Annotated in this window: 44 protein-coding genes and 1 pseudogene (1 of these 45 running past the window's edge); 20 read left to right on the forward strand and 25 right to left on the reverse strand. The window is 53.5% G+C overall.

Features of this window, described 5'->3' with window-relative positions:
• From KGB03_RS13705 to KGB03_RS13725, 5 genes and pseudogenes are all read right to left on the reverse strand, one after another.
• Window positions 1-594: pseudogene (locus tag KGB03_RS13705) on the reverse strand (hypothetical protein); the annotation flags it as partial.
• Between the two features lie 103 nt (window positions 595-697).
• The gene (locus tag KGB03_RS13710) at window positions 698-907 is read right to left on the reverse strand and encodes a hypothetical protein (RefSeq protein WP_223527267.1); all 210 of its coding nucleotides are present in this window, start codon (window positions 905-907) and stop codon (window positions 698-700) included.
• A 78-nt stretch (window positions 908-985) separates the two neighbouring features.
• Window positions 986-1,852: a patatin-like phospholipase family protein gene (locus KGB03_RS13715; protein WP_223527268.1), complete on the reverse strand. Its 867-nt coding sequence runs from the start codon at window positions 1,850-1,852 to the stop codon at window positions 986-988.
• A 775-nt stretch (window positions 1,853-2,627) separates the two neighbouring features.
• On the reverse strand, window positions 2,628-3,422 hold the full coding sequence (locus KGB03_RS13720) for an NYN domain-containing protein (protein WP_218534825.1): 795 nt from the start codon (window positions 3,420-3,422) through the stop codon (window positions 2,628-2,630).
• A gap of 217 nt (window positions 3,423-3,639) precedes the next feature.
• Window positions 3,640-4,986 (reverse strand): hypothetical protein, encoded by a 1,347-nt coding sequence (locus tag KGB03_RS13725; protein WP_223527269.1) that lies wholly within the window; start codon window positions 4,984-4,986, stop codon window positions 3,640-3,642.
• A gap of 199 nt (window positions 4,987-5,185) precedes the next feature.
• On the opposite strand from KGB03_RS13725, the gene KGB03_RS13730 reads away from it, so the two are divergent.
• Window positions 5,186-5,401, forward strand: coding sequence for a hypothetical protein (locus KGB03_RS13730; protein ID WP_008001700.1), 216 nt, complete (start codon window positions 5,186-5,188; stop codon window positions 5,399-5,401).
• Window positions 5,402-5,585: 184 nt separating this feature from the next.
• Here KGB03_RS13730 and KGB03_RS13735 read toward each other — a convergent pair whose 3' ends face one another.
• Both KGB03_RS13735 and KGB03_RS13740 read right to left on the reverse strand, forming a co-directional pair.
• Complete coding sequence (locus KGB03_RS13735; protein ID WP_223527270.1) at window positions 5,586-5,795, reverse strand: hypothetical protein; 210 nt, start codon at window positions 5,793-5,795, stop codon at window positions 5,586-5,588.
• 84 nt (window positions 5,796-5,879) lie between these two features.
• On the reverse strand, window positions 5,880-6,209 hold the full coding sequence (locus KGB03_RS13740; protein ID WP_223527271.1) for a hypothetical protein: 330 nt from the start codon (window positions 6,207-6,209) through the stop codon (window positions 5,880-5,882).
• Between the two features lie 271 nt (window positions 6,210-6,480).
• Between KGB03_RS13740 and KGB03_RS13745 the strand changes: the two genes are divergently transcribed.
• Window positions 6,481-6,996, forward strand: a complete 516-nt coding sequence (locus KGB03_RS13745) for a DUF4823 domain-containing protein (RefSeq protein ID WP_223527272.1) — start codon at window positions 6,481-6,483, stop codon at window positions 6,994-6,996.
• A 117-nt stretch (window positions 6,997-7,113) separates the two neighbouring features.
• Here KGB03_RS13745 and KGB03_RS13750 read toward each other — a convergent pair whose 3' ends face one another.
• Window positions 7,114-7,425 carry a hypothetical protein gene (locus tag KGB03_RS13750; protein ID WP_223527273.1) on the reverse strand — a complete coding sequence of 104 codons (312 nt, stop codon included), beginning with the start codon at window positions 7,423-7,425 and terminating at the stop codon, window positions 7,114-7,116.
• A 455-nt stretch (window positions 7,426-7,880) separates the two neighbouring features.
• Between KGB03_RS13750 and KGB03_RS13755 the strand changes: the two genes are divergently transcribed.
• Window positions 7,881-8,918, forward strand: coding sequence for a GGDEF domain-containing protein (locus KGB03_RS13755; protein ID WP_223527274.1), 1,038 nt, complete (start codon window positions 7,881-7,883; stop codon window positions 8,916-8,918).
• 254 nt (window positions 8,919-9,172) lie between these two features.
• On the opposite strand, the gene KGB03_RS13760 is transcribed toward KGB03_RS13755, so the two are convergent.
• The 6 genes from KGB03_RS13760 to KGB03_RS13785 form a co-directional block, all read right to left on the reverse strand.
• A complete protein-coding gene (locus KGB03_RS13760) occupies window positions 9,173-9,415 on the reverse strand; it encodes an AbrB/MazE/SpoVT family DNA-binding domain-containing protein (protein WP_411740300.1) in 243 nt (80 codons plus the stop codon).
• Window positions 9,416-9,477: 62 nt separating this feature from the next.
• Window positions 9,478-9,759, reverse strand: a complete 282-nt coding sequence (locus tag KGB03_RS13765) for a hypothetical protein (protein ID WP_223527276.1) — start codon at window positions 9,757-9,759, stop codon at window positions 9,478-9,480.
• A 359-nt stretch (window positions 9,760-10,118) separates the two neighbouring features.
• Complete coding sequence (locus tag KGB03_RS13770) at window positions 10,119-10,670, reverse strand: restriction endonuclease (RefSeq protein ID WP_223527277.1); 552 nt, start codon at window positions 10,668-10,670, stop codon at window positions 10,119-10,121.
• Window positions 10,671-10,737: 67 nt separating this feature from the next.
• Window positions 10,738-10,956 carry a hypothetical protein gene (locus KGB03_RS13775; RefSeq protein WP_223527278.1) on the reverse strand — a complete coding sequence of 73 codons (219 nt, stop codon included), beginning with the start codon at window positions 10,954-10,956 and terminating at the stop codon, window positions 10,738-10,740.
• Window positions 10,957-11,235: 279 nt separating this feature from the next.
• Window positions 11,236-13,107, reverse strand: coding sequence for a UvrD-helicase domain-containing protein (locus KGB03_RS13780; RefSeq protein WP_223527279.1), 1,872 nt, complete (start codon window positions 13,105-13,107; stop codon window positions 11,236-11,238).
• Window positions 13,104-15,401 carry an AAA family ATPase gene (locus KGB03_RS13785; protein WP_223527280.1) on the reverse strand — a complete coding sequence of 766 codons (2,298 nt, stop codon included), beginning with the start codon at window positions 15,399-15,401 and terminating at the stop codon, window positions 13,104-13,106. The genes KGB03_RS13780 and KGB03_RS13785 overlap by 4 nt, the downstream gene beginning before the upstream one ends.
• Window positions 15,402-15,625: 224 nt before the next feature.
• On the opposite strand from KGB03_RS13785, the gene KGB03_RS13790 reads away from it, so the two are divergent.
• Together KGB03_RS13790 and KGB03_RS13795 are read left to right on the forward strand one after the other, a co-directional pair.
• Window positions 15,626-16,792 carry a restriction endonuclease gene (locus KGB03_RS13790; RefSeq protein WP_223527281.1) on the forward strand — a complete coding sequence of 389 codons (1,167 nt, stop codon included), beginning with the start codon at window positions 15,626-15,628 and terminating at the stop codon, window positions 16,790-16,792.
• A gap of 76 nt (window positions 16,793-16,868) precedes the next feature.
• Window positions 16,869-17,750, forward strand: a complete 882-nt coding sequence (locus tag KGB03_RS13795; RefSeq protein ID WP_223527282.1) for a restriction endonuclease — start codon at window positions 16,869-16,871, stop codon at window positions 17,748-17,750.
• A 15-nt stretch (window positions 17,751-17,765) separates the two neighbouring features.
• Here the strand turns inward: KGB03_RS13795 and KGB03_RS13800 are convergent, their stop codons facing one another.
• Window positions 17,766-18,395 carry a hypothetical protein gene (locus KGB03_RS13800; RefSeq protein WP_223527283.1) on the reverse strand — a complete coding sequence of 210 codons (630 nt, stop codon included), beginning with the start codon at window positions 18,393-18,395 and terminating at the stop codon, window positions 17,766-17,768.
• Window positions 18,396-18,647: 252 nt separating this feature from the next.
• Here KGB03_RS13800 and KGB03_RS13805 point away from each other — a divergent pair, with 252 nt between their 5' ends.
• From KGB03_RS13805 to KGB03_RS13815, 3 genes are all read left to right on the forward strand, one after another.
• Complete coding sequence (locus tag KGB03_RS13805) at window positions 18,648-19,697, forward strand: DUF4238 domain-containing protein (protein ID WP_223527284.1); 1,050 nt, start codon at window positions 18,648-18,650, stop codon at window positions 19,695-19,697.
• Window positions 19,698-20,114: 417 nt separating this feature from the next.
• Window positions 20,115-22,346, forward strand: a complete 2,232-nt coding sequence (locus tag KGB03_RS13810) for a tetratricopeptide repeat protein (protein ID WP_223527285.1) — start codon at window positions 20,115-20,117, stop codon at window positions 22,344-22,346.
• A 406-nt stretch (window positions 22,347-22,752) separates the two neighbouring features.
• Window positions 22,753-25,170, forward strand: coding sequence for a helicase-related protein (locus KGB03_RS13815; protein WP_223527311.1), 2,418 nt, complete (start codon window positions 22,753-22,755; stop codon window positions 25,168-25,170).
• A gap of 337 nt (window positions 25,171-25,507) precedes the next feature.
• On the opposite strand, the gene KGB03_RS13820 is transcribed toward KGB03_RS13815, so the two are convergent.
• Window positions 25,508-26,380, reverse strand: coding sequence for a transcriptional regulator (locus KGB03_RS13820; protein WP_223527286.1), 873 nt, complete (start codon window positions 26,378-26,380; stop codon window positions 25,508-25,510).
• 184 nt (window positions 26,381-26,564) lie between these two features.
• On the opposite strand from KGB03_RS13820, the gene KGB03_RS13825 reads away from it, so the two are divergent.
• Genes KGB03_RS13825 through KGB03_RS13840 form a run of 4 tightly spaced genes read left to right on the forward strand, consistent with a single transcriptional unit; the run spans window position 26,565 to window position 33,092 of the window.
• On the forward strand, window positions 26,565-30,290 hold the full coding sequence (locus tag KGB03_RS13825; RefSeq protein ID WP_223527287.1) for an ATP-binding protein: 3,726 nt from the start codon (window positions 26,565-26,567) through the stop codon (window positions 30,288-30,290).
• Entirely contained in the window at window positions 30,287-30,949 is a 663-nt protein-coding gene (locus tag KGB03_RS13830) for a hypothetical protein (protein WP_223527288.1), read from the forward strand. Before KGB03_RS13825 ends, KGB03_RS13830 begins: the two co-directional genes overlap by 4 nt.
• Entirely contained in the window at window positions 30,946-32,187 is a 1,242-nt protein-coding gene (locus KGB03_RS13835; protein ID WP_223527289.1) for a hypothetical protein, read from the forward strand. The genes KGB03_RS13830 and KGB03_RS13835 overlap by 4 nt, the downstream gene beginning before the upstream one ends.
• Window positions 32,184-33,092, forward strand: a complete 909-nt coding sequence (locus KGB03_RS13840; protein WP_223527290.1) for a hypothetical protein — start codon at window positions 32,184-32,186, stop codon at window positions 33,090-33,092. The genes KGB03_RS13835 and KGB03_RS13840 overlap by 4 nt, the downstream gene beginning before the upstream one ends.
• Window positions 33,093-33,126: 34 nt before the next feature.
• On the opposite strand, the gene KGB03_RS13845 is transcribed toward KGB03_RS13840, so the two are convergent.
• On the reverse strand, window positions 33,127-33,534 hold the full coding sequence (locus KGB03_RS13845; RefSeq protein WP_223527291.1) for a hypothetical protein: 408 nt from the start codon (window positions 33,532-33,534) through the stop codon (window positions 33,127-33,129).
• Window positions 33,535-34,420: 886 nt separating this feature from the next.
• The gene (locus tag KGB03_RS13850) at window positions 34,421-35,023 is read right to left on the reverse strand and encodes a DUF262 domain-containing protein (RefSeq protein WP_223527292.1); all 603 of its coding nucleotides are present in this window, start codon (window positions 35,021-35,023) and stop codon (window positions 34,421-34,423) included.
• Between the two features lie 923 nt (window positions 35,024-35,946).
• Between KGB03_RS13850 and KGB03_RS13855 the strand changes: the two genes are divergently transcribed.
• Window positions 35,947-36,516: a hypothetical protein gene (locus KGB03_RS13855; protein ID WP_223527293.1), complete on the forward strand. Its 570-nt coding sequence runs from the start codon at window positions 35,947-35,949 to the stop codon at window positions 36,514-36,516.
• Between the two features lie 100 nt (window positions 36,517-36,616).
• Here KGB03_RS13855 and KGB03_RS13860 read toward each other — a convergent pair whose 3' ends face one another.
• From KGB03_RS13860 to KGB03_RS13870, 3 genes are all read right to left on the reverse strand, one after another.
• Entirely contained in the window at window positions 36,617-36,913 is a 297-nt protein-coding gene (locus KGB03_RS13860) for a hypothetical protein (RefSeq protein WP_223527312.1), read from the reverse strand.
• Window positions 36,914-37,044: 131 nt separating this feature from the next.
• Complete coding sequence (locus KGB03_RS13865) at window positions 37,045-37,227, reverse strand: hypothetical protein (RefSeq protein WP_223527294.1); 183 nt, start codon at window positions 37,225-37,227, stop codon at window positions 37,045-37,047.
• 50 nt (window positions 37,228-37,277) lie between these two features.
• Window positions 37,278-37,676, reverse strand: coding sequence for a tyrosine-type recombinase/integrase (locus KGB03_RS13870; protein ID WP_223527295.1), 399 nt, complete (start codon window positions 37,674-37,676; stop codon window positions 37,278-37,280).
• Between the two features lie 33 nt (window positions 37,677-37,709).
• On the opposite strand from KGB03_RS13870, the gene KGB03_RS13875 reads away from it, so the two are divergent.
• Both KGB03_RS13875 and KGB03_RS13880 read left to right on the forward strand, forming a co-directional pair.
• On the forward strand, window positions 37,710-38,204 hold the full coding sequence (locus tag KGB03_RS13875) for a hypothetical protein (RefSeq protein WP_223527296.1): 495 nt from the start codon (window positions 37,710-37,712) through the stop codon (window positions 38,202-38,204).
• Complete coding sequence (locus KGB03_RS13880) at window positions 38,201-38,608, forward strand: hypothetical protein (protein ID WP_223527297.1); 408 nt, start codon at window positions 38,201-38,203, stop codon at window positions 38,606-38,608. The genes KGB03_RS13875 and KGB03_RS13880 overlap by 4 nt, the downstream gene beginning before the upstream one ends.
• 245 nt (window positions 38,609-38,853) lie before the next feature.
• On the opposite strand, the gene KGB03_RS13885 is transcribed toward KGB03_RS13880, so the two are convergent.
• Complete coding sequence (locus KGB03_RS13885; protein WP_223527298.1) at window positions 38,854-43,338, reverse strand: sacsin N-terminal ATP-binding-like domain-containing protein; 4,485 nt, start codon at window positions 43,336-43,338, stop codon at window positions 38,854-38,856.
• Window positions 43,339-43,988: 650 nt separating this feature from the next.
• Between KGB03_RS13885 and KGB03_RS13890 the strand changes: the two genes are divergently transcribed.
• Both KGB03_RS13890 and KGB03_RS13895 read left to right on the forward strand, forming a co-directional pair.
• Window positions 43,989-45,593, forward strand: coding sequence for an ATP-dependent nuclease (locus tag KGB03_RS13890; protein WP_008072238.1), 1,605 nt, complete (start codon window positions 43,989-43,991; stop codon window positions 45,591-45,593).
• The gene (locus KGB03_RS13895; RefSeq protein ID WP_223527299.1) at window positions 45,586-46,653 is read left to right on the forward strand and encodes a UvrD-helicase domain-containing protein; all 1,068 of its coding nucleotides are present in this window, start codon (window positions 45,586-45,588) and stop codon (window positions 46,651-46,653) included. Before KGB03_RS13890 ends, KGB03_RS13895 begins: the two co-directional genes overlap by 8 nt.
• Window positions 46,654-47,535: 882 nt before the next feature.
• Here KGB03_RS13895 and KGB03_RS13900 read toward each other — a convergent pair.
• From KGB03_RS13900 to wrbA, 3 genes are all read right to left on the reverse strand, one after another.
• Window positions 47,536-48,816 carry a tyrosine-type recombinase/integrase gene (locus tag KGB03_RS13900; RefSeq protein ID WP_223527300.1) on the reverse strand — a complete coding sequence of 427 codons (1,281 nt, stop codon included), beginning with the start codon at window positions 48,814-48,816 and terminating at the stop codon, window positions 47,536-47,538.
• A gap of 1,268 nt (window positions 48,817-50,084) precedes the next feature.
• Complete coding sequence (locus tag KGB03_RS13905) at window positions 50,085-50,693, reverse strand: dTMP kinase (protein WP_223527301.1); 609 nt, start codon at window positions 50,691-50,693, stop codon at window positions 50,085-50,087.
• Window positions 50,694-51,118: 425 nt separating this feature from the next.
• Window positions 51,119-51,721, reverse strand: a complete 603-nt coding sequence (gene wrbA / locus KGB03_RS13910) for an NAD(P)H:quinone oxidoreductase (protein ID WP_008155417.1) — start codon at window positions 51,719-51,721, stop codon at window positions 51,119-51,121.
• A 933-nt stretch (window positions 51,722-52,654) separates the two neighbouring features.
• On the opposite strand from wrbA, the gene wecB reads away from it, so the two are divergent.
• The 3 genes in view from wecB to KGB03_RS13925 are tightly spaced (at most 41 nt apart) and all read left to right on the forward strand, a layout consistent with a single transcriptional unit that may run on beyond the window.
• Window positions 52,655-53,893 carry a non-hydrolyzing UDP-N-acetylglucosamine 2-epimerase gene (wecB, locus tag KGB03_RS13915; RefSeq protein ID WP_218535353.1) on the forward strand — a complete coding sequence of 413 codons (1,239 nt, stop codon included), beginning with the start codon at window positions 52,655-52,657 and terminating at the stop codon, window positions 53,891-53,893.
• A 41-nt stretch (window positions 53,894-53,934) separates the two neighbouring features.
• Window positions 53,935-56,148 carry a hypothetical protein gene (locus KGB03_RS13920; RefSeq protein WP_223527302.1) on the forward strand — a complete coding sequence of 738 codons (2,214 nt, stop codon included), beginning with the start codon at window positions 53,935-53,937 and terminating at the stop codon, window positions 56,146-56,148.
• A gap of 12 nt (window positions 56,149-56,160) precedes the next feature.
• Window positions 56,161-57,671, forward strand: the 5' portion of a protein-coding gene (locus KGB03_RS13925; RefSeq protein WP_223527303.1) for a glycosyl transferase family protein. 604 nt of this gene lie beyond the right edge of the window; the window shows 1,511 of its 2,115 coding nt (coding positions 1-1,511); it begins with the start codon at window positions 56,161-56,163; the stop codon falls past the right edge of the window.

Raw genomic sequence — 57,671 nt, forward strand, 5'->3', positions numbered from 1 at the left:
GGGCGGGATAACGTGTTTTTTCAAGCGCTCCACAAATTTGATGCCTAGGTGCTCGCCGTTGACCGCTACCAACGTTTTGTCGTCCGAGATCTTCCACTGGAAGCCGAGCACTTCACTCTCTTTTATTAGGGTGTCGAAGATCAGTGCACAGCGCTCAATGAGTCCGATAGAGATTTTGGCATCAAGCACATTTTTGCCCGTGGTCTCGAGATGGCCTTCATGGGGCTTGGCTGTGTAAACGCATTTCAACCACTTGCTCACTAGGGAGTGAGGCGCAAGGAGGGTATGAGGTACTTCGATTGCTGAACGGACTGCTTTCGGCTGAACGGGATCTGCGCTGCGAACTGGAAGCGTAGTTCGATCCAATACCGTGAAGCTGATGGGGTGTTCATTGGTGGGAGGATTAGGCTTGCTAGGGCGTTTAAAAATTGGCTTTGCCCAATGTCCTCGAGGGGGCAGGGTCAGGCCAGCTTTACGACATGCTTTGGAAAGCGCGACGTCTGATATACCGATTTCTTGTGCCAGTTTCAGCACAGGTGTTTCCCACACTTGGTCGAACAGTTCCCTGGGAGTGAAGGTCACGATCTTGTACATAGACTCATCCGGAGTTTGGCATTCCGGTATCAGCGTAGATTCCCTCAAGCCAATCTCAAGTTGAAGCCTGCAGGTGCTCCTTTCGAAAATCTGAGGGGAGACGTCACTCGGGAGCCATCAGCACCGCCAGAGTCATACTGATGAACTCTTCGTTCTTGCTGATGGTGTCCAACGCATCTCGAACGTTGCCAGCGACGTCTGCGGAACCGCGTTGTTCCACCCAGAGTGTTAGCTCCATAATCGCGGCTTCGAGCGCCAACTGGTTTTGATTGATCTTGTATAGCAGGGAAGGGAGCAGGTCTGAATCTGGCATCACGATTCCTCCGTGGAAGAGGTCAGCGTAGCAGGAGGAAAAATGAGGGGGGAAGGGCTCTTAGGTAATTCACATCACTCAATGCTCATGGGCATGTGAATGGATGGTCAGGGCACCAGGTACATTGGTGCGTTCGAGCCCCCCACGTTCCAGCCACCGGAGGGTCTGCTCATAGGCGCGCTGCAGCAAAGACTCGGTCTGGTCAAAGTTGAACACTGAGACATCCACAGGGCACAAGGGCGGGACGATGTGCAGGCTGGTGAGAGTGCGGAAGTGTTCGATGTCGCTCACCAGTTGGCGCATGCTCATCAGATTGACGGTGTGCAGGGCTAAGGCGACCAAGCCTCGGGGCGGTTGTGTTAGGGCGCAACTCACGCCGGTGGGGATTACCACGACGTTGGTGGCTCCCAAGGCTACGGCAGTCGAGATAGGTGTATTGCTTGACACGCCGCCGTCAACCAGGAACTGATCGGCGATTTGTACGCAGGGGAACACCAGCGGGATAGCAGCGCTGGCCAGTAACGCCTGTTTGAGTTCGCCACTGGACAGAACAGTCTCGGCACCACTGAGCAGGTCGGTGGTGACGATGTAGAGGGGCAGCGTCGCCTCTTCAATGCGATGAATGGGCAGTGCCTGATCCAGCAATCGGTTCAAGGCCGCCGGCTGCAACAGAAAGCCACGTCGTTTGATCAGTCCCCTACAGGTATCGAGCCAGGAGAGGGGGAAGATGTCAGATTTACCTAGCCCGCGCCAGAAACCGGCGAGGGCCTCGACGCCATCGGAATCGGGCCTTGCGGCAAAGTAGGCACCATTGATAGCGCCTACCGAAGCGCCAACCACCATATCGCATCGAACATTGGCCTCAACCAGGGCCCGCAACATGCCCACCTGCACCGCACCCAAACTGCCGCCGCCAGCGAATACGATTGCGGTTTTGGTCGCCATGGTCGAAGTCTCTGTGCGGCAATGCGTCGAATCAGTGTAGCTGACGGGTCAGCATTCCTTTCGGGTGTTCGCTACATGATCGAGACGTCTCAAGCTTGGAGTTCCGGACGATGCTGAATTCCAATGGAAACGGGATCAATGCGTAACGGAATCCACTACTACTGCGAGACTGCGCTCTTAGGATTGAGGGTATATGACAGCGAAGAGAAACTACGTTTGAAGACTACATATGAGACCCGAGAAGGTGCCGAGGTTGAGTGTCGACGACTTAACCTGGAGCGCTTTCAAAACGTGCTTTCGGAACGGGAATCCACGACTGCGCTATAGGCATCAATCAGTCCAACAAAGCCATCGGCGGTTGGAGTTCAGAAACGAGTTGATCATAGGCTCAGGGACGTACGACCAACACCACTTTGACGCGGACGCTCGGCATTCTGCAGCGAACAAACAGCGTCTGCCTCCGCCCTGGCCTTGAACACACCATGCTTGCTAGCTGAATCTCCTTCGACTAGATCAACGACTCTGTATCGCTTACTGCCGTCTTCCTGGCCTGTGGTCTCGATGACCCTGCTTGGGTGCATGGTGCGTTCCCTGCTAAAGATTGTGTTCTAGGAGTACCGATATGACTCCATGAATTCAACAATTATGCGGGACTGAGCTGAGACAATTTATGACAGCGCAACGCGCTTCTCTTTTCCCCGACCGCTAACGTCTATCTAACAATACTTAAGTCGGCGCACGTCTATGCCATCCATGGCTTCACATGCCTAATCGGTCATTTGCTTGGTTGCTTGTGACGAGCGTACATCACTGCCGTGCCCCCTGAAGTGGCTCTGGCCTGCAACTCAAACGCCTGCGTGTAGCCTTTGATGAGGTCGCTCAGTTTTTTGTAGCCATGAGTGCGTGGGTCAAACTCTGGACGTAGTTTCGTAATGTTCGCGCCCAGCGCGCCTAAATGTGCCCAGCCATCCTCGTCAGCAATGTCGTCCATGATCTTGGCGATGAAGCCCACCGGTGCTTTAGGCTTTTTAGAAGGCTCAGCAACCGCTGGTTTGGCCACATCGGGGGCAGCAGCGAAAGCGGTACTAGACTCACCGTTGGTAGTCGCAACGACATCCTCACGGAGTAACTCGATGTAAATGAATTTGTCGCATGCTGCCACGAACGGCTTGGGTGTTTTCTCTTCGCCGAACCCGTAAACGGTCAACCCTTCTTCACGTAATCGAGAAGCCAATCGAGTGAAATCGCTGTCGCTCGATACTAGGCAAAATCCGTCGAAACGGCGGGTGTATAGCAAGTCCATGGCATCGATGATAAGCGAGCTGTCGGTGGCATTTTTGCCTTTGGTATAGGCAAATTGCTGGATGGGCTGAATCGAGTGATCGAGCAGGACTTTCTTCCAACCGCCGAGATGGGGGCCAGTCCAGTCGCCGTAGATGCGCTTGACGCTGGCGACGCCGTACTTAGCAATTTCTTCAAACAGGCCTTCGACGATTGCTGCTGGGGCATTGTCGGCGTCGATCAACACTGCGAGGCGTTTCTGAGCGTTATTGGAGGTATGCGTGGCCATGGTTCATCCTTGAGTGAAAGCGTAACCATACCTGTAAACGAGGGGCTAATCTTGGCTTCGATCGCTCGTATTCCCACCCACTAAGGGCCCGGATCAGCGGCGTTGTGCTGCCAGATTTAAAGTGTTCCAACTCGTCACTCGGGTGACCTGTAATTACTCGCAGTAATCCAAGCTGTCGCAAGTCATTGAAAAGCGTAAGCGCCTACAGCTCTTAAACTTACTTCCAGTCCAAGCCATCCACCGCAAACTCAATCGTCTGAGCGCCTTCCTGGTAGAACTGAGCCTCGATGTAGACCTTGTCGACCTTACGCAGCTCGCTGACAAAGCTGTTATAGCCCCTGATGAAGATGTAGGTGCTGTCGTTGTCGCTCGGCTCGCCCGCAGAAAACCGCTTAGGCTTTCCGTTCCCGAAACGCACCGACACATCGCAACCGTCGTATGAATTGCAGAGGAACTGGCCTTTTTGGATTTGCAGAATCACGTCCTGACCCCAACGCGGGTGCTTGCGCAGTTGGAGCATGGCCTGTTGCGCTCCGCGGTAAGGGAAGTCGAACGACAATCTGTTGGTCGACTTAATGAAGGCCGTCGTGACCGGCTTCTGGCTCATTGAATCCTGCATAGTCTCATACTCCCAAGCTTCTCCGGCTATCCTGCGCTGCTGAAACTCACTGGCCTTCTTGATCTCATGAGAAGCCGCCGCGAGTTTGTCCGTGTACTCCTTGTTGCCTGGGTAGAGCGCCAGTAGGGCCTTGTAGGTCGTCTCCTGGCCGGCGTAGTCGTCCTTGCCCAGTTGCGCGAGCTTGGCCTTTAGAGAGGCGGTCTGCTCGTCTCTGGCGATGTCCTTAGCCTTTGCATCGACTTTGGCGAACATGGCGTCTACGTCGGAATCACCCAGACCGTTGTACTTTTGCAACAGATTCTTGGCCTCAGAGATCTTCTTCGCATCCAGCAACTGCTGGAACTGGGCAATGATGGCTGGCTTGTTTGCAACTAAATAGTCCGTATTCGCCTTCTTCTGCTCGACCTTCTTTTGAGCCGCTGCCGACTCCGCCGCCGTATTTTGCACAGTGATTTCATCACTCATGTGATTGGAGAACAGGAGCATCCCTGCGACCCCGAGCACAACGGCACTGATCGCACGAACCGGGGGCTGGAGATCAAACTGAAATTTCGCCATGAGCATGTCGCATAACGGTGGTAGCAACAGAACAGTCGCGACCATGAGCGGTATCGCCGCCAGCGGCTCTTCGAAGATGACCCCCAGCGTCCAAAGAGCGAAAAGCAGACCGAAGATCCAGTAGAGAAACGTTCCAATGAACGACTTGGCCTTATCCGCCAATGGAACAGATTTAGGGCCAGCCGGTTGCATCGGAAGGTCGACCTTCGCCGGGTCTTCAGCCCAGGACGGCTTAACATCCGGGGCATCCGTCTCGTCGATATCGAAAACCATTGGGGCTGGCACGATCAACAACGACTGGCAATGTGGACATTTGCCTTGCTTGCCGGCCATCTCTATAGAGACCTGAATCGGCTTGCTGCACTCATCGCATTTGAAGTTGATCATGTTCATCCTTGAAAGGAACTAAACCCAGCATTTCAGACTAGATGATGGCTATATGCTGGTCAATTGCGCGGGGGGGCGCGCCCCTTCAGTTAGCGTCAAACCAGCTGGAGCGGTAATTCAAAACCAGTTCGTGCAGCTGAAATACTGACGAAACATTCTGGCCATATGATTCGCGTCACTGAAATCCAAGGAGTTGGAGATGAATCGACCATCAAGAAGCATGCGCAAACTGCTCGACGCCGTTGCCACCAACAATGAGGCAGCGGCGCTTGATGTGATGCGTGCTGCTGAGCAGCTCCAAGACGAGGTGTTGCGCCAACGATTGCTCAACCTCATTCATCGGCTCAACCAAGACGCCAATGACTTGCGAATGGCGCGGGACGATATCCAAGGCGGAGCCATCAAGCTTGCATGACCCGCGTCCACCACTTTCAAGCTCGTTCGTCTAATCCAGGCATTGGGTGGCGCGATGAGCGGCTTTATTTCAATCCAGACGATGCTTCATCTCGACTCTACTTGAAGCACTAAGACCTCAGTTGAGCCTCGACTGATTTATCTTCTGGAATGCCTTGCATCATCCACCGTGGTGGTCGAACAGATCACTCGGGTGCCATGAGCACCGCAAGCGTCATGTTGATGAACTCTTCATTTGTTCTGATCGTGTCTAGCGCACCGCGCACGTTGCCTCCAATCTCACCTGATCCACGCTGCTCGACCCAAAGTGTGAGCTCCATGATGGCAGCCTCAAGGGCTTGCTGGTTTTCGTTGATCTTATAAAGCAGGGAAGGGAGTAGGTCAGAGTTTGGCATCGCGATTCCTCCATGGAAAAAGGACAGCGTAGCAGTAAGAGAGTTTGGTGGGATCTTGTCGCTGATATTGATGGTCTCGCAGAGTCAGAGTGCGTTCAGCAGACGCTCAAGCTGTTCTCGTTCCCAGCCACTTAATAGTTCGACTGGATCTGTGCCATAGCGTTGCCAGTCTTCAATAGTCCTGACGCGACCATCAGGCGCTCTGCAATCCTCGCAGTAATCTAAGGTGCCGCCGTCATTGAAAAGCGTGAGCTGCCAGCCGTCGATCTCAACAGTCATGAGACCGTTGTAAACCTCATTCCAAGTTTGCAGAGAGGCCCGATGCATTATGCGTGTGCCCAGCGCGACGTCTTTCAGTACCTGGTAGACATCACGGGAGGTAAGAGGGGAGGTAAGAGGGGAGGTTGTGTTCAAAGTTTGCCGTCCTACGGATGTTCCTTTTTTTGGCCGCTTTTCCCGCTTGAGCGCAGGGCGGCTAAAACCCGCTGTACGACATCCAGCGAGTTTATCCATCCGCATGCTAGAGCATGGTGTACATCCTTGTCAGGGGGACGTACCAAGCTGTCCGGATCGGAGATTCCCAAGCATGTGCTGGCTGCGCGTAGGTTTCCTCACTGGGAACAGGGAGCTTTGCTATATTCCTTTGATCTCTAAATGCCATGCAGGCCTTTACAAGGATGTGTTGATGCGCGTGCTCCTGACTCTCGCCTTAATTACTGTGCTCTCTGGTTGCGCGGACTCACACCGCTGGTTACCACAACAAAATGGCTCAGCACGTATTACGGCAAACGAGCGGATCTTTGTCACGACGCCTGCTGACGGCGAATACGGTGATAACGTCTACAGCGGTTCTGGTCGTAACACTACCAAGATCATTTACAACGCCACGAGCGCCAAGTCCCGTCTGGTGCGCATTGGCGGTTTGGCTGAAAATTTTGAGGATGCCGTCGCCCAAGCTCGGCGCGCAGATCAAGACATCTTAATCTTCCCAACCATTCTGCACTGGGAGGATCGAGCCACAGAATGGTCGATGATTCCTGACAAAGTAGAAATTAAAGTCGAAGTCATACGGGTTCAAACTGGCGACGTCATTAGCTCTGGGATCATCAAGGGCAGCAGCGGACTGGCTACTTTCGGAGGGGATCACCCCCAAGACCTGTTACCGGAACCGGTTACTGAGTTTGTTTCGTCACTGTTTTGAACTGCTGGCAGATACCAGTAAGGCCGTGAGTGAGTTGTGTGGTGTTCAGGCGTTACTGCGACTGGTCGGGATGTCTCATCCTAGCTTATCGATCACCGCATGGCAGGCGTTGAGAAATCACCATTGATTTGATGCAGAGCCTGCTTCTCTTAAGCCTGGGTAATCATCGAGAGCAAGGCTGGGTTTGTCATCTTCAACAGGGTCGGATACCGGCTTATGAATCACTCCGGCTTCAGCATCCGCACGCATCTGCTCGAGCTCCTTGTGAAATGCCTTGTCCTGAACCGTTGGCTTGCTGATGTATGGCTTTCGATCTGGTTCAGGCTTGGCTGCATAAGTTGTTACCGCGTCTGGGTCGCGCTGTAGTTTTTCTTGAACTTGCGATTCCAGCATCGCACGTAGAACGTCTTTGTCGGGACGGGTAAGCAATGTGTTACTCCTCTTAGAAAATCAGGTACTCAGTTGTCAACCGGGCCTGTGGCATGGCTGGGGAACATCCAATCGATCGTGTCGAGAATTTGAGCTGAAGATACAGCCACAATTCAGGTCGAAGAGAAGCGGCGAATCATCAATTTCTTCCAACGCGGTGATCGTGTCAAATTGGGTACATGCCTGGGATGATTCCGTAATCGACAGAAACACAGGCAGTGAGAGAGTACAAAGCTATGATCCCTTTTCGATTTCCAGCACGTTGATCATTGGTGTTGGTCTCTACGTGGGTATCCATGTCTGGATCGGCTTGAACGCATAACGGCAATGTGATGTTCGGTCTATAGCGAATTCAACAGGGAGTAGGCATACATTATGTATGGCCTCTTGGTGTGCGTAAGGATATGCTGCCCCCGACTTCATATATGCCAATAAAAACCAACCACAGTGACGTTATGAGCCAATCAGAGACGCGTGCGACTGCCCTAACGCTGTATCCAGAGGACTCCCGCGAGGCGGCGGCTCTGCTGAAGCAAGCCGTCCCACTGATGGTGCGTCACAACATTCCACCAAATCCCGTGCACTATGCTCTCTGGTACACCTACAGCAAAGGTCAGGAGCCAGAGCTTAATCGCCATCTGGACAGGGTGGTCAAAGACTTCGACTGTTTCCCTCCCGAATCTGCTACGAAGCTTTTTCGCGACTACATCATTCGTGACGAATTGGAGGAGGCGCGCGCAGGGCAACAACAAGCGATCGATCTGGTTGACGACATGGAGCGTAATGTCTCGCGTAGTGTGAATGGCAGTTCCAACTTTCAAGCCAGTCTTGGCCATTGCATGGAAATGCTCGCGGAGCCGGTCGACCAGAGGTTGCCCGCCATTCTGAGCGAGCTGCAACAGAGCACCCAGGTCATGCAGGATCAGCAAGAGCTTTTCCTCTCCCAGCTGCACTCAGCGCAAAATGAAATCAAGAGTCTGAGAGACAAGCTCGAGCGAGCCCAACTGGCTGCATCTTTGGATGGGCTGACTAAGGTGTTGAACCGGGCCACCTTCACTCGCTTACTGGAGCATGCATTGATCAACACGCCTCATGGGGTGGCATTGATCATGCTGGATATCGATCATTTCAAGCAGTTCAATGACCGGTATGGCCATCCTTTGGGCGACCGCGTACTTGAGCATGTTGGTCAGGTGTTGCGGAACTCAATCCCGCCTCAGGCCCTGGCGGCACGCTATGGTGGTGAAGAGTTCTGTGTAGTCCTGCAAGAGTGTTTTGATCTCACCAGTGCTCATAGTTTTGCTGAGCAGATGCGCCTAAAAATTCAGGCGCTACGGATCAAGGTTCGTGGCACGGATGAGGTGCTAGATACTATAACTGCGTCCTTGGGTGTCGCCCTCGCCAAAGCGGGTGACGATGTGGAAAGCCTTCTGACTCGTGCCGATGATGCGCTCTATCTAGCCAAGCGCAGCGGGCGCAACCGAGTGAACTGAAGCCGGCGTTCGGACTCTAGCTGCAATCACATACCCCGACAGAACATGGTGATTCGATTCGTGTTCATTCCGCATGGCTGCCATAGCTAAGCTGTGGTGTGAAGTGACGTCAATGGAGAGGTCGCTCCTTCGGGCTTAAGTCCGGCTCGATCTCGCGCCTTCAGGTGATGTGTCCAAGTATGCGTTTACGGCCTGCCGAAGGACTCTGAAGTTCAGCCTGATGTACTGGTTCAGCGAAGCATCTAATGGCTTCCTCATTTGTCTTCGAGGCTGCCGCGCTGTTCGCTATTCCAGGCTTCAGTGAGCTCGTCTATCCGATCTGTGATTTGAGGCTTTTTTGATAGGACTAGGCAGCGCGTGCTGCCGACAAATTCTTCTATCAGGTACACAGCGTCGCCGACATCCAGTTCCAATTCCTGCAGCGCTTCGTCCGGAGTTCGAATCGCACCGTCACCATCCCATTCTTCGATGATGATTTTCATAGGTGGCTTCTTCACATTTGATCTCCATTGCTATGAGCCGGCAAGCCGTTCCCGCCTGTAGATTCTCAGCGGCACGTTTACAGATCCGGATAATCATCAAGCTTAAGACTAGGAGCGCCTCCGTCCTCCTGTTCGCGCTTAGGCGTATGTATCACTCCAGCTTCGGCGTCTGCACGCATCTGCTCGAGCTCTTTGTGAAACGCCTTGTCCTGAACCGTGGGTTTGCTGGTGTACGGTTTTCGGTCAGGTACAGGCTGGGCTGCATAAGTCGTTACGGCGTCTGGATCGTGCTGCAGCTTTTCTTGGACTTGCGATTCCAGCATTGCACGGAGCGCGTCTTTGTCGGGACGGTTCAGCAATTTGTTACTCCTATTAGGAAACCAGGCAACCAGTAAATCGACTGAGCCAATGGCCGATTGGGGAACATCCAATCGATCGTATCGAAAATTTTGGCTGCAGATACAGCCGAGGGTTCAGGTCGAAGAGAGGAGGTAGATCATCAATTTCTTCCAACACGGCGATCGTGCCAAATTGGGCACATGCCTGGGATGATTCCGTAATCGACAGGAACGCAGGCAGTGAGAGAGTAGAAAGCTACGATCCCTTTTCGATTTCCAGCGTGCTGATAATTGGTGTTGGCTTCTTCGTGGGTATCCATGGCTGGATCGGCTTGGCTGCATAGCCTCGCCCTAAAAGCCAAGGCTGCTCTGCCCATTTTCTAGCTGAACATCTCGTTGATTTCCGTATCAGCACGCCCCAGCGACTTCATCGAGATGCTTCCAGCGTCATTTTCGCCAACGTGCCACAGCGCAAATTTCGGAAGGTTTAGCCAGGCTGGTGGCTTCGCCTCAACGGGAAAAGCCGAGCGGGTATGGTAGGTTGATGCGCCGTCGATTATCGACACCAGCGCAATACCGTGCGCTGTCGCGTATTTTATTGCTCCGGATTGAAACCCTGTCGTGGTGAACAACATGCCTTTATGAGCGCCGAGAGATCTCACCTTGTCGTGCAGCACCTGAACCAGCTCCCGTTCGACTGCGTTACGGTATTTTTTGCACTCAATCAGCACGGTGAATTCGGCGCCTGCAAAAGCTTGGAACTTCGCCAGCACGTCGATCTGGTAGGTCGAGTCGTGGGCCTCGACCTTCACGTCGTGCGTCACCTCCAGCGATGTCAGTTCACCGCCCTGTTTGAGGATCCAGTCCCTGACCAACCGCTCAAATTCGGTGGCTGTGATTTCGAGATTGGGATTCGCCATTGGTGGGTACATTCTTTTCCTTATCTTGCAATCCGATTGGCAAGGTGCGACGGGGGCGCAGAGGGCGGTGCAGCAGTATCTACGACTGGCGTATCGTCATAATGGAATCTGTGATGGCTTGAGCATTTGTGTCCAGCGCCTCCATCGCCGACATTGCATGAGCGGCGACGTTTCCTACGCAACTTTCTGAAAGCCACTTGGTAATCTCTTCTATTGCTGCACCCAGTGCGTGCTGGTTGTGCAAGAGCAATGTCAGAGCGTCTGCCGTGGCGATCTTGTAGTTCGAGTTACCTGGCATGGCGGTCTTCCTTGAGAATGATGCAGAGAGCCTAGTTCATCTCGCCGCAGGCTGAAGCGGCGTGGGTAGTTGCGTAGATCTACCCAATTTTGGCAAAGGGCGACCTAAGGCTGACTGTGTCGGCAGGGGGATGGTGGCCAGAAGGCTGTACTCATCACCGTTTGTGCTTGGTATGTAGACCACAGATGTGATGGATACCTAGAGGCCGGCGCGAAGCGACCATTCCTCACAGGGGAGCTGTGATCTTTCCCCTGTATGGTGGAAAGGTGCGATAGCAGGTCAAAGAATCTCGATCTCTTCTGGCTTGAGCCATCCAGCGTCGATCACTCGCTGCTTAGCTATGTCAGGCTGCGCGCTGTAAACCACAATTGCGAGACCTTCTTCGGCCCGGCTACAAGTGACGTACAGCAGACGACGAGTGCGAGCCAAGGAGTCATCTTTGCCCTCACGCTGATTTTTTACGTCGCTATCAGAAGCTGGTTTGACCCCCAAGAGCTTGTCGTAACTGAAAAGGAAGCCACCTGCTTCTTCATCATTGAGGATGACCATGACTCTGGGGAACTCCAGGCCCTTTACACCTTGGTGCGTGTCGAAAGGGGAAAGCCCCTCGGTATAGCCAGCGAATGCAGCCATTTCCGAAAAAGGACGTCCCAGTAGAACCTGGTATGCATGTGTTTCTAATGCATCACGATCCGATGTATCGGGAGGGGCATCAGTGGTGGCGCCTGTTAACAGTGCAGCTACGAGGCGATCAGGGAGATCTAGTAGGCCTGTTTGGTGTAGGACATGAGCCACGTCACCTATCAGGGGATCGTTGTCATCGAACAGCTCGCACAGTGACCCAGTAGCGGCTCCTGCTTTTTCAAGCAAGGCTAACTGGTCAGGCGCCTCTTTCATGGATTTAGTATCGAGAAGCGGAGAATGAAGTCGGACAGCTTCTATGAGGCTGAAACTGTTCGTCTTAGCGGCTTGAAGAATCGGGGCTACCCGCTCGAAGAACAGTTTCAAGATTGGCAGTGTTCCGTCCAGTAGTCCCGTTCGCAGATGCTCTACCCCATATAATGGTGTGAACACACCCTCAAACCCCATTCGGCGTCCGGCCATTTTGTGTTCAAGTATTAGGGTCTTTCTTCCATCCTTGCCTGCTGCCCACTGAGCGTCGCCGGTGATGGCTGCCATACGCTGTGCGATATCTTCCTCCAACCCGAAACCTTGCCCCGGTGTCTGTTGGGTGCAAAACATTCGCACCGTGCCTTCTATAGCGTCCGGCTTTGGCTTCTGCTGATGACTGTCTGCGCCCGCACGGATTACGTTGATAAGATCAACAACCCTTGTTGGGCAGCGACGGTTCATACGTTTTTCGGGCACCGCCCAATCTGGAGGGATCGCTTCCTCCAAACGCACCTTCCCATCGTTGTAGATGCGTTGCATGGTATCGCCGAGAAGCCCGAGAGAGAAACGGTCGGGGATGAGTGATTGTGCTCGCAGAAAAGCGTCCATGAGCGGCCCATAGGTATCTTGGCTCTCATCGATCAAAAGTACCGGGTACTGATCCGCCATAACGTTCAGCAACGGAGGTTGCTGGATAAATACAGCGGCCATTTGAATGACTTCACTATGGTTTAGGGCCTGCCTACCGCGATTGTCGCCGGTAGGGCTGTAAATGAATGTCGATATCTGATCCAGGGAATCGAACCGACGAACTTTGCTATCCCTCGAAGCTTGATTTGCTAGAAATGTTTTGTTTTGCCCTCGAGCCTTTCCGAGCTTCTCATTAAGCTCGCCAATGTCTTGGGTGAGCTTGACCCGAAGCCACTCACGAATGTCATCATTGAAGCCCTGAATCATCCGCCAAGAGAAGGCGTGAATGGTTGACACAACCACCAGTGGGTCGTGTTCAAGACGGCGGGTAATTTCCTCGGACGCCGCTTTGGTATAGGTGATGATCGCGATTTGGCGTCCTTCAAAAGTCAGTCGTTGCCGTTCCCTATTCTTTAGAATTTTCACGGCTTCGACTAACGAATGGGTTTTTCCAGAGCCAGCGCCGGCGTATAGGAAAAAGCTCTTCGGATGGTCGAGATTCAGACAGTCCTGAATGATCTGATCGGCATCTGGAACATCATCCATAGCAGCTTCCGGCTGCCGGCTCATGGGGTCACCTCGACAATCGCTGAAGGGATGACCAGTAGCTCTTTGCTTTTTCTTTCGAGCTTGGACTGCAACCACGCCAAGCCTTCATGGATGTAAGTAGGCACCGTCAACTTGGCGAAATCAGAATCGCCGAGAACGTGTAGTGCGAACTCAGCCTTATCACCATCCTTGAGCTTGGTGAACAGCTCTGTGCCAAGCTCTAAGGATGTTTCTGCTTCACGTAACGCCTTGGCAAAGGATCGCATCAGCCCGCGTCCCGCTTTGTTAGCGAAATGCTCTGTATTGCTCAAGACAAGGCTGTCTTCAAAGGTATTTGGTAATGCTTCGACATCTAGCCCAGTTTTGGGTAAGCGGACAGTAATGGGCGTCTGATAAGCGATCCTGATCGAAAACAGCTCGTCAATTTGCTGAGCTTTACTGTCGAAGGGCAGATCCAGTAATGAGTCCACATCATGTCCAAGGCCTGCTGCTCGCATCCAATGGCGCACGGTTGGGTTGTTAGTGGTTTGGCCTTTCTTCCGCTCGACAGGTTTGCCGACCTGTAGGAGGCCCGCGTCCAAGTCAGTTATCACCAGAGTGACAATACCCAACGCATCGATCAGGGGCCGGAGCCGATGCGCGTGGCTTCCCCCAATATCCAAAATGGTTATGTAGCACTGGTCTAGGAAACGAAAGTGTTGCCTCAAAAAATGTGGAAGCATCATGCGCTCAGCGGCCCCCTCAACAAGGATCACCGCATCCGCAAAGAACAGGTCGGCATGTTGGGCCCGAAGGTAACGTGTAACGAATTCCTTCGTTTGATTGGACTCGCCGAACACTGTACTTAGGTTCGAGACGGTAGAGACTGGGATTGATATCCCGGCCATGCCGGACGGAAGTCTGCGGAAGTATCTCAGGTTTTCGTAGTCAATCTCATGAGCTACGTGGCTGGAATGGGAACTGACCATCAGCTGTGTCCTGAGGTTCTGATACTTCGCTAGCAATGGGTCGCTGCACAGCACATGGTAGGCGTGTTTTATGAATGCTTGCTGAACCTGGACGTGCAGGTGGGCTTCCGGTTCTTCGATTAGAACCAAGTGTATAGGCTCAACACCAGTAGCGCTTTGCTCTTCAGGACTTCTGTACTTCTTAAGCCATTCATCTCGAAATGCCATCAATCGGAATATCATTGAGATGAGGTTCTGGTAGCCGAGCCCGTTGGACGTCTCCGGAAGCCTAAGAGGCGGTGCTCCAGGGGCTCCTCCAACGGAATCCAATTCAAACAGCACAGCTGCTTCGTGGTTCATCCCGTCCGTAGGGGCGAGGCGGGTGGAAACTCGGATGGACGGGTCGGAGTTATTCGGATAGCCCAAACCGGCGACTTCCTTGAGCGCAGGCGCGAAGCTCGTGCTCAAGCGAGTGTCAAAGGCAGTTTGAGCTGCCTCAATTGCTCTGAGTGCCTCCAAATCTGAAATATCTGGGCTATCGCCTGGATCGAGATGCCTGCTGTAGTACGCTCGCAATTGTTCCGAGAGCTTCCTGCCCGATCCATGTCCTCCCTCTAGGACGCCTTCGTCAGCGCTGTCACCAAAGCCGCGTTGAGCATTGATCTCGTGGACTCGAATCAGGTCTGTTAGGGGATTGCGCTCGAGTGGCGTTGCTGTGGCCGCAAGCGGTTGCTGGTTAGCTTTACGAGTTGCAGGATCTGGAGCTCGTAGCTGGCTTGGATCAAGTCGGTACCATCGGATCTTGAAGGTTTTACCGATTCGACGATTCAGATAGTCATGCAAGCTCTGCGGCCAGAGCGGAAGCGATGGTGGCTGCGTACCTAGCGCTGCCTGTTTTTGAATTTCCTGCTGAAGCTCCCTCACTCGTGCTCGCTCTTTGCGGTAATCGACAAACAGCGCTGGCATATCATCTGGCTCCAGCCGGAACCGCATACCGACATGGCCGCCTTTCCAAGCGAAGTTCGGTATGAGATCTCGGATGTGATGAAGCTCGCCCTGAGCTGCTTCAAGCCAAATATCTAGCGTTGGCAACCAGTCAGCCCATTCATTTGCGACTGGGATGGGGAAGCTATCATCTGCAGCCTCCCAAGCTTCACCAATGGCATCGATTGTGGCGAGATGGCTCAGAGTAAGATCTTGCAATCTGAAAATCGACGCTTTCGAAAGTAGGAACTTGCGCAAGGCCAGCATCGCAGATGATTTGCCACTGTTGTTGGCTCCAACGAGTAGTGTGGTCTCGGCTGCGAGGTCGACTCGTACGGATAGGAGCTTGCGGAAGTTCGCGATTTCCAGATGCTGAATTTGCATAGTCGCTTCCCTGATGACTGCTCAGCAACGGAGCGTCCGGCTGATAGATGCTGGAACTCTAGCTTAGCCGGCCCGGCACTCCAACCGCCGTGATGGGGTTTCGCCATCATTGATGCGTCTGTGTGCAGTAGAAACAAGCTCGTGGACTGAGTGATGGCACTGAGCTATGGTCGCTAGCAGGATGTGCGTGAAGGCGCGCGATGACTTGGGAAGGAACGGAAACGATGATTTACCAATGCAACGGATGCAACAGGACTACCTTCGAGACAGCATGCCCGTGGTGCATGGGCTCCCAAGTTTCGCCGTCATCAGAGCTCTCGTTGCGGCACCTCACTCCACTGGATCCTTCGTTTTATCCCGACTTTCAATACAGATCCAAAGGCTTGATTCAAGACTTCTTCGGTAAGAAGAAGGAGCAAGCCCAACTGAACGATCTTCTGAACAACGTATTGAGAAAATACGCGGAGCTGAAGCAGCCATACTTTACGAACTTCATTCACACGACTCGCGAAAGCGCAGGTAGCAGCGATGACGCAGGCGTGCCCGGCCCACGTTTGGATGGTGTGTACAGCGAGAGAGAGCTGTTCAGGGAGGTCTTGATTCGCAAAGGCTTTGACGAGCTAGAAGGGCTTCCATCTCTTTTGGACAAGCTGCTGCAAACCACAGCATTCAACTCTGCCTACCTGGGCTTCTCGAGAGAGTTGACCCGCCACATCCGAGCTGATCTGGCCGACACCTTACGTTCCTGGATTGAAGAGGCCGGGACAACGTTCAGGTCTGACCTAGCCTTGTTCTTCTATTACCTTTGGGAAAATGACGTTCCATATCCCAATGTTCAATTCAATCCTCAAGCAGCCTCCACATCTGGTGTTCCACTCCTTCCGTTACAGGCTTTTCGAAATGGCTTGAGCCTTTGCGAGGAGATTTATTTCGACATTCTCGTCGAGCGATTGGGATCACAACTTGAGCATTTCAATCCGAACCAGTTCATCACCATGTACCTGGTGGATGCCATGGACGGATTCCAATTCGAAGCCTTCCTTGTTGAGATCTTCCAGACCATTGGCTATGACGTCAAAGAGACCAAGAAGACGGCTGATCAAGGCGCAGATCTTTTCGTTACCCGGTTCGGCAAAAACATGGTCATCCAGGCTAAGAACTACTCTGGCTCTGTAGGCAACGCGGCTGTGCAGCAAGCCATTTCGGCTAAAGCTTTTTACGGGTGCGACGAGGCCATGGTGGTTACCAATTCCTACTACACAAAATCAGCGAAAGAATTGGCCAGCACAGCGGGCGTCCGGCTGATCGACCGGGAAGGACTTCAAAGCTATTTGGACGACTACAATCAGAAGCTTATCGAGGTCTTTCAGGCTGAGGAAGAAAGTGCTTAGAAGTAAATGCCCTCCGTGGCAAAAGCTTTTGGCTCGCGACGTCGGCACGGTTTAGAGATGAGTAACGAGAAAGAGCATGGCCAACTTCAAATCGACTGAGATGAAACTCCTTGATTCGATCTTTGATATGGGAGGAGGGTACGTCCTCGATTTCTCAGACCGAACAATGGGCAATTTTTTCCTTGAAGAGCTGAACATTGATATTGACCATGCGATGTTCTCCAAGGATGGCACCTCAAAAGCCAAGCGCCTTCGGTGCCTACTGCAAAACGCAGATGTTCCGACTGTTTATCGTGTACTTGAGGCGCTCTGGAGATATCGGCAAGCGATGCGAGAGGTGGCTAGGACTGAGGAAACTATTGTAAATGCTGAGGGTAGATTTCTCTCCTTGCTCAATTCCATCCGATCCCCTGTGCAGCAGGCTGCAATTGTAGATAACCCTTTTGCCGCAGCCGCTGTCATCGACCTGGCTGCGGTCTACGAGGCACTTCGGAAAAAGCTTTTCGAAATACGTGAGCTTCCACCTCACCAGCGTGGCTATGAGTTCGAAATTTTTTTAAAAGATCTTTTCGACTCTTCAAGACTCCAAGCGCGTTCGCCCTTTCGCTTGGTGGGTGAGCAAATTGATGGCAGCTTTCAGCTTGGCCATGAAACCTACCTGGTTGAGGCCAAATGGGTACGGGATCCGATAGGGGTGGCTGAGCTCCATTCCTTCCATGGAAAGGTTGAACAAAAAGCCGCTTGGGCCCGGGGGCTTTTTATCAGCTACGGTGGTTTCACCGACGTTGGCTTACAAGCTTTTGGCAAAGGCCGAAAAGTAATTTGCATGTCCGGCGAAGACATCTACAAGGCCTTGGGGCGCGGCATTCCTATTGCTGATGTGATTGACCGAAAAGTACGTGCAGCAGCAGAAACGGGTGCTCCATTTGTCCAGGTGGACGAGCTATTCGCCAAGTAGACACACCTGGTCGGGTTATGAGAGAGGTTTAGCTTGCTTGAGTACCACTTTTTTCGTTTTTTGCCAGGAGAGCAGCAGGTCAGGAAACTCGTCTGTCACCCCCCACCTCTGGCCAAATGGCGGAAGCTTGTACTCCTTCCTGAGCTCATTCGCTAACAGATACACCTCGTACCCAAAGTATCCGACGATCTCTGCCTCATGGCCATAAACCTCTGTAGGGTCAAAGGAGGCATCATGAATCGCGTGAAGGTGCTGATTTGCCAATGCCTTCTCGGTTGCTATGGAAACTAAGGCGCTCGCATGCTTCGAATCCAGATACTTCAGTGCATCACGAGAAATATCGAGGTCAGGGTAGGCGCAACTCGGCCAATTTTGATAGTCAGTGTGTGGGTCTAAAGAGGCCGCGTACTCGTGGTAGTCCCGGACGTTTCGTCGTGACTGTAGTGCGTAAAGATCGAGCACTGCAATCAGCTCAACGGCTGCAAATCTCGCATCTAGTCTCCGATCACGAATTTTGAAAAGCCAATCCTTTAACCATCCGATCAGGGCCGCGACGACACCACTCGCCAAGACTATTTTGGCAATGTCTCCCCATCCGAGCCCTGTACTGGCGGCTGCTGCTGCCGATCCCTGTATTGCATCCACTTGGCACCTTCCAACGCACATTCGCAATCGAGGTTCATTTGAGCTTCGTTGTGAGATCTTTTGCAAGCGGAGCGCGCAGGCCATCAAGGCCGAAGGCGCGAGGCTGTATGCCCCAGGGCCCAAACATGGCACCCAGCCAAGGCTTGGTTCAGCGCGGCGCCATGTTACTACCAGCATTTTGGTGCCCCGGGGTGTCATGACACAGTGCTAAAGTCTCCGCACATTGCGTAGAGAGTAAAGGGAGGGCGCGATATGTCAGGGGTACGACAGCACTTCATTCCAAGGTTTTTGCAGAAAGGGTTCAGAATTCCAGGTAACGGAAAAATCGTCCGTTGCTGGGTGTACGAACAAAGCAAATCTCCCAGATCTGCAAATATCCAAGACGTAGGGCTCGAAAGGCATTTCTATGCCATCGATAATGAGCCTGATCTGGACGATAAAATTACTGACGAAGAGAGGGACGTCTATGCACCGTTGGTAGAGAACCTACGTGCCGGCAATCTTACTGAAGCGCTGGTCGAGAGGATTCCAGGGTTGTTAGCTCACCTAGAAATCAGAAGCCGGCACGTGCGCCAGAATATGCAGTCGATGGTCGATGAATGTGCCAGTGGCATTCTTGAGCATCTATCAGATCCCACGAACCTCAGTGCGTTGGCTAAAGATCATTTCAAACCAGGCTCCCTTATCTTTGACAAGGCCTTAGCCGACCAGGGCATCAGTCAGCAGCAGCTCCAAGCTTTGCTCGCTATGGACGAGTCAGTCCTCGACCAAATATTCAAGCCACTCGTAGACATATTTGCCGCCCAGATGCCTGCACAATTGGATCGTTTCAAGTCTTCAATACCGGGTCTGATCAGAAGCAGTCATGTCCGCATGCTCAACGAATCCGTGTCGCCAGCTGCCCGCACCCAGCGTTTCACCGCACTCCATTACTCAGTTCAAAAATTTGAGCCTGGCGACCTGCCGCTGGGGGATTCCGTTGTATTGTTCCATGTAGGAGGCGAGCGAACTTTCAAGCCATTTATGGATAAGGATGATGAGCTGCTTCACGTGATGCTGCCGCTGGCGTCAGACAAATACCTCCTTGGTGCGACAGATGTCTCTCAGACCTCGCCTCCCAAAAATTTGCCGCTTGAAATCGCCAGGTGCTCTATGAAGTATTTCATATGCGCGCACCAGAATGATCGTGCTGCCGATCTTCAGGCACAGATAGGAAGTAATGCCAGCTGGCTTTCGGCACGAGAAATGAACTCGATACTCAACGAAGTGCTTTCAGAGTTTATGAGCAAGAGGCTAGCTTGACCGAAGTTTGCAAAGCCCGTTCTGCGCGGGGGTGATGAAGCTAACAAGATTCGCTTCACCACCTTCCAAACACCGCGACTCAATCACTGGGGAGACCAGAAAGACCACGACGTCCTATGACACCGTGAACTGCGTTCAAAGGTAAGCAGAGCGCACAGACGAAAGGATGGAAGTGTCCTAAGGGTCAAGTCACGACAAAGACGAGGCTCGGTTCACGACAGCCGTCCCCGGTGGGGCACGCTCGAGACTGACCTTCGAACAAAAAAGCCGACGTACTGATGGCTGTTTGCCTTTACCCAGCGGCTCGATCTGGATACTGTGAATGCTATAAAGATGATATGAGCTATGAGGCAGTTCTCGCTTCTGTGCTTCAGATTTTACGAGGCTGAGCCAGTATCATCATGGAGTTCAATGAAAATGGATTGGGATCTGCTTCTAGACCACCTTTGGGCGTATGCCTCGCCCGATCCACATGTTCTGGGTACGGAGATCCGCTCCTGCCTTGAGGGCCACTCTTCGGAGGGGCTGCTCGAAGCGATCTCCCTATTGGTCACTCAAGGTCAGAATGAAGCGGCCAGGCGACTCCTCAGCGAATTTTTGCGAAACCATCAGGCTGCAGATGATATCCAGCGTAAGCTTGGGCAGATCCTGAGTCTCCGAACGCGTCAGACAACAGGCGGGCTGTCGACCAAGAGTAAGCAGGGTGGTAATGAGGCCTTGCTTAAAGACGTCAACAGCCTAGTTGCTTCTGGCCAGTTGGACGCGGCCGAGTCACTTCTTCAGGAGTCAATAGATAGGTTTGAGGAGCCTGAAGATCTAGTTCTACTCGGCCGCGTTTACAAGCTCCAAGGGCGCGCAACGGAAAGCGCCAAGGCCGAACAGCGTGGCCTGATGCTGAAGCGCCAAAAGCAGGCGTTCGTTGAAACAATCTCTGCGGAGTCGATATACGACGACCTGCCTACCCTGAGTGATTTGGCGTTTCTCGATGACTCCGCCAGTCTTCTGGCCGCATTGGACGGGTCTACAGCTTCTACCGGAAACACGTTGACGGGAACAGTCAAAAATTCGCTCAATTTCATTGAGCAGGCGTCCTCTCAGTATTTGCCATTGACAGACCACCCTTCATGGGAAAAGCCGCCTCAATCAGCATCATCCGAGCATGCTGGGTGCGTCGATAACAGTATTTCCGGTGATGGGCCGAACACCCCCTCAGATGCTGCCGAAGGGATGCCCGGAGATGTTGTGAAAAAGGACGAGGCAACTACTCCTGCCACGCCCAAAAACGTCCTCAAACTCGCCCGCCCCAGGAACACTGCGGAGCCGAGTAGCGGACTCACGACCGTCAAGATGGTTAACAGATCTGCGCGTTTAGTGCGCGTCAGCCAACCACTGGAATCGACATCCTCAGAACCAGTAGACGCTTCATCATTAGAATCAACTCATACGATAACGCCCAACGTTAGCCCTCCGAAATTTCAGATTCCAGACTACCTTGAGGATGACGAGGACGAAGACGATTGCCACGAATCGTCTGGTCTAGATCTGGCCACTTCGATCGCCCCGGTGAGCTTTGAGCTAGGAGAGTCGGAGGATGACTATGACATTGATCATGGCTTGCACGGCCTGTCGATCATCGAGCTTGAGACAGAGTACGAACCAGAAAGTCTGAGCGCCGTCGATGATTTCCGTGACGTTGACGATGACTATGCAGCTTATGCATTTGACCCGGATGTAGTTTTTGACGGCGAAGACGACGAAGCTTACGAAGAAAAGGACGGTTACCCTGACCGGCTCTCACGCGAAGACCGGGCGCTCCAAAAAGCTGCCGAGTTGATTGGGAACGCCAATTGGCCGCTAAGCACCCTTTCATTGGTTCAGCAGATATTTGTTATGAGTGGCTGGGGCGCAACTCGACTTGCGCTGGAGAGAGAGATCGACAAAGGGCTCGCTCCTCAGGAGTTGATCCTCGCATCACATATCAAGGTCATCTGGGCCGAGAACGATATTTACTGGATCGCATTTGATCAAACGGGCAGTAGCCGTCTGTCTCACCAAGTACTTTCCTGGCCTACGGCCTTGCTGATCGTACGCTCATTCGAATTGTTGCCACAGGTGGAAGAGCTTGAGGTTTTCTTGGAAGGTCTTTTCGCTGCCTGGTACGAGAACAACATCTTGCGCCGGGCATTTAGGGCCTTTGCACGATACCTGTGGTTCAGGTTCTCCAATTTGCACGGTTGTTTACCTGCCAACCAGCATTTTGACTTCTGCGACCCTCGAAGTCTGCCTGCTGAAGAGTACAGCGACTTGGGGCTGTGCGATGTACTCGAAATCGAGAAAACCGAAATTCTGCGCAGCTACGGTGTGTTCATAACCAAGCACCCGCAAGAGCCGAGTTGCTATTTCAGTGACAAGCCGCCCCCCGCGGTAGAGGCGCCACCGCTCAATGCTAAGAAGAGCAAAAAGAAGATTGAAAAAACTGAATGCCTTGAAGACGTTGAGTCTGAGGGTGAGACCTCTGACGACGATGACGATTGCACTGCAGCTAAATCCTTAAGCGCTTCATCAGCGCCTGTACACGCACTGACTATCGATCAACCCACGCTAAGAATTGAACTGTTAGGAAAAGGATCTGCGCATGAAGCCCCTTAGACTTACCCACGTTCCGGGCTGCTGGGTCAGCCAAACCTTACCCGATGGCAAGAGTGAACGCCGAGGCATAGTCAAAATGGCCATTAGTAAAGAGTCTGGTGACCAGCTTCAGGTTCACTGGTTTAGTCCCGAGAGGAAGCTGGGCTATTTAGATGCATCAACTGTGCGCTCGGGTTTTAGGAACGGAATGGACGTGGTCGATGACAACCCATCCAGCGGAGCTCGCTCACTGGGGCAGGGCGTCGTCATGCAACAGCGCATTCTCGCAGGCAGCGAGCAGGTATTGGTTGATTTCCCTGAGCGTGGTGAGCGCCACTGGCTGCCCTATCAATATTTGAGGCAAGTTAAGGGCGTTAAGCATCGCTTTTGTACCGCCCAGGAAGGCGAAGTACGCGATGCAGAACGCATGCGTCTGCGGATGTTGGCCTACGCCATCAAGGTATGGAATGAAAATACTGGAGCCCTTTCCCATCTAGGGATTGACCCTTTGCCACACCAGATTCATTTGGTGCATCGCATCCTTGCATCGGGCGACTTCAATTGGCTGATTGCGGATGACGTGGGATTAGGTAAAACGATTGAGACCGGTATGCTACTGCATGCCATGCGGCAGCGAGATTTGGTAAAGCGTATTCTCCTTATCACTCCTGCTGGGCTTACCAAGCAATGGAAGGAAGAGCTTTACGATAAATTTCAGCTCGATGAGTTCAGAATCTATGGAGAGGACTTTTTCATCGATGAGCCCCGCGAATGGAAAATGCATGACTACGTGATCGGGTCGATGGATCGTCTAAAGCAAGCTGATCACTTGGAAAGCTTGCTTCAGGCTGAGCGTTGGGATCTTGTGATTTTTGACGAAGCTCATCGACTTAGTCGCCGTCAGTATGGGCTGAAGCTAGACAGTTCTGAACGCTATGATCTGGCGAAGAACCTACGTGGACATACCGATAACATGCTTTTGCTGAGTGCCACACCGCACCAGGGTATGCAGGATAAATTTGTGGCGCTGCTAGAGCTCCTGCGTCCCGATCGTCGTACCGAGCTAATGGCGCTCAATCTGAAGCCTGAAATTCTGCACGATATGGTGTTCCGCAACCACAAAGCTGACGTGACCGATGCGGAAGGAAACTTCATTTTCCAAGGTAAGATTACTCGCGCGTTGCAGGTGCCAAGCAGCCGCGAATCTATAGACTTCGATAAAACACTTCAGGCTTATCTACGCAAAGGATATGACGCGGGCGAGTCGCTAGGCCGTACGGGCAACGCTATCGGTTTCGTAATGACGGTATATCGCAAACTGGCAGCCTCCAGCGCAGCCGCCATTCACCGGGCGCTATGTAATCGGCTTCAGCGTCTCCTCGACGATCAAGCAAAAAGTATCGCTGAAGATGAGCCAAGCGATGAGCGCTATTTCGGCGAGTGGGAGGAGCAATTCACCAGTGAAGCTCGCGAGTTCTTTGCGGGCGAGGTGCAACTGCTCAAAGCTCTTATTGCTGAGGCCGGAGCGCTAAAGGCCAACGACCTAAAGCTGAAGCTCTTCATCGAAGACATCATCCGTATAATTAACGCCGCCAACTCTGACGAGAAGGTTCTGATATTCACCGAATACCGCACGACCCAAGATTATTTGAGGAACGCCCTGGCTGACCATTATGGCAGCGACCGGGTCGATCTTATTAACGGCTCTATGCAGCATGCTGACCGGCGTGAAGCCATCAAGCGTTTTGAGGGGCAAGGACGTTTCCTGATTTCGACTGAGGCAGGTGGGGAGGGCATCAACCTTCAAAGCAAGTGCAACGTCATGGTCAACTATGACCTACCTTGGAACCCCATGCGTTTGGTTCAACGTATCGGTCGCTTGTACCGCTATGGGCAAAAAAAGAAGGTCGTTGTGTTCAACATTCAGCAAGCCGATAGCTTGGATCAGAGCATCGTCGACTTGATGTATGAGCGTATCGACAGTGTGGTGACCGATTTAGCCGGGGTTCAGAAGCATGAGTTCAATGACGGTCTAAAAGACGAGATTCTTGGTCAGCTCGCAGAGCTTATTGATGTTGAAAGCATCCTTCAAGAAGCCACAAAACTCGGCATCGACCGAACCCGAGAGCGTATCGACGAGGCCTTAAAGCAGGCACGTACCGCTGCCGCCAAACAGCGGGAGTTGTTCGTCCACGCAGCTACCAGCGCCCCGGGTGAGTTGGGTTACGAGCTAGAAATCACTACTGACCACCTCTATAGCTTTGTCTTAGGCATGTTCGATCAACTGGGCATCGAGATCGCAGAGCGGAGCCATAAAGAGCGGCTACTGCGTATACGCCTTTCTGACCAGGTTATGCGTGAAATGGGCCTTTCGCGAAAAGCCCCACAGCGCATGGACGTCACTTTAGATCGCATGCTGGCCGCAAACCGTCCTGACACCCATATGCTCGACCTCAACTCCAAGTTGATGCAGTACCTCCTGGGTAAAGCTTGCGAGTATGACTTCGGCGGTTTGGCTGCGAAGCTCAAAGCACCTGAGCTTGGCGAGGGGGCATTGATCGGCGCCATGTTGCGGTGGCAAGGCCCGCAGGGGAAGCGTATGCGTCAGGAGTTTGTAGCTATTCTGATCAACGATGGCAGAGCCATGATGAACCCTACAAAAGCCACTCAATGGCTGTTAACACCAGCTGAGCACGGTGTTCTGGCTACTGATGAAAATGCCTCAAAATTACTATTCAAGGCCGCCGAGGAAATGGCTAACCACCGACTTGCTGATGCCAGTAACCGATACCTAGTACCTGAGAATCTGGATTGGGCTGCGGCAGGCTGGACGCAGCCACACTGACTTCACACACTCTTGGCCTACAGGGCTAAACGGCTGCCTGTTGAGCAAGGCCGCTGTGACGGAGGCTGTACAGTTTGGACTACTGCGGGAGAGTTTAAAAATTTTGGTGGTGTCCAAAGCAAAAGCACGGTGTTCATGTATTGCGAATCGGCGGTTGAAGGTACCTTTCGCGACCTGCACAAGTTCGCTCAGCAGAACGTCGAAGCAAACGCAGCCTCCTAACTTGGAACGCTTCAAAAGCTTATGATCTCGCGCCAAACTGGTAGACCACTACGCCTTGATGTGAGTGATTTGTTTACATACCCAAACTGCGGCTAAACAGCTGATCGCCTTCGCTTTAGTAAAGCCAGGGGCCCAACTCATCCATATTCGCAACCACGATCTGCTGGGCCATCGGCTTCATGTGCATCTTAGTGGTATCGATCTGGTATCGATGCAAAACGTACTGAACCAGAGCGCCGCGGGTCTCGATTACGAGTTGCCCATCTTCCATGCCGTAGTCGGCTTCAATGATTGCACGCTGCCCAGCTTTCAGCCTTGGGTCTGCTTCCAGGATCACTGTTGCCGGCGTCGTCCAGCCGGGATCTAGCAAGCGAGTGTGCTCTGTGACGTCGTTCATTAGCTCCGGTGTGCCGCGGAACCGACTCAACACGAAATCACGATACTCACCGTTTTTTTCGCAATACGCCCGGACATGCCAACGCATACCAGTGTGAATGAGCGTATGAGGGGCTATGAGCCGCGTTTCGCCCTCTGGCGTCCGGAAAGACGCGTACTCGCATTCTAATCTTTGGCTCTCCCGGCAGGCCTTCAGTAGCGGCCGAAGCACCTCGGGGCGTATGGATCGGTCAGGCACATCCAAAACATCTATGTGCGCATACGCCAGCGTTAAACCTTCGATGTGCGGGGCTCGCTCGTGGTTCTGGTTTAAGAGATGGAGGTAGGCGCTGGCGCTATCTTTCATGAATAGCGGCTTGAAGTGTTTGCTAGGTACATAGCCCTTGAGATGCTTGTCGTAAATCAGATTTCTCGGTGCATGCTCATCAATGTAGGTATTGATGTCCTTCGAGGCTTGCTGGCGGCTGATACCGAAACTTTGCATCAGGTGGTTCGTAGTCAACCGGCCTTCCCACCATGCGACTGTCTCGATCAACCTGTACCTCAATGCCAGATCCCAGCGCACGGATTCGATGGCTTTACCCCGCTTCATGACGACCTCCATCTGCTTGAAAAGTTTACCTGTATACGTAAACACCATAGATGTGTCGTCTACATCTACATATCGTTATTGCCCAGAGCAAGCATCGATGGAATCGAATTGGTGCTTATTTTTGGCAACTGCCGAGCGAGAAATCGGCTGTACTGCCTTAGGGTTTAAGCCAAAGAGGCGTCCGATGTCACAATTAATCAAAATCGTCCTGATCGATTCGCTTTGTGCGGGAGCCAAAGCAGAGCTCGTTATGGAAGGAAACACCAGCGTCACCGGTGAAAATGGCATCGGGAAGTCATCGTTCATCAAATTGATCCCTGTGTTCTACGGCGCATCTCCTGGACGCTTGGTGAAAGCGAGCACCAACCGTGAGAGCTTTGCGAACTGGTATCTGCCACGGGCATCGAGCTTTATCGTTTTTGAGTATCTCAATTATGCCGGCGACGCGCGCTGCGCGATCATGCACCGTAGCGGGGAAGGTTACTCGTACCGTTTGGTTTCAAGCGCCTGGGGCCCTGAGCTCCTGTACCGTGATTACGAAGCAGGCCAGTTGGTGTTGCCAAGTGATCTACACGGTCGTCTTACACAGCTGGGTATCTCATGCTCCCCTGAGCTTCAGCCGTATCACTACCGGCAAATCATCCAATTTAACAGCGGCACAGCTCATCTCGAGAAAGTCACCGACGCCGGCAAGCGTAAGCTAATCGTGAGCCTCCGTTCGGGTTTCTCGCTGGCACCGAAGCGGAAGGATTTCAATGGAATCGATTTGGTAACGCTGGCGCTCATAGAGAGCGGTGGTACCTTCGATACCATGAAAGCGACCATGGCCGAAATTCTTCAACAAGACAACGCCGATCCAAGTCGCACTCTGTTGATGCTCAACGCACAAACCTTCAGGAGTGTTGTTGACAACCGTGCTGGCTATCTATTGATGGATTCGCTCAAGCCAGACATCTTTGAACTGAACCTCCAGTCCCATGAGTTTCGCGCCGTCGTACGGCAAATGGGGACACAAAAGCGCCGCGTTTTGATGCTGGATGAAAAGCTGAGAGAACGTCAGAACATCCGAGCCGCAGCCTTGGCTGAGCTACATAGCGAAGACGATCAGTTACAAAAGCTGAATAGAGAGCGAATGGGTGACCTGAATGGTCAAAAGGGTGTAGCGACTGCCAATGTGGCGGAGGAGGACACCTGGCTCCGGAAATTCGAACAAAAGCTTGTCGATTACCAGAACAATCGTACTCAGGAGCTTTCCGAGGAATTTGATCAGCTTCCCGAGATACGAGACCAGTTGCACGTTAAACAGGAGCATCAGATCAAGTTAAACCGCCAAGGGGCGGACATCCGCAATGTCTATCAGGAGCTCGAAGCTGCAGCGAAACAGGTCGCCGCAGACGGCAAAGGTGCTGCGTTCTCTAAGTACAAAGCGGCTTCACAAGTCATCCAGCAGCGACGGAACGAGCTAGCTGCTAACCAGCAAAAGCAGCTTGATGAAACACAAACTGCTCACGAAGGCGAGCTCACCGAATATTTGCAGGTACAGCTGCAAGCAACGGCCACGCACGCTCGCGAGGTTTCATACTCCGAGCAGCTTAGAACCCTTAGCGCACTTCCAGCAGCGCAGCGCCTGGTGGATGAGTCTCAAGGTCGCATCAATGAGCAGATACTCGTTGTTGCCGAACTCCAAAAACACCTGAATGCTATCTCCGCAGAGGTCGACGGTTTGTCGCAGGAACGGCAGGCACGAGGCGCGGAGTACAGCGGTTTACACTTGAGGAAGAACGCCCAAGTTGAGAGGCGGGATAGCCTCAAGCAACAGATTAATGCTGGCGCTGAAACACTGCTTGGTTTCCTACGACGCCATCACCCTACTTGGACAGAAAATATTGCTCGACTCATCCCAGTCGAGACGCTGATGCGTACGGACTTGAACCCTGCATTCCTAGAGGAGGTTCAGCAAAATCTCTATGGCGTTGAGATCAACCTTGAGGTGCTCCCTCAGGCAGCGGTTGCAAGTACTCACGCTCTTGAAACCGAGATTGCTTCATTGACTGCTCAGATCCAGGCGCTAAGCGCGGATATGGAGGTAATGGAGAAACAGCAGCGTGGAGTGGAAGATCGGCTACGACAAGCGGGCGCTCGGGCATCAGCAACTCAAAAAGACCTGAGCAATGCATGCCTGGATTTGGAAATACTGAAAAGCGATCACACAGGACTGATTGACCGTGCCCGCGAGGAGGTGGCTCAAGAAACTGAAACTCAAACAGCGCGCGTTTCGGAAGCCGCATCTCGGCTCGAAGAACTCACCATTCAGCAAGAAAACTTGAAGAAACGGCACAAGCGCGAGATCAGCGATATACAAGCCGCGGGCGAAAGTTCGCTCTCGCAGCTGGATCAGGAGCTGGCTCAAGTTGATCGAGACCAAGAAATCACTGAAAAACGCATCGATGCAACGCTAGCGTCATCACTTCACAACGCCAAAATAGATATGGAAGCTCAGCTTGTGTCCGCCGGAGTAGATGACACAGCGAGCAAACGGCTCAGCTTAGAAATTGCCGATTTGGAAAAGAGGGTGAAAAGCCTTCGGGATCAGGAGTCGCTGATCGATAGTTACCGGCTTTGGGTTAAAGAAACAGTACCTGCGGTACCTGATCGGAAAGCCGCTTTAGCTCGTGCCAATGCCGATCTTGATCGTATCAACCGTGCCGTCGATCAGTGGCAACTGGAGTTACAGGCTTCGCAAAGGGCGATCGTTGAGCGCAGAAAAGTATTGGTCACTCAGGGGCATGAAGATGACCTGGAACTCAACGCAGTGGCACGCGTCCTTCGGGAACTTAGTCAAATCGACGCAGCCGCGGAAGCTCACCTCGCCTCAACGTTGAAGGCATCAGACATCGAGGATGAGGTCGGCAAACTCCGTCGCCGTCGAACGGAATGTCACCGCAAGGGCACAGATCTATATCGTGAGATTCACAAGCGTTTCCAGAGGGATCGTTTGGTGCACACGCCACAGGGCGCAGCGATAGAACAAATCATGAATCATGCTGCGAATGCTACCTATGAGCTCGAACTCGCATGGTTGGAAGCCGCCCCAAATCTGCAGGAATACATTGAGATTTCTCATCCTGATCAAAAAACGAAGCTGATCATCCAAGCCAAAAACCTGTCAGACGAACTATGTGACAACCGCTCTAAGCTCCAGCAATTGCACCGAAGTATCCTGAAACTAGGCCGTGACGCGACGGTAAAAGCGAGCGAGGTTCTCAGCTCTTTTGCGCAGATTCGTCAATTCGAATTCAAGGTCTCATCACGAATCCATGAAATGTCGTTCTGGGATGACCTTACTAACTACGAACAGCAGTACAAGCGATGGAGCGGGATGGGGGGTGAGTACCTTCCAACTGATGGCTTCATGGAAGCACTCCGAACCATCGAACGCCAGATTGAAGATGGCGCCTTCACATCCAACCTGTCGGACTGTTTCGACGTGTCTGTCACGTGCAATGACCAGGGTAGGGTGAAGGTAGCGACAAACAACGCCGAGCTCATTCATCTGAGCAGTACCGGCCTGACAAAGATCATCGTCGCCATGATCTACGTCTCGCTATTCGAACTGCTACGGAATGAGGCAGATTTCCAGATGTCGATCCCGATCGACGAGGCCCTCGAGCTCTCACCTGAAAACTACGTTGCGCTGGTCAGCTACTTCAATGAACGTGGACTCTCCATGCTGGCCTGCTTCCCAGGAGGTGCACCTGAGCTTCTTCGGCAATTCAACAACCGTTACAGCCTGGAGCGCAGGGCAGACACCGATTCAATTGTGGTGAAGGAATACGGGATTGAAGAGATGGATGAGCTTGATGACCTGAATGATGCACTTGGAAATGATGGCGGGGAGGGTGCACTGTGAGCCCTTTGAGAGATGTCCTGAACAAGCTTCTTTCTGGCTGCTTCATCTGCCAGTACGCCTACCCCGAACTGCATCGGCAGTTGCGCAATGCAGAGTTTGCCGAAGGTGTCGAGAACGCGCTGGCGCCGTTAGGGCGGAAATTGGCGACACTCGGCGAACCCGAGGCCCCCGACACGTATTTCGCACGGTTCATTGACTTTTCTGAGCCGGTTGATCGTGATGCGGCCACCGCACAATTGGTCGAGCTGCGCGATCAGATACGTCCATGTCTCGATTTCATCCGTTTGATCAATCGTGCGGGGCGCAGTGAGACCTGTTTGGCCCCGGGAGACACTATCTCCTACGCCGACATGCTCGATTCAATCGAGAACCACCCGACCTACCGTACGCAGCTTTGGGACTTGAGCGGGTACGACTTTTTCAGCAAGTCCAAGAGCGGCAAGGACAACAATGATCGGCTGAAGTTGGTGCTACGTGCATTGGCTGACGCTGGCTATATAGTGAAGCGCAACAGCGAGTCTGCCAACTACGTAGCCACAGGCAAAATGGGCTACGTGCATACCATCCTGGCATGGATAGCTGAATACAATTCGCTCAGTCTGGACGTCAGTACGAGTGAACCGCATGACGGTGAGCACCAAGGAGGGCTCAACTTGTGAAGGAGGCAGACTGGATCGAGTTGGGAGATTCCCTCGCGCGAAATGCGACCTTTATCGAAGCATTGTCGATTGCAGACGAAGAAGGGATCGCACTGCCTGAGCGAAGGACAAAAGGCATTTCCTACCTGATGTCCAAAGGGTTAATCGAAGAAGATGATGAGCTCTATTATCTCAGTGGCCTGCTTTTAGATGTAGGTGCGCAGATTTCACTTCAGGGATTCGAGCGAGCGGCTCCTGACTTGCAGGAATCCCTCATTGCCATTGAGCAGCACTGTGAGGCATACCATGAAGCCAAGGCATCTGACTCTTCCAGTGAAGCTGAGCGGCACCTGAAGCGTTTGACGCACAGCTGCCGCCAAGTCACCAACCATCTCCGGAACGAGCAAGCCCAGACGCGCGCGTTCATTGAGGGCGGTTACGGCTTCTCACCCCGACTCAAAGACCGGTTACGGGACATCAACAATGCAATTGGCCGCCTCAAGCGCCTGCACGAGAAGCTCGGGTTGTTCACTCATGTTGGCTTATCCAGCTTGACCAATAGCGATCGAGCGCTGCGGCGCATACTTCTGGATAGCCTCCTCGGTGCCGTGTCACGGAATCGTTTAGCTCTAGATGAAATGATCGGGCGTCTTGACCGGCTAAGTCTGGCGGTGCGCAAGCGCAACCATATGCGCCAGGTTGCTCACGCTGTCGATGTGTTCCTCCAGGCAGGAAACCCTATCGACTTGGAGCCTCTTTTTGACAGGAAGGATGCCGCTTCCTGGGTTCCAGCAGCTAAGATCGACTTGGCTGGTAGCGTCTATTGTGATGTCGATGCAGGTGAGAGCTTGGAGGCGCTTGAGCTACTGATTGCATCGCTTCCACCACCGAAAGCCCGACGGGCGGAGGAGCCGCCGAAGCCACGTGAATCGAAGTCCGTAGTTCCCAAAGACGAGCCGCCCAAGGTACTGGAAAAACCATTTGCTCGTGATCACCTCATGCACATGCTCCAGAGCCTGAACGAAACCAAACAACCTCAATCGGCCGTGGCGTATTGGGGGGAGCATGGGGATCCCGAGGTTTCCATGAGCATATGGCTCTATGCTCTTGATGGCTACGTACGACTACAGTCCGCGGTTAGCAAGGTACGACACAAACCGCTTAACTATCGGATAGTTCCGGTTTACGCGCCCTACCTTCGCGTGTCCGCAAACCGACGAGTCCTTGATTTGACTCTTGAGAGAGCGGGGCGGCTATGAGTATCTTTGGCAACATGAGAGCGATCAAACCCGTAGTAATCGCGATCCGACAAGACGCCAGGAAAGTTCAGATCAACGCTACCTGGTCACGGCTCAATAACGATTACAAAATTGGCAAGAAGCTTGGTAACAACTATCTGTCGCTGACCGAGGCCGATCTCCAAACCGTCCGTATGATGCTGAAGAAAGAAGCAGGCATGGATGCGTTGAATGTCAGCCTCGAAGATCTAGAAGGCGATCGCCTGGCCGTCGCGAAAAAATCACGCAATGAGAAGCTAGCTCGCTTTAAGACCGGAGACCGAATAGTCATGGTTGCCTCGGTCTCTGGCCAACTGCAACTGGCTTCCGGAGTGTACAGCCACCCAGTTGGCGGAAGCCTCAGCGTTCCGGCAAAAGAGCTCCATGGTCTTGATACCGTGATCTTGGTGGAGAACCAGGCTGTCATGTACGCGGTTCACGAGTACCGTTGGCCAAACGAGGTGAAGCACCTGCCCATGCTTTTCCGCGGAAGCCCACAAATCACCCCGGCGGCTGTTACTAAGGCCTTGTCCGGGGTTAAGCAGGTCATATGCTTCCCCGATTACGACCCTCAAGGCTGGATGAATACCCTCACTGCTAGGGCCCACGGAATTGTGGTGCCGTCGATGAGCGCAATTGAAAGTATCGTTTTCGAGGAATGGGACAAGCCCCTGGACTACGCAAAGCAACACGTTGCCCGAGGATGGTTGGGGGGGGTGGATTTACCCCGTGTGCAAGATATGCTGAGGAGGGAGCTGGCTCTTTCGCAGGAGTCCATGGCGGGGATGGAGTTGGAGTTATTAGCGCTTGAGTCACCAGGAGGCTTGAGCAGCTCACTGCCACGGTTGACTTCCATGTCAGATTCAGTTGATTCATCCACCGAATAATTTAGGCATGGATTCCCTTAGAGGAGGACAGTGGTTACTGGCTGGTCGGAGTATTTGAGTGAATGTGGTGTCGGCGCCATTCATCCACGGTCGTAATAATGAGTAGGTCGCGCTCTGTGGATTTGGTGTCGATCTGTTCACCATCTACCAGTGCTTGAGCATACCCCTCCGCCCGGGCCGCAGCTTTGTCAAACTCAGCAAGGGAGGTGGATGATTCGATGTAATCGATCAGTCTCTCCCACGATCTCCGCTGGCGATTGCCTTGGGTCGTCTTGGAAAACGAAATAGCGCTCTGCAGGCACTGGATGAATTCAATCGTCGATAGGCTCAATGCTGGTTTCTCATTGTGTACATACAAATGAAAAACGGATGGTTTTGAAAAACCTTGAGCGCGATCAAAGAATTTTTTTGCAATCGCGGGATGTGACCGGGTATGCACCATTACGCTACGAGGATCGGAGTAGGCTCGCTCTGGCGTTCATTGAATTATCGACGTGATGACGTCGCGGATTTGGAGTTCATGACCGCATGAGCACTCTTAGTGCCCCCTAAAAGGGACATTAACCTCGCTTTTGCCACTTAATGACCCACTCTGGGGTCATTACCGATGCCGCTGTTTGCGTTCAATAGAGTGGCGGCTCAATCCCGAAAGTCTTCAGATGGTTAAGCAGGTCACTCCCGCGTTGTGAGTAACCTGCCGCATAGCTTCGTTCGGTTATTTCTTTCTAGGCTTTCCAGCGTCATCACGCTTATCGCGAACTTGGCCGTCTTGATTCCGCGAGCGAGGCTGGACACCACCGCCTGGCTTCGGGACAGTTACATTCGGATTCAAGGGTCGTCTGTCAGTCATGCTGTCGTCCTTGTATGAAACCTGAGCATTGTTGAGTTGGCTCAACCACGAACGCACATGCCCCTAGGCGATCTCAGCGTTGATGGCGCCGAAATCCAGCGTAGCAGAGAGTTTCCTTTGACGACGTCACCAAATCGCCATGTCCAGAGAACCTTCAGAGGGCGGGCTAAACATTGCGTGTAGTCTGTCCTCTTGGGTGGCAGCAGAATCTTTTCCAGAACGCCTCAAATGTCCTGCAATTTGCGAAGACGCCCCAAGTAGAGCCTTGATTGAGCAAGAGAGGTTGATAGGCGCGCTGCTCGCTTTTGCCCCCCCTGATTGGAAGTATCCCCGCTAATCGTGCAAGCAGAGCGCGCAGACCAGGAGGTCGAAGGGCATGAGGATGGAAGCCCGGAGGGCCAAGACCCGGCGATAGACGGGGCTTGGTTTACGACAGCCGTCCCGACAGGGCATCCCCCAACAATCGAACATCGGAAGCTTATCGAGCCGCGCGTTGATCGGGCACGCGAGTCATTACGCCCATGGTGCAAAGATCATACGTTTTACGTAATTCCACCTCGTCTCCAGAAGACACATGGGACTGGGTAAAGATCGTAGAGAGAAACCGCCGGCGCTCGACATTGCCAACTTCAGACCAAACCCTCGGAAGCCCTAGAGCATCGGGAACGGCTAGACGATCCAGAAAATATTCCTCAAGGCTATGCAGCCGTTGCTGACCATCGAGGAGGATCTCACTGTTCTCCACAAGAGCCATGCCCCCACCAGAAGAACCGCACCACTCGTTGATGAGATAGCTCCCTAAATCGGCCCCTGACCAGGCAGCAGTAATGAACCGAACCTTCTGGCCTACGTTCCACACCAGAGGCCGCTGCCAGGATGTAACAGGTATACCCATGACGAAGCGTGCAGCCCATGGATAACAATCTAGAGCACTAGATGGATCCGCTTGGTATTTCTCTAGTCGGCAAGCCAGCACATCAATCGGATACTGTTGAGTCGAAGTAGCTAGAACTCGCTGAGGCATTTGGATCGTAAGGTCTGAAATTTCGTCATCGACATAACGCAGAAACTGGTGGGACATGGATTTCCTTTAGGGGGAGCAGCAGTACAGGCTGGCCGGAATATTTGAGCAAATGTGGTATCGGCGCCATTCACCCACCACCGCAATAGGTCGAGTAGTGGATTTGATTTCGACCTTTTTACAGGTGCTTAAGCATACAGACCGCCCGAGCTAGGCCACAGACGAACCCGGAAATGAGGCGTATGGCCCTTGCTAAATGGTCAGTCATTTTTAGGCACACCGCTGGAGATTGCCTCAGATCGTCTCGAAAACGAAACGCCTTGGGCATTTCAGATGTCATGTTGTAGTCTGTATCAGACCCAGCGCTTAGCACACCCATGTGGGACATCAGCCATGATCACAACCTTCAGCTGTAGCCAAGCTCGCCGGCGATTCCGTCGCCTGTCTGCGCTGGTCGCGCAAGGCCATAGTTTCATAATCACTAAACATGGCCGAGAAATGTGCCGGCTAATGGCTGCAGAGGCGAAGGGGTAAGGGGAGTGCTTGTGTGAGACGCAAGTGGCGGTGCCTTGAGTAACTATGCGATTTGAATGGCTGGTAACGTGCTTTTTGCTCAGTAACGCTGCTTACGTTACAACGAGAAAGTTACGTTACAGTTCGCCTGAGCGAGTCCATGAAGCGAGCGGAGCGCGCAGGCCAACGGCCGGAGGCGTGAGGATGGAGGCGTGAGGATGGAAGCCCGCAGGGCCAAGACCGGCGTCTGCGCCAGGGCTTGGTTTACGACAGCCATCCCCCGACAGGGGCACGCGAAAAACCATCGTTGTTTTGTGTCATCTTTTAGGTGTTAGCCTGGATTTGGTAGCGTACAGAAGTTTGTGAATCCAAGATAAAAAAATTGTGCTACTCCGCTAAAGTTTTTAGTCAAAGCGTCCGTTGTTATTTAAAACAAATGATGACGGTGAAATCTTGTGGATAAATGTAGCATGCAGTCGGTAGCATATTTCGCGAAGCGCGAACTCACTTGCTGGCGAGATCGTGAGTATAACGACCAATATGATTGCCTGGTGTCTACTCAGGGCGATTACGGCGTCTCTATTAAATTAGACGTAGCCTCTATCAGGTTTTCTGACTATGTCGCACAAGAAATCGCACGTTGCATCTATGACGCCGTCTTGGTGACCGTTGGAAATAGGGCAAAATTTGTACCTACGCCTGCACCACGTGACTGTGTGCTGCAAAGAAAATACCGAAAGGGAATATCCGACTGGCATTACACTGCTGATGGAGAGTTCAGCTGTCGCGAGGCGGACGAAGAAACCCATTTCAGTGAACTGCAAGCTGATAGCGACACTACAGAAGGTAGCGTGGGCGTGCACACGATCGATGGTGGTGGAATAGAGTTGGTTTTCGACTTTATGAGCTATTCGTTCAGCATGCTTGACGCAGTCTGGCTTGTTAACACGCTCATGGAAGCGACGGGGGGTGAACCCCTCGATGTATTAGAAACAACATGCATGATTTGCAGGCCACAAGGAGTTCCAATCCAGCGATAGTCCAGGAGGGCGGGCTCGAATCGTCTTGGGTGTTCTCGAACCACCATTCATTTGGTTCGATCTGTCGGTTTCGCAACGCTCGAGAATGTCTAAAGGTGGTTCAAATAAGGCGAAGTAGTTCCTCGAGCTGCCGATGCTCTTGCGCAGATAAAAGCTCAATGGGATCTGGGGCATGTCGTGAACAGAACTCGTATTTTCGGCCATCCGGGCTATAGCAGCTATCGCAGTAGTCGAGCGCACCGCAATCATTGAAAAATGTGACCACCCAACCGTCCACTTCAACGGTCATAAGACCGCAGTAAATTTCGTTCCAACTAGACGTAGTGACTCGGCGCATTGTTCGCGAAGCCATGGAGGCATCGCGTAGCACTTGGTAAACCTCTCGAGCGGTGAGCATTTTTGCATCCGGCACGGCATTCTCTCTGTTTGGTGGAGCTGACACTATGTGACGAGTAGCAACCATGGGGTGTTGCTGATGCTGCTCAAACCTAGAATACCAAGCTTGGTAGCTCGGGGTGAGATAGCCACTTACTCGACAAAACGCTTTAGCTCAAGGCGCGCCTTGATGATCTTTTCTTGAATTTCCATAGGGTCAATGGACATGCCACCACCCGCAGTGACGGCGAGGGTCTTGAGGTTGTTGACCGCATTGATAAAGGCCTTATCTCTGTTTTTCTCCCGCTCCGAACGATCATCAGTAAACCATGGCATAGCGTTACTCCTTCCTGTCTATCCTGCCTTCATATTCGGTAGCTTAGGCGTCAATCAATGAGTGTTTGATCACCGGAAATCCTTTTACTCTCAATGGCGGGCGCTTGCTGGGCCGCGCGCAAAGCAATTCCGCCGAATGACACACTAGCATTCACATAGCGCAATGCGGACTTCATGTCCTTCCAGCCCACATAACCCATCAAGCCCTTGATGTCCCAACCGTTCGCAGAGGCCCAAGTCGCAAATCCTCGCCGCATCGAGTGGCTGCTATACAGCTCCGCTGACAATCCTGCCTCTTTGAAAATGCGGCGCAGCACGGGGATCAGGCTATGCGGCTGCATGGCTTTGCCTGACAGATTGCCCCAGCGATCAATCCGCTGGAACACAGGCCCTTTCGTGATCCCGGCAACTGTTATCCAGTTGATGTAGGCCTCCACTGGGCAGAGCATGGCGAGCGCCGGCGTCTGGAACGTAGTTCCTTCATGCTGGCAGCAGCACGTGTACGTATGGGCGACACACTCAACGGCATGGTGCAAACGCTGCTGGATCAGCTTATGGAGGAGGGCCAGGAAGTAATCTCCCAGGCGACCGCAGCTTTTGACCTGCAGCGGGCCGCGCTCGAAAACCAGATCATCGAGCTCAGATCGGAGTTGGCTTCCGCCCAACGTAATTCGGCCACCCAACAGGCCGCGATAGAGACGCAGAACACTGAACTTGCGACCACCCAGTCCTCACTCCAGACTGAGCTCACCCGTAACGCGGGCCTCAGTCAGCGCTGTACCGACCTTGAGTCTCTGGTTGCTGAAAAGGACAAGCACATCCAATCGCTGGAGGAAAAGCACGTCCAGGCGCTGGAGCGCTCGAGCACTATCGGGAGGCGGCGAAGGAACAGCGAGATCAGGATCAACGCAAGCACGAGTCTCAACTGCATGAGATGCAAGTTGAGCAGCGCAAGCTGCGGGAGACCATCGCCGTGAAACAGGACGATTTGACGCGACTGAATCGTGACAATGAACGCCTGCTCGGTGAGGTCAGGCAGCAAACTAAAGCTCTGCATACTCAGGAGTCCTTGGTTCAGTCTCTCAACACTCAAATTGAGACCCTACGCCAGGGTGAGGCCAAGTCCGTTGGGGTGGCTGAGCACCTCATGGAGCAGATTTCAGCTTTGCGCGAGGAGGTCAAGGCATTCCACAGGGCAACAGCTATAGCCGATCTGCGTGAGCAAGAGACCGTGGCGCTGGTAGCGTCGCTTCAGAAAGAGAATGAGCAATTGCGGCAGGCTGAGATTGATGAACCAGGCCTGGAGGAGGGTGGCTATGCCTCCTCAGATGTAGAGGATCAGCAATTTCCAGGGCGCACAAAGCCTTCGACCCACCCCTAGGAGATGAAGCATGGATCAGATCACCGGAATTCCACGTAGCAATGATGATGGCGCGTTAGCTTGGCGACTCGCACATGAGCGCCTATCCCAAATGCTCATGGAAAAGGTTGATTCCTTTTGCCATCTAGCTCCGATTTTGAAGCTGGATGGCGCCATCAGAATGTATCAACGACTGGACTGCCCGTCCCATCGGCATATCGACGAATCGGAAGAGGTTGAGGGAGTTATGATACCCCTCACCTCGATCAGTCCAGTGCTTCCTTCAGCACTAATGCAGCCCCTTTGGCCAATCCACCTATCGATACCTGACCTTTGGGCGTCCATGGAAGGGTTTTGGTGGGATTGATGTAGATGCGCAGCTCAGTCTCATATCCCTCTTCCAACCCCGAAATGATCACTAAATAGAATTTAGTTTTGCTCTCTTCTGCACGGCGGAACTCGGTCTCAGTGAGAGTTATTTCCGCCGGGGCACCGCGGGCGAATGACTTCATCTCAATGAACGTGGCCTTATCCAGAGCTCCGTCGGCGCCGATCCCTCGGTAGGCCTGCAGGTCGACCAGAACAACATCATCCCGCTGCAGCGAAGCTTCGAGGTAAGCCCAAGCCTTGCGCTGCAATTCTGCGGAAGAATATTGCTTGTATGCGCTTTCCGGCACAGAGTTCGAAGATGACCGCTTAGGCGTGAGCGGCTGGTTTATTAGCGGGCCAGTCTTGCGCGGCTGCGGCCCCTTAAAAGTCAGATCGCTTCCGTCGACTACCTCAACAGTAAACTGGAACTCAGGAGGCAGCTCTTTCAGCTTGCGTGTCTGGACGGTACGTTCAGGATTGTCTGCGCTGACCGTCGCCCCAGCATCTCGCTTGATTACTCGTTTGCGATTACTTCCACCCAATCGTTCCTGTTCGGCGATCAACGCATCAAGACTGGTTTCCACCGTTTCAGTAGCGAGACTGATGTCTGGGATGTACTCGCAGTCTTCGCTGGTAGCCCAGGCGGACACCCATGCGAGTGCGATTTCTCGAGTACACGTGCCATCGCCCAGACCTGCAATGGCGATGCCGCCATACTCGCTCCTACCGATAAATTTCTCGTCATCGAAATGCACAGAAAGAGCAGGTAGATCGGAGTAGGCGTGAAGCTGCATTGGGATTTGCCGCAAACCTCTGGGTGCTGCATTGACGATCAGCTGTCCCGGCAGATGCAGATTTATGCTGGCGTTGTCGAGCCGAGTCCATGGCTCCATTGCCTTGTACGAGCGTTCATCATTTCTCGCAAGGTCAGCCTTGAGCATGCGAAGTGCGGTGTGAAAACAAAAGTGCAGCTCGTCGGTAGTCGCGTTCGTTCTCACAGGAGCGGCTGCAGCGAATGGAAGCCTCTCCAGACCTGCGGCGTTAACGAATCGGGGAATGGTGTCAGCCGCGCAGGGTGGCACCCACAAGGCGATCTTGTCGGACTTGAGACTTGAGTAGTGCGAATAATACAGTGGGCGCTTCGTCGTCCAGGTACCGCCTGAGCGCAAAGGCAGGAGGCTCAGGCTTCGTCGATCCGCGGCAGTCGCCTTGTCCAGATGCCTATCCATGTGCCTATAGATGTCGAGCAACAATGCATCGTGCTCAGGCTCATACGCTGTTTTAGCTAGGCACTCCAGCTCTCTTATACAGCTTTTCAAGTCAGGCTGACTGATGCCCAGCGCGTTCCACAAAGGGGTGAGGCTGCGGTCATACAGAACGAAAGGTTGCCTGCCATGAAAGATGTCTTTGCCGGCAAAGACAGCTCGCATACTGAACCATTCCTTGCTGCCTTTGGAAGTGGTAACGCACGGGGCAATGAGCCCTTTGTACGATCGCGCAATGCCGAATTTTCCACGCAAACTCAAGGCTTGCATGTCGCCGATCATCGTTTCAGGAGCAACGGCAGAGGTGCTTTGGGGGCAATGGCCAGCCAGAGCCTTGTATAACCTCATTAGACTGAGGTCGTCAGATGACGACGTTTGCCGAGCACGCTCAAGGGCCGCCACTAGCTGTGAAACGGGCGGATTAACACGCATCCCCAGCGCGCGAGCAAATTCGCTGTTGGCGTCTGCTTCTGTCAAGCCGCTGGCGAAATCCGTGTGATGGTCGTACATCGCGAGCGTGACCTTCGTCTCGACAATGAGGCTGGTAGGTTTACAAGGTGTACCTACATAGTTCGGATACCACGCATTGTCAATTAACCTCGCGAGCCACGTGGTAGGTACCGGTGAGCTATCGCTTCTGCCACTTTCTCGGTAGGCAAAGGTTCTGCTGTAGGGTTCGAAGGAGGCCCAGTCGCTATCTATACATCGGAACACCGCTATCGCTCTCTCAACCGCTGAGGGGGCGGAAGCTCCCAAGGTCGTACGAGATTTTCGACCCTTGCGCGATACCGGCAGGGGCGGGCTCTGTCGAATGTTACGGATGACGGCATCAAGATCGGGCGAGACGAAATCTCGTCGTAACCCTCCGCGTGCTCGGCCCAGGTAGCGGCGAGCTGCAAACTGAGAGGGAAGCACAATGTGCGCGGAGTCGGTGTTGGCCTCGACAAGGCGAGGTGAAATCTCAGCGCCGAGCAATGAGAGAAAACGCTTCACGCCTCGCTTCCGACTTGTGGTAACAACCTCACTTTGAGTGGTTCGTTGGTCTGCTCTGCTGATTTTAAAAATCTCGGCATAGTTCGCCGATGCCCAAAGCAGCTCCGGCGTATTGCCTGCTGCTTTCGACCAGGCGTCTTGCGAGTCGGCGATGGATGCCGGAAGGTACAAGCTGGTGGGCGAGGCAAGCACCTTCGTTGTCGTTATTCGACCATCCTCGAGCGCGACATAGTTAAACGCGTCAATTAGCAGGGCCGCTCCAACCTCACGGCCCAAGTCGGTGTTCTTTGTGTCGACGTGCTCAAACAGATCACGCAGATCCAGAAGATCTTGTTTGTCTACTGCGATAGGGTCTTCCGCGAAGCGTCTGGCGAATGCCTCAAGGACATCCTGCGCGGCTACCTCTGTCTTGAAGTTGGCGCTCTCTGATAACCATTCAACAAGTGGTACATAAGGCGTAGAGAGCAGAAGAGGGTGGACAACATGCGTCAGCTGATGGCGAGCGGCGAGGTCAATCGAGGGAGGCTGGCCTGTTAGCCAGGAATCGGCTTCGTCGTCGCATCTAGCCTCGGTTCGCTGGCCGCTTGCAAGCGGCACCCATTTGGTGTCGAGCAGCGGATAGTCATCATCCAGATCGAGACACCTCATGGCCATGTCCAAGAACCATGCTGGAGGCTTTCCCTCGAATCCATCGTGGTCACAGTGTTCGAATACATCCCCGAGCTCTAACGCATGTGAGACAGATAGGGCTTCCAAAACCACCCGCCAACGCCCGCTATCATCTCGCATCCACTCGGGCAGCATTGGCCTCCCGCTCACCGCGAGGTGGTCGGCTTCCGTAAGCATCCCGTCGATCGACACGTCGCAGTACGAAATCTGGCTCAAAGCGTAGCGACCATCGATCAGGGTCGAGCAAGCTTTGAAGGCATCTATCGCTTTGGCCCATTGTTCACTGAACAATTTGTTGAGCCATTCGGAACTGCTGTCTGTCTTGGCCCCAACTGGGACTGCTAACCAAGCCAGCGTATTGCGTTGCTGCGCCAAGTGGATGGCCAGCTCACCGAGAAACTGCCCCGACGCTTCCGTCAGCCACTGATTCCAACCGCCATGGATCATGTCCTCTCGGGAAGTAGACGGGTCGAACTGAGCGTCCAGGGAGAATGCAGCATTGGTGTGAATCTTGGTGGGCAGCGCTACATGGAGCCGTCCTCGAGCATTACCCTCTACCGGCATCGCAATACCTATTGGGGTGTAATCGCCTGTCGCTTTTGCAGCGCGTGCTTTCCCGGCTGGAACCTTTACTTCACAAACGAAGCGCTCCCAAAGAGCGTTGTCCACCAAGAAGGTCGAGTGGGTGACACGGCTCTGGTGCTTGGCTAACGTCAGGTTAAAGTGGCAACTGGGTTGAGTCTGCTGGATCGCCAAATGCTTTAGTGAAACGCGCTTGTCCAAGTCGAGTAAGGTAATGGCGCGTACGTTGTCCAGGAAGATCAGGTCGCTGGGGGCCCATTCATCAAACCAAGCCTCCAGGGAATCAAGGTCATAGTCCGGATAGAGATCGACGCTGACCATTGTCTGGTTGGCGTGGGGGTCGTAAAAATCGTCAATAGGAACGGCTTCTTCCACCATTGCCACATGGTCATCGCGTGAGCCGAAATGGAAGGGCGCGCTGTGGACTGTAAGATTTTCGCCCAGTTGGGTGAGGGTCTTTAGGCCGATGCCAAACCGTCCCTTCAACTCCGCCGATTTCTGCTTGGTGGAATAGAATGGGTAGATCATCGGCAGCACGTGGGGCAACTCAACAGGCAATCCGTTGTGAACGATGACCAACTGTTTGTTGCCCTGGACGGTCTGCACAGCAAACTGCACGGAGGTGGCATTCAGATCATCAGCGTTCTGGATAACCTCACGAAGCCCTTGGTAAGGGTCGGTGTTCAACCGTTTGGCGCCCTGATTTCCCCCTTTGAGGAGCGTGCTCAGAATCTCGGGCTGCTCACGCTGAAGTTTGACAAACTCGGTGAGCGCCGCGTTTGCATACTCTTTGCTACGCAGCGTTGGCTCGTTAAACGTGGAGGCTGAGTTAAAGCAGGCTGTAGCGTGTAAGCGTCCGAGTTGCTCGTCCATGATGAACCACCCCATGCAGGCATTTTGAGATCAGCCGATCATAGACGGGCTATGGGTCGAGTGATATGCCTGCTACAGGAAATAGAGCTTCCGAGAGGTAAAAGGCCTGTCCAGTCGTACCGATAAAATCTTATTGGACGCGCGCACAGGGGGCCAGTACTACAGAAAACGGATCTTCCAAGGATCGGGATATCGGTGTCGCGGATGAGCCAACAGCCTATCTGGTGAGACTCTTGCGGTAGTTCAGCAAGCTGCTGCAAGTCGATATGGCATTCACTCAAAGGGGCTCCATTATCGAGTCGCTCAAGACATCCAGGCGTCGCAACATCTCCGAGGCGGTTGATCGCTCAGCATTAGCTTGAATTTGAAGCTGTGACAGAAGTGAAGCCACAGACTGCGACTCCCAGGCGGAACAAGTAGTTACCACTTTCCGGGAGAGAGATCCTGGTCAACCTTCTGATGTCTGCCAAATCCTTCTCGATACTGGTCATTCGCCTTTTCCTTGATGGGCTGCCATGTCTGGCGGAGCAGCGAAAGAAGGGGTGTACAGCAGAAAATGACGGAGTCGACAACGTACCGCTTCGCTTATAGCATCAGGCAACCCGCCCATCAAAGCGCCATATAGTACCAACTCGCCAAGGAAGTCGAACGTGATCACCAAAATCCGCATCCGTGGGTACCGCATCTACAAAGATTTCCTGCTGAAGCCCAACCCGGGTATGAACATCCTGGTCGGAGACAACGACGCCGGGAAGTCCACCTTAATGGAGGCCATCTCATTGGCGCTCAACGGGCGGATCGGTGGCAAGGGGATCCTGGAGGAGCTGAACCCTCACTGGTTTAACACCGAGGTGGTCACCGAGTTTCTGACCCTAAGAAGAACTGGAATGAAGCCGGCGCTCCCGCAGATTCTCATCGAGCTCTATTTGCAAGACACGGATGAACTACAGGGGCTGCTGGGCGCAGTGAATGCCGACGTTCCAACGAACGCTTGTCCTGGTGTCTTTCTCTCCATTTTCCCCAACGAGGAGTACAAGGACGAGCTGGATGAATGGCTCAAAAATCCTTCACCGCTACTCCCAGTTGAGTACTACACCTACGAATGGCGATCGTTCGCTGATAGCGAACTCACACGTCGGCCGCGGGCGCTCTCCGTGGCCACCATCGATTCTCGCACGGTCAAATCCGCCGCTGGCGTTGATTACCATCTCCGCCAGATCCTTAGCGACCACTTGGAGTCATCCGAGAAAGCAGAGATTTCGCTGGACTACCGCAATATCAAAGCGTCCATGACAGATGGCGCCTTAGCGCCTGTGAACAAGCGACTTTCGGGTCTAAGCGCAGCGCTCCAGGAAGAGCCCATGGCGTTGGCGATGGATCAGACATCCCGCACATCTTGGGAAAGCGTGGTCACTCCACATGTCGACGGCCTGCCATTTGCGATGGCTGGCCAGGGCCAACAGGCTGCAATCAAGATCTCACTCGCGATGAAGCGCCATTCCTCGAAGGCGAACATCGTGATGATTGAGGAGCCCGAAAATCATCTATCTCACACGAGTCTTACCACTCTACTCAATCGCATCGAAAATCTGGCGACGGAAGAGCAGCAGCTCTTCATTTCGACTCACAGCACATACGTGTTGAACCGGCTCGGCCTCGACGCATTGCTACTTCTTCACCGCAACAGCGCGTCCAAAATCACAGAACTTCATCCAGAGACAGTGAGCTATTTCCAAAGACTGCCTGGCTACGACACCCTCCGCCTAGTGCTGGCGAAAAAGGTTGTCTTGGTCGAAGGGCCGTCCGACGAAATCATCTTCGAACGCGTCTATAAGGATTGTTTCGGCGTACGCCCGATGGCCCACGGGATAGATGTCATCAGTATGCGTGGGCTGGCCCTAGCGCGATGCCTTGAGCTTTGCGCCGCGATCAACAAGCCTGTAGCTGTGATGCGCGACAACGATGGCGTTGACCCAATCGACCTACGTACTCCGGTTCTAAAGTGGCTGGACGTGAGGCGCAGAGAGCTGTTCATCGGCACCGTCGCTGACGGCACCACGCTCGAACCCCAGCTTATTACAGCGAACGGCGAGCCTCAGTTGCGCAAGATGCTTGGCATCACTGCGGCAGCAACCCTATTGACCTGGATGGCGCGCGAGAAAACAGAAGGGGCAATTCGACTGGCTGAGTCGGATGAGGTGCTCAGCCCACCTGCCTACATGAAGGCTGCGGCGGAGTTCATCCACAATGCCTAATCTACTGACCTTGGCTGTCGCTGGTGGTAGGAAAACTCAAGGACTGGTCGATCACTGCAAAGCGCTACCTACCGAACGGCGTGTGCTCGTTGTCACGTTCACTCAGACCAATCAGCAGGAACTGATCCATCGCCTCGGCTCCCAAGCCGGCGATCGCCACAACATCGAAGTTCTGGGCTGGTACACATTCTTGCTTCGCCACTTTGCAAAACCGTTCCTGCCATTCAAATTCCCAGGGGAGAGGGTAGGGGGCTTCAACTTCGACGGCCGTCCCAGCATGTTCGCGAAGGACAGGCAAAGGTTTATGGACGGTAGTAACCAGATCTACGCATGCGAACTCGGCCGTCTCGCTCGGGAGCTGATGGCGGCCACCCCCGCGTTGATACGCAGACTGGAATGTCTTTACGACGAGATCATGATCGACGAGGTGCAAGATCTCAGTAGCTATGACTGGGAAATCGTCCATGAGTTGCTTGAGTCTAGGATCGACATCCGCATGGTTGGTGACGTTCGCCAAGCGGTACTCTCGACTAACCCCAGAGGACAGAAAAACAAACAGTATGGGTATGCAGGTGCACTGGAGTGGTTTCTTGTTCGCGAAAAAGGAGGTCTGCTGAGCATTGACTACGCGACCAAGACTTACCGCTGCCGAACTGAGATTGCGACTTTCTCTGACACCATATTTGATGCGTCATGGGGCTTCCCAGAAACCACATCTGAGAACCACGTGGTGTCTGAACATGATGGCGTGTACTTGGTGCACTCAAAACATGTCGACCAATACGTCGAGCGGTACCGTCCTCAGTGCCTGCGCGGCACCATAGCTTCTGGCAAGGAATTCGCGTTGGACTTCATGAATTTCAAGGTATCGAAAGGCGCCACATTCGAGCGCGTGCTGATAGTACCAACCGCGCCGATCAAGGCATTCATTCAGAAGCAAACTTACCTGGAGTCAACGCCGGCGGCCGCCTTTTATGTTGCAGCTACGCGGGCAAAGCAAAGCCTAGCGATCATCATCGACAAACCTGGTAACTCCAAACTGCCGGTGTGGGTGCCGTAATTGAAAGGAGCAGGGCGCTCATGAGGGAAATGATCTCATGGCAGAGCGAAAGGTCATTTTCCAGTGGCCCGTTGGGTATCGATGAATACGCGGAGGCTGCTGCGAAGCGGATTCAACGCTGTGCGTAGCGTTAATTTCGCAAGAGATTTCAGAGCCTGAAGCCTCGAGCAGGGGGCTCGTATCGAGCGCCGACTTCGTTGAGAGCTCCAAGCTATGACCACCACGCAGGAACAGGCAAGCGGAGCGCGCAGGCGTGAGGATGGAAAACCGCAGTGTCAAGACGGACGCCTTGCGGGCGGCTTGATTCACGACAGCCGAGCTCGGAGAGCCACGCCCACAGGATGAGCTTTCAGGATTTTGGTATGAGGGGGCCAGGAGCTTCTGGGAGCTAGCAATATTGCACAACAAGTCATCTAACGATTTGCTGCACGTAAGCCTAATAAGAGGAGTGTTGCCTAAACCACGTATCCCAGCAGTCGCTGAGGAGGAGCAATGCCAAGGCAAGATAGCGTTCCAAATGAAGTCGTGTGGCTGATGCAGAGATTCAGCCCACGGGCAAAATAGTATAGCTAGCTCAACTAAATGACTATTTAGTTGAGCTAAAAAGGCTTACTAGAAATAACCCCGTAAAGAGTAGGGCAGGCTTGCTAGATCCTAACCACGCCACGCATCAGCTTCTGAATACAGAAAAAACTTCTGAGAGGTAGCTAACGGAAAAGTCATTCAAAAGCAGCAGACAATAAGATATACATAGTGGCTCAGTAAGTGAAAAAGTCGTATGTGGTATGATAATTAATGCCTCGTCTGTATCGTATAAGTCTAAAGTTCTCAGAGCAGGTAATCAGCGTTTTTTTTCAAAGAGAGAATCACTTTCTGACTCGGTCATCCTCTCTCTTTCATCCCCAAACGCTTAATAGAGTGCATTCGCTCTTGGTCGTGAGAGTGGTAATAAGTGTCTTGCGTAGTACTAAGGTTACTGTGGCGAAGATCCAGTTGCAGATCCTTGGCTTTGCGAAAGGGCGCATCGAAGGTCGCAGAGGTGTGTCTAAGCCAATGGGCTGACGCCGATCGCAAGCTGTTCATCTCGTACGCCTCACGATCTTCTGATTTCATTTTGGCCAGCGCATTGTCGAAGACAGATTGGACGAGGGTACGCACTTGCCGTCCAGAAAGACCCGACCTGCCATTCAGTGTCGTCAGCAGAGGAGTTCGTTCGTTTTCTGCAGGCAACTCGGGCAATCCCAAGAATACACGGTAGCGTTTCAGATGCTGATCGATGTACTCGTCCCGAACCGCAATTTTCCCAACCTTGTTTCCTTTGCCGATGACGTGATACCACCAGTTTCCCTCCGGATCCTGGCGAAAGTCTCCCATGCAGGGTTCCCAGTTGGCACGGCCAACAAGATCAGAGATGCGGAGATACATCGCGAAAAGTGTGGCCAATATGAAGAGGGTGCGTTCATGTCGCGATGGCTCAGCTTTTGCCATAGCCTCTGCTGTTTCAATGACATAGTCCCACTGCAGAGGAGTCAGTGCCCGGTTTAAGCCATCTCCTGCGAGGTTGCCCGTGTAATCCTGCCTGTTTTTAACCAATCTAAATGGGTTGAGGCTAACCAGGCCATCCTCCGCTAGAGACTCGTAGAAGGAACTGCAAACGGAAAAGATCTGGCTCATGGTTCCTTTCGATGCCGCGTAGGCTGGGATAGTGTCGGCCTGCCGGTTATCTTTCGGCTGCTTTTGGCTAAAAGGTTTCCAGTTAGGATTTGGTACTTCCGGAAACTCAACAGCGGTCTCAGCATCCTTGTTGGTGATGAAGCGACCACGTGTCACATAGCCAATCCACTCTGAAGGTGGATTTCGGCAAAATTTCAAATAGGCTTCGGCGTCTTGCCTCTTAAGCTGGAAGATTGATTTTTTTCTTACAATCAAAGCCCACAGAAGCAATCGTTCAACGTGAGTCCTATACGAGTTGAATGTTTGCTCGCTACTTTCATAGACTCGTAAAAAAGAGCGTACAGTTTGATAGCCAACAACTGCGTCTAGATCGCAATCGAAACTGCTTACAAAGTTTTTTACAAAGTTGATAGATGAACCTTCGTTTGAAAAGTCCTGATCCAAGAAGGATTCAAAAGTTTCAAATAACGGTTTTGGTTCAAGAGTCATTTTGTATCACCAATGTGAGCGAATGTAAGGACTTCCAGTTCTGACAGTTACTGGAAGTTTGCGACTCCCCCGGCGGAGCGGACAAGAGGATGCAAGGAAGAAATAATCCTAGCGCCTGAATTTTTGTCCTGCAACAGCACCTCAAGAAAAAAATATCTTCGACGAGGTTGACAGTTTTTAAACTTGCCTTAACAGAGATTAGAGAAATTAATTAATCATATATTGCCAATTTGTTTTTTAGGGGAGGCATATTTTTTATGTATTGACGCCCCAATCACTTGCGCACATTTAATTCAAAATTGACGTGGCTTGAGTCGGATACTTATTAAATATCTACTGCACACAATTGATGCTGATTTCCTTATAGTCCTCGTTCGCTGCGAAAGTGTCCGCTTTATTTTCACTTCTCGCTTTTCGTTTTTTGTCCAGATTTTTGCAAATTAGCTGGAGCCTAGAGAAACGGGCTTGAATTTGCGTGTGAGGAAGCCAGGGTTTCTGATTTTGTCTTGAATTTTACCGATTTAAAGGAAAAGGCATCCTTAGGCCCTTTCCTAGGTCGGGCGTGCCTGAGTACTCGGAAATAGCTCTCGAAGGGCAACCATTTACCCACAGCCCTTGGCATTCTTGGGCTGCAGCATGTCAGTGCAACCGCTGTATGGGATCTGTCGTACGCGTTCCCGGTACAGCCTCAGGCTGCGATTTCGAGGTTTGTGTCCCGAATAGGCCCCGCGACGCACTCGCTGGATATTGTCCAGAAATGCGCAAATCTTAATGTAGACCGCGGATTCCCTAGATTCCCGGCGTGAGGCGGCTAATTCTGAAAATCCAGAAGTGTCCAGAATGCCGAAGAATTGGTTAAAAATATTCAAACAGTCATTCGAAAATGAAATCATTGAAACTCAATGAGTTACATAAAATGTAGAGTAGCTAAAGTGTCCGTAATTCGTCGGATTACAGCCATCCATTCCTCTTGCCTCAGCGCTGCAAGCTAAGGGGTTCAAGGGCTGTAGGGATGTAGGGTTCGGTAGTGTCCGGAAATCCCGACGGTGACAGGGCAAATGAGGCTGAGGTGAATTGATTGCTTCAAAATCTGTGCGTAACCGGGCTAATCTTGAAATATCTTGTTACGTGTAATGTATATTATGTTAAATCATGTATTGCTCTATAGCTGCGCATAGGTCCTGTCCGCTTTCCTCTAGGCATTACATCTCCAGCAATCGATGACAGGCACCCAGATCAAAGCGTCAGCCCGCTACCGCTGTGGCGCATCAAAGGACTCTATAGATCTCAGAAACCACCTGCATCGTTGCGTCTTCGATCGTTCCTTCATTTCGGCATAAAACCCAGTCGTGATCTGCAATCGCTTGCTCGAACGCTTGGGTACATGCGACATGTTCTTCCAGCTTATGGATCACCGTACTGCTCAACCCACGCCGTCGTGCTGCTGCCCTTGCCCATGAAATTTCAGGATTAGTGACAACCCCGACATGCAGGTCTGGCACTCGCACGTTCCGATCAATGTTCAACTGTAGAATCTCAGCAAACGGGACTATCCGGCGAAACGCGGCATCAGACGGGTACCAGCGATCGATCAAGATGATGCTGCCTGGTGGCTGTTTAGCCAGCACGTGCTGGGAAATCCAGGTACGGCTATCAGCAAAACGCTCACAAACCTCCAACTCCAAATCCCGGGTGGGATTTCTGACGAGTTTGTTAACGAGGGTCATTGTTTCACCCCTGTAGGGATCGCTTTTTTTCTCGCAAAGTCGGATCACCTTTTTGTTGTCTGCCCTCAGTGCTTTCGTAACGGCCTCCAACAGTGTGGTTTTGCCGGCTCCCTTGGGCCCATCTAGAGAAATAAACAGCGGAGGATTCATTCTTCACATAACGATTGATATACGGTTTTTTTTGCCCGGTTCGTTCGCTGAAACCGCTTGGCGCGACTATGCGAATCGAGTGGAGGGCCCTTATGAACAGACATTGATGAACACTCTAACCTGATTTGCAGCTATTGCTGACATCACCCAGGTCATTCCAATATGGCGGAGTGCCAATGGCGATTGCTCCACCGAACCTTCCCCCCATCAGGCAAAAGCCGAATAAGTCAGTTTGACTGACGGGATTAGGAGCGACCTCGTTAGAGCGTCGCTCCGCTGAATCCAGAAACGCTTACGTCTTCTTCAATGAAATCGCCAGGCCAACCGCGAGCATCGGCAGCGCGGTGGTGAACTCCGCCCCGGCATTACGCAGGCCAGCGAAGCTGGACCCCTGTCCTGCAGCATGTGCCCATTGACGTGCTGCGTTAACCCGCGATCTTTTTTGCAAGCTCAGCGACGTGTTTGCCTTGGAAACGCGCAATATCCAGTTCGTTTTGTGACGGTTGCCGTTTACCGTCGGCGCCTGCCAGGGTGGTCGCGCCATAGGGCGTACCGCCGGTGATCTCGCTCATGTTGGTCAGCCCTGCGCAGGTGTAAGGCACACCCACGATGACCATCCCCTGATGCAGGAGTGTGCTGTGGAACGACGTAATAGTGGTTTCCTGACCACCGTGCTGGGTGCCGGTCGACGCAAAGACACTGCCGATTTTCCCGACCAGCGCGCCGCTCATCCACAGTCCGCCGGTCTGGTCGAGAAACGTGCGCATCTGTCCCGCCATATTGCCAAAGCGCGTCGGTGTACCAAAGATGATGGCATCGTAATTGCCCAGCTCGTCAGGTGTCGCCACCGGAGCCTTCTGGTCAAGTTTGACGCCGATGGCTGCTGCCTGTTCAGCCGGGATGGTTTCGGCGACACGCTTGAGCGTCACGTCGGTGCCGGGGACGGATCGTGCGCCTTCGGCCACTGCGCCAGCCATCGTTTCGAGGTGACCGTACATTGAGTAATAGAGAACCAGTACCTTCGCCATGATTTTTTCCTCGATTAGTGCCATTCGATGGATCAGGGAGATCTTGGATTACACCGCTGCCAACGACCAACAGCGGCAGGTGCAGGGCTTGGTCACGAACAAAACTGCGGCTCACACCTACCCGACTGCAGAGACTTTGACGGAATGCGGACTTAACACTAGCAGCTCCATATGCTGCCTGCCGGCAGGCTGAAATGCTTTTATTGCCCTCCCCCCCCCAGAGCAGGACCAGACTTGCTTGCGCATCCTCCGGTGGTTGGGAATACCCAATCTACTCTTGCGCCGAGGTAACCGGCATCCTCGCCCCGGCGCCACATGCGCAATCCCGGTACAAGATGCCTGTCTCAAAGACCCCCTTCTTCGAGTTATCTGCCTGACCAATATAGGCGCAGGGCTTATCAATAATTGAAGGCAGAGGGAAAGTTCATTTATTAGTCCGAAATAACACTTATTGCATCATGACAATATACAGGCGTCAGTTCAGTGACTATCATAACCCTCACGCTAGAAAGCCAGACCGCAAGCGCATTGATCGCGACCGTTATAATGAATGAATAATTCATTAAAGTTGACGAGCGGGGATAAAATAAATAATAGTCATAAAAAACAATGAGTTAAATTAATAGTGATAATCAGAAAAACCTTCTTGAAATCATGGAAAAACTAAACAAGACCGATCACAAACATAAAAGTTTCAACCGTTAATCATTAAAACGAATTACACATATAACGCTTTGAAAGATTCGCTATCAATGCTAATAATCCGGCCGGTTCCGGGTTCTTGGGCAGCGCACCACCTCACATGAAGTGAACATCTGATCTCACGCTGATTATCCCGGTCTTTACTCAATTCAAATAACGATGGCGCGCTAAAGTTCAATAAAACTTGGGCCGTTGTTGTGCTGCGCACTAAAACTGCGCAAGGAAGACATCATCGCTCGCCATCATTCAAGGATTAAAATCCTTTCGATCTTTGGTACCCGTCCAGAAGCCATCAAGATGGCGCCTTTAGTCAAAGCCCTCGCTGCGGAACCAGGCATTCATTCGCAGATATGCATCACCGGCCAACATCAAAGCATGCTTAAGCAGGTGCTGGATCTGTTCGACCTCAAGGCCGATTACACCCTCGATGTGATGACGCCGCACCAATCGCTCAACTCGTTGACCGCGGCGCTTTACGGGGCGATTGACCCCGTGCTGGAAATGACCCGCCCGGACCGGGTGCTGGTACACGGCGACACCACTTCGGCCATGGTTGCCTCAATGGCTGCGTTCCATCGACGCATCCCGGTTGGTCACGTCGAAGCTGGACTGCGAACCGGCGATATCTACAGCCCATGGCCGGAAGAAATGAACCGCCGCTGCATCGACCTCAGTGCGGACATGCTGTTTGCACCGACCCACGAATCACGCCAGAACCTGCTCGACGAACGTCTTCAAGGTCGCGCTTTCGTGACCGGCAATACGGTGATTGACGCTTTGCAGATGACGGCGCGGCGCATTGAGCAAGACGCTGACCTGCGGGCAAGCCTGGACCAACAGTTCTCGTTCCTGCAAGCCGGCCGCAAGGTTCTGCTGGTGACCGGGCATCGCCGGGAAAACTTCGGCGAAGGCTTCCTGGATATCTGCAAGGCCCTGAGCCATCTGGCCCGACGCACGGATATCCAGATCGTCTATCCGGTGCACTTGAACCCCAATGTCATGGGCCCGGTCACCGAGCAGCTGGGCGATTTGCCCAACGTGCACCTGATCAAGCCGCTGGACTACCTGGCCTTCGTGCGCCTGATGCAACGTGCGCATGTGATCCTTACCGACTCCGGTGGCGTGCAGGAAGAAGCGCCGTCGCTGGGCAAACCGGTGCTGGTCATGCGCGATGTGACTGAACGCCCCGAAGCTGTCGCCGCGGGCACCGTTCGGCTGGTCGGCACCTCGCCGGACTCGATCATCGCTGGCGTCAATGCACTGTTCGATGACGACCTGCTGTGGCGCCGATGCTCCCAGGCGGCCAACCCTTACGGCGATGGCAAGGCCAGTGCGCGCATCGTCGATGCCCTGATGGGGCGCCCGGTCGATGATTTCGTCGTAACTGGGGTGCGGTTGCCCAAGTTCCAGCACCAGCCGTCAGGGCTAGCTGTACCCGAGAAAAGTCTCCCGGCTTTCACATCTTTATAAACCAAACCGCTCCTCCCCTTATCAGCTCGAGATCTACCTGAATGAAGTCTTCCGTTGCCATCCATACGGGCACGCTCAGCGCCCTCGCCTGTGGCGTGAGCCTGCTCGCGCTCATGCCGACTTTCGCCCTGGCCGCGGACAGCCCGCTCACCCAGGCGATCAACCGACTCAACGCCGACACGCGACAAGAGCGTGAGATCCGCTTGAGCGATCTGGGGATCGATGCACCGATCATCCTCGGCTCCACCGACGCCCGACGCGAGCTGTATCTGCCCGTGCCGGCGGGCGTGCCGCTGACGGATGCCACACTGAATTTCGACGCCAGCTACCTCAATGGCGAAGGCGGTCGCAACACGCTGCTGTTGTCGCTGGACGGTTATCCGGTGCGCGCGCAAGGGCTCAGCGAACCCCAGGGTGACGCCAGCGCCACGCTCGGCGTGGATAAGAATGCGCGCGAAAACGGCTCGTTGCGCCTCGGAGTTGCCTGGTCGTCAATCGTGTCCCGTGTGCTGTGCGAAGACGAACGCGCGATCGGCAATGTATTGCGTATCGAACCGGACACCCGCCTCAATTACAGCTACGACGCCAGCCAGTTACAGGACGTCGGCGCCGCCTGGACGGCATTGCCCGGCAAGCCGGGAATCATGGTCGCGCCGGGCACCTTGTCCGCCGACAGCTACGATGCGGCCTGGCGTCTCGGTGTCGCACTGGAGCGGATTGGCAAGCACAGCCGCGTTCTGCCCTTCCCCGCCGTACAGGACACAGTCGACCTGACCAGCCTGCGCATCCCGGCCGAACTGCTGGCTATTCCAGCGTTCGCCAGCCTCAATGGCAAAGGCCCGCTCGTTCTGGCCAACCCGGCGCAAATCGGTGCGCTGTTGATGTTGGGGCAAACGCCGAACGTCCAGGCGGATCTGGCAATCAACGACCCGCAACTGCTCAAAGCCGTCAACGAATCGCTGGATGCGCTGCAGAGCCAGGTTCAAGGCCTCGACGCCACAGCCGCCAACGCCTTCACGCAATGGCGTGAGCGGCATATCAATGCAGGTCTGGCCGCCACCGGCACTGACAACGTGCGCCTGGCATTGCTGGGCACCCGCCCGGTGCTGATGATCGCGCCGCAAGCAACCGGTAAGGCGCTGGCCCTGTTCAGCACGGCCTGGAACGCACTGGCACGCAGCCGCGAATTGACCGTCAGCGAAGCACAAATGCCCTTGAGCGCCGACGGTCGTGTGGCCTTGTCGCGCCTGGGTGGTAACCCCGGCGCCATTGACGTGCTGGCCAAATCCGACTGGAGCACTTCGTTCCCTCTTGGCAGCGTGGCTTACGACGGTCGTCTGCCGGTGAAGGCGGTAGTCGATGTGTCTGCCGCACCCGGTGCCTCGGACACCGCGCCGGTGGCCTCGCTGTTTCTCAACGATTACCTGATTGGCGCGCAACAGCTCGTGGCCAACGGTGAACAGCAACGCATCGAAGCACGAATCCCTCGTTACGCCTTGGGTTCGAAGAACGTTTTGCGCGTGTCGTTCCAGCGCCAGCCGGTCAGTGATCGTTGCCTGGAAACGCCACAGGCCTTTCCGGTCTCGGTGCTGCCGACCAGCCACATCGTGCTGGATAAAACGGCCCTGGGTGATGACTTCTCCGGCATGGCCGCGCGCTTTGCCATGGACGCGCAAATCCTCGTGCCACAGGCCTACCTCGAGCATCCAGCGAGCAGCTTGCCACACGTGATTTCGGTGGCTGACGCCGCCGGTGTTTCGCCGCTGCGGGCGCAACTGAACGTCAGTGCCGACCCGAAAGCCTTGGTCGCACCGGACAAAGCCTTCCTCGCCTTCGAGCTGCCGATCAAGGACAGCAAAGAGTCGGTGCAGGTCGATGAGCAGGGTCGCCTGCGCATCAATCACAAGGATCAGGTGCTGCTGGACGTGCATCCCCTCAACCACCTGGCCTCGTTGCAAGTGGTGGATGCCGGCGGCCAGCACGGTCTGGTCTATCGCGCCCTGGGCAATGACGCGCCCCGCTTTGCCAGGCAGATTCTGCTGACCCGCGGCGACGTGGCCATCCTCGGTGACAACGGTGCACTGACCACCTTCGACACTCAGGACCCGAGTGGCAGCCAACTGATCGACAACGAAGAACCCAAGGGCCTGGACGCCTGGCGCAAGCCGTCGTTGTTGTGGCTGATTCCGGGTGGAATCCTGTTGGCCCTCATCCTGTTGCTGGCCGGCCGTAACGCCCGTCGCAATCGCCAGTAACGGAACCTTCCGATGACGTCGCTTTATTGGCCCTATTGGCTGGCCCACTACTACAGCTTCCTGGAAATCTCGACCATCGTGATCGCGGTGCTGATCCTGATCTCCAGCCTGGACGATTTGTTCATTGACCTGTGGTACTGGTCTCGCCGCCTGTTTCGCAAGTTCACCGTGGATCGCAAATACCGGCCGCTGACCGCCGAGCAACTGATGGCCCGGGATGAACAGCCGTTGGCGATCATGGTCCCGGCCTGGCTGGAATATGACGTCATCGCACCGATGATCGAGAACATGGTGTCGACCCTGGATTACCAGAACTATGTGGTCTTCGTCGGCACCTACATCAATGACCAGCGCACCATCGATGAAGTGGAACGCATGCGTCGGCGCTACAAGCAGCTGCATCGCGTGGAAGTCCCGCATGCCGGGCCGACCTGCAAGGCCGACTGCCTGAACTGGGTGATCCAGGCGATCTTCCTGCATGAGAAAACCCACGGCATGACCTTCGCCGGCGTCGTATTGCACGACAGCGAGGACGTACTGCACCCGCTGGAATTGCGGTTGTTCAATTACTTGCTGCCGCGCAAGGACATGATTCAGCTGCCCGTGGTTTCGCTGGAACGCAACTGGTACGAATGGGTGGCGGGCACCTACATGGACGAATTCGCCGAATGGCATGGCAAGGATTTGGTCGTGCGTGAAAGCATGACCGACACGGTGCCGTCTGCCGGGGTTGGCACCTGTTTCTCCCACCGTGCCCTGCGAGTGCTGGCCGGGGAAACCCAGAACCAGCCGTTCAACACGGACAGCCTCACCGAGGACTATGACGTCGGCGCACGCCTGGCCAAGGTCGGCATGAACGCGATCTTTGTGCGCTTTCCGGTGCAGTTTCGCGTGCTGCGTAAATCCTGGTTTCGCAAACCTTACGAGTCGACCCTGAAGATGCCGTTGTGCGTGCGGGAATTCTTTCCCGACACATTCCGTACCGCATTCCGCCAGAAAGCCCGCTGGACGCTGGGCATCGGCCTGCAAGGCTGGGAGCAAATGGGCTGGAACGGTTCGCTGGCCAATCGGTATCTGCTGTTTCGTGACCGCAAGGGCGTGGTGACGGCGTTCGTCAGCATCATCGCCTACGTGATTCTGGTGCAGCTGCTGGGCCTGGTCATCCTGCGCCAGAGTGGCCTGTGGGATGTGAGTTTCCCGACGCCGTTTGAAACCAACGGCTTCATCAAATACCTGCTGCTGGCGAACGGTATCGCGCTGGCCTGGCGTATCGCGCACCGCTGCTATTTCACCACCGTGTTGTACGGCTGGCAGCATGGATTGCTGTCCATCCCGCGCATGGTGGTGGGCAACTTTGTCAACTTCATGGCTGCATCACGCGCCTGGCGCATGTTCATCGTCGGCAAGGTAATGAACCGCAAACTGGTGTGGGACAAGACCATGCACGACTTCCCGTCCACTGACCTGGTTGCCTTCGCACCGCGCAAGTTGGGCAGCGTATTGCTGTCCTGGCAGGCTATCAA

The organism is Pseudomonas sp. BF-B-26, assembly GCF_019956495.1.
Taxonomy (GTDB): Bacteria; Pseudomonadota; Gammaproteobacteria; order Pseudomonadales; family Pseudomonadaceae; genus Aquipseudomonas.

Coding starts and splice junctions, on each gene's coding strand:
- KGB03_RS13710 (WP_223527267.1), bottom strand. CDS start 907: ATGCCAGATTCAGACCTGCTCCCTTCCCTGCTATACAAGATCAATCAA.
- KGB03_RS13715 (WP_223527268.1), bottom strand. CDS start 1,852: ATGGCGACCAAAACCGCAATCGTATTCGCTGGCGGCGGCAGTTTGGGT.
- KGB03_RS13720 (WP_218534825.1), bottom strand. CDS start 3,422: ATGGCCACGCATACCTCCAATAACGCTCAGAAACGCCTCGCAGTGTTG.
- KGB03_RS13725 (WP_223527269.1), bottom strand. CDS start 4,986: ATGATCAACTTCAAATGCGATGAGTGCAGCAAGCCGATTCAGGTCTCT.
- KGB03_RS13730 (WP_008001700.1), top strand. CDS start 5,186: ATGAATCGACCATCAAGAAGCATGCGCAAACTGCTCGACGCCGTTGCC.
- KGB03_RS13735 (WP_223527270.1), bottom strand. CDS start 5,795: ATGCCAAACTCTGACCTACTCCCTTCCCTGCTTTATAAGATCAACGAA.
- KGB03_RS13745 (WP_223527272.1), top strand. CDS start 6,481: ATGCGCGTGCTCCTGACTCTCGCCTTAATTACTGTGCTCTCTGGTTGC.
- KGB03_RS13755 (WP_223527274.1), top strand. CDS start 7,881: ATGAGCCAATCAGAGACGCGTGCGACTGCCCTAACGCTGTATCCAGAG.
- KGB03_RS13770 (WP_223527277.1), bottom strand. CDS start 10,670: ATGTACCCACCAATGGCGAATCCCAATCTCGAAATCACAGCCACCGAA.
- KGB03_RS13775 (WP_223527278.1), bottom strand. CDS start 10,956: ATGCCAGGTAACTCGAACTACAAGATCGCCACGGCAGACGCTCTGACA.
- KGB03_RS13780 (WP_223527279.1), bottom strand. CDS start 13,107: ATGAGCCGGCAGCCGGAAGCTGCTATGGATGATGTTCCAGATGCCGAT.
- KGB03_RS13785 (WP_223527280.1), bottom strand. CDS start 15,401: ATGCAAATTCAGCATCTGGAAATCGCGAACTTCCGCAAGCTCCTATCC.
- KGB03_RS13790 (WP_223527281.1), top strand. CDS start 15,626: ATGATTTACCAATGCAACGGATGCAACAGGACTACCTTCGAGACAGCA.
- KGB03_RS13795 (WP_223527282.1), top strand. CDS start 16,869: ATGGCCAACTTCAAATCGACTGAGATGAAACTCCTTGATTCGATCTTT.
- KGB03_RS13805 (WP_223527284.1), top strand. CDS start 18,648: ATGTCAGGGGTACGACAGCACTTCATTCCAAGGTTTTTGCAGAAAGGG.
- KGB03_RS13810 (WP_223527285.1), top strand. CDS start 20,115: ATGGATTGGGATCTGCTTCTAGACCACCTTTGGGCGTATGCCTCGCCC.
- KGB03_RS13815 (WP_223527311.1), top strand. CDS start 22,753: ATGCGTCTGCGGATGTTGGCCTACGCCATCAAGGTATGGAATGAAAAT.
- KGB03_RS13820 (WP_223527286.1), bottom strand. CDS start 26,380: ATGAAGCGGGGTAAAGCCATCGAATCCGTGCGCTGGGATCTGGCATTG.
- KGB03_RS13825 (WP_223527287.1), top strand. CDS start 26,565: ATGTCACAATTAATCAAAATCGTCCTGATCGATTCGCTTTGTGCGGGA.
- KGB03_RS13840 (WP_223527290.1), top strand. CDS start 32,184: ATGAGTATCTTTGGCAACATGAGAGCGATCAAACCCGTAGTAATCGCG.
- KGB03_RS13845 (WP_223527291.1), bottom strand. CDS start 33,534: ATGGTGCATACCCGGTCACATCCCGCGATTGCAAAAAAATTCTTTGAT.
- KGB03_RS13850 (WP_223527292.1), bottom strand. CDS start 35,023: ATGTCCCACCAGTTTCTGCGTTATGTCGATGACGAAATTTCAGACCTT.
- KGB03_RS13855 (WP_223527293.1), top strand. CDS start 35,947: ATGCAGTCGGTAGCATATTTCGCGAAGCGCGAACTCACTTGCTGGCGA.
- KGB03_RS13860 (WP_223527312.1), bottom strand. CDS start 36,913: ATGCTCACCGCTCGAGAGGTTTACCAAGTGCTACGCGATGCCTCCATG.
- KGB03_RS13865 (WP_223527294.1), bottom strand. CDS start 37,227: ATGCCATGGTTTACTGATGATCGTTCGGAGCGGGAGAAAAACAGAGAT.
- KGB03_RS13870 (WP_223527295.1), bottom strand. CDS start 37,676: ATGCTCTGCCCAGTGGAGGCCTACATCAACTGGATAACAGTTGCCGGG.
- KGB03_RS13875 (WP_223527296.1), top strand. CDS start 37,710: ATGCTGGCAGCAGCACGTGTACGTATGGGCGACACACTCAACGGCATG.
- KGB03_RS13885 (WP_223527298.1), bottom strand. CDS start 43,338: ATGGACGAGCAACTCGGACGCTTACACGCTACAGCCTGCTTTAACTCA.
- KGB03_RS13895 (WP_223527299.1), top strand. CDS start 45,586: ATGCCTAATCTACTGACCTTGGCTGTCGCTGGTGGTAGGAAAACTCAA.
- KGB03_RS13900 (WP_223527300.1), bottom strand. CDS start 48,816: ATGACTCTTGAACCAAAACCGTTATTTGAAACTTTTGAATCCTTCTTG.
- KGB03_RS13905 (WP_223527301.1), bottom strand. CDS start 50,693: ATGAATCCTCCGCTGTTTATTTCTCTAGATGGGCCCAAGGGAGCCGGC.
- wrbA (WP_008155417.1), bottom strand. CDS start 51,721: ATGGCGAAGGTACTGGTTCTCTATTACTCAATGTACGGTCACCTCGAA.
- KGB03_RS13920 (WP_223527302.1), top strand. CDS start 53,935: ATGAAGTCTTCCGTTGCCATCCATACGGGCACGCTCAGCGCCCTCGCC.